The sequence below is a fragment of the Parapusillimonas granuli genome (genome assembly GCF_013416525.1).
In the GTDB taxonomy this organism is placed as follows: Bacteria; Pseudomonadota; Gammaproteobacteria; order Burkholderiales; family Burkholderiaceae_B; genus Parapusillimonas; species Parapusillimonas granuli.
This window is the reverse complement of sequence record NZ_JACCEM010000001.1, coordinates 284226-341896: the sequence shown is the minus strand read 5'-3', so window position 1 is coordinate 341896 and position 57671 is coordinate 284226. Positions and strand designations below refer to the sequence as shown.

Below are 57671 nucleotides of genomic sequence, written 5' to 3'. Positions count from 1 at the left end.
GCGGTTTGCAGCGAATTGGTGAACACATAGGACGACAGGCCGAACGGCAGGGAGTTGGCCCGGCGGATGACGTCGTCGGTATCGTTGAACCGGACCACGGGCGCGATCGGGCCGAAGGGTTCTTCGGTCATGAGCATGGAGTCTTCAGGCAGGTCCGTGACCACCGTGGGCGAGAAGAAATGCCCTTTCTCGCCCAGGCGCTCGCCGCCCAGCACGACTTTGCCGCCCAGGCTGCGGGCGTTGTCCACGAATTTTTCCATGGTGGGCACCCGCCGCGCATGGGCCAGCGGGCCCATTTGCGTGTCGGGTTCCAGGCCGTCGCCGACTTTGATGGACTTGAGGGTGTCGATGAAGCTGCTGAGGAACTGATCGTAGATTTTCTCGTGGACGTAGAAGCGGGTGGGCGAGACGCACACCTGCCCGGCGTTGCGCACCTTGAAGCGCGCCAATTGCTTGGCGGCGCGATCGACGTCGGCATCGTCGAAGACCAGCACCGGCGAATGGCCGCCGAGCTCCATGGTGACGCGCTTCATGTGGGCGCCGGCCAGCGCGGCCAGTTGCTTGCCCACCGGCACCGAACCGGTGAAGGACACCTTGCGCACGATGGGCGAGCGGATCAGGTAGTCTGAGATTTCGCTGGGCACGCCCCACACGATGTTGAGCACGCCGGGAGGCAGGCCGGCATCGTGGAAGATGCGGGCGATGGCCATGACGGCGCTGGGCGCGTCTTCGGGGCCTTTCAGGATGATGGTGCAGCCCGCGCCGATCGCCGCGCAGATCTTGCGGATGGCCTGGTTGTAGGGGAAGTTCCAGGGCGTGAATGCCGCGCACACGCCTATGGGCTCGCGCAGCACCATCTGGCGCACTTCGGGGCTGCGCGGCGGGATCACACGGCCGTAGATGCGGCGGCATTCTTCGGCGTGCCAATCGGCGTGGTCGGCGCAAGACATGACTTCGCCCACCGACTCGGCCAGGGGCTTGCCCTGGTCCATGGTCATGTTGCGCCCGATTTCCTGGGCGCGGTCGCGCGACAGCTGGGCGGCCTTGCGCAGGATTTCGGAGCGCAGCATGGGCGAGCTCTTGCGCCAGCTTTCGAAGGCGCGGTTCGCGGCGGCCAGCGCGCGGTCCAGGTCCGCCTTGCGGGCATGGGGCAGGCGGCCCAGGACTTCCAGGGTCGCGGGGTTGGTGACTTCCTCGGTATCCCGGCCGTCGCCGGACAGGAATTCACCATCTATATATAAGGCTAGTGTCTCGTACATTTTTGTATCACTTCTGATTGGAATGCGCGCTGCGGCGAAAGGGATGGAAAACCACCTTCCTTTATAGCACGGAGCGCCCGTGCCGCCGTAGGCTGGCAGGCGGCATGCCGGCGCGCCGTTCCTCTTTTTTTCGGCGCCTCCATGCCGCCCCGTGGATGGGCTTGTTGACATTTGTTGTATCTGTTTAGTTTGCAGGCGCGTGAAAATGTAGCCAATGCTGAAATTTCCCGATACAATTAGCCGCAGTGAAACAAGTCAGTAACAATTGAGCTGTGAAAGTTTCACGTCTCAAGGATCGCTATGGGCCGCAGGGCCCAAGGCGTTCCGTCAAGACGCAAGGTTATGCCTCAAGAATACGGGCCGGAAGCCCGTAGCTCCGCCTTGCCACACCGTAGCGAGCTTTTACGTGAGTCCCTCCGTCAAGGCGTACGTTCTAGACCATCATCCACAGCACCGGCGACGCCGGCGGCTTGCCATGGCTCGCGCCCGCCGTTCGCCGCTTTTGCCACTTTCGCCACTCTTTGTCAGCAACATCACAATGAAGCCAATACGCAAGGCAGTATTCCCCGTGGCCGGTCTGGGCACACGTTTTCTACCGGCTACCAAGGCCATGCCCAAGGAGATGCTGCCCATCGTCGACAAGCCTTTGATCCAATACGCGGTCGAAGAGGCCGTCGCCGCGGGCATTACCGAACTGGTTTTCGTGACCGGCCGCCACAAGCGTTCCATAGAAGACCATTTCGACCGCCTGCCGGAACTGGAAATCGAATTGGCGGCGAAAGACAAGCATGCCTTGCTCGAAACGGTGAAGAACATCATTCCCGCTTCCGTCACGTGCGTCTATACCCGGCAGGCGGTTCCGCTGGGGCTGGGGCACGCGATCCTATGCGCGGCGCCCATCGTCGGCAACGAGCCCTTCGCCGTGCTGCTGGCCGACGATCTCATCGATTCGGACATTTCCGCCACCCGGCAGCTGGTGGAAGCGGCGCATCGCCACGACGGCAGCGTCCTGGCCTTGCAGTCGGTCAAGCGCGAACACACGGCCAAATACGGCATCGTGTCGGGCTCGGAGCTGGACAAGCGCTGCATGCGGGTGGACGCGATCGTCGAAAAGCCGGCGCCGGCCGAGGCGCCCAGCACGCAGGCCGTGGTCGGCCGCTATGTCCTCGAGCCGGAAATCTTTGAATGCCTGCGCTCGACGCCCGCCGGCGTGGGCGGGGAAATCCAGCTGACCGACGGCATCGCCAGGCTGCTGGCGCGGCAGGCGGTCTATGGCTGTAAGTACGACGGCGTGCGCTACGACTGCGGCAGCAAAGAAGGATTCTTCAGCGCCACGGTGGAACTCGGGCGCAAGTATCACGGTCTGGTGGCGTGAGCGCATCACACGCATTAAATAAACGGAAGGGGTATTGCATGCATGACAAGTTTTCCGAATATCTGAGCGGTCGCCTGCACGATGCGGCGTGGGCTTTCTTCCTCAGGCCGTTCGCCCAGGAATTGTTGAGCCACGTCAGCAGCGAAGACATGCGCGGCCTGGCCCGCGGCGCCGGCGTGCGCGCGGGGCGCGACCTGCCCTTGCCGGCCTGCGACTCGCTGCAGCAAATGGAAGACGCCGCCAACGAGCATTGGTCGCGCCTGGGCTGGGGCATCGTCGCGTTCCAGGAACGCAGCGAGCACATCGCCATCGAGCACAGCCTGGCGCCGCTGCGGGCCACGCTGGGCGAACCGGCCATGGCCTGGGCCGCCGGTTTTCTGGAAGGCGTGTACCAGGAATGGTTCACGATGCTGGGCGCGGGCAGCGAGCTGCAAGTCAGGCAGGAAGGCGCCGCGGACCCATACGGCGGACTTGTTTATCGGCTGGGGCGTTGATGCCCGTCGATGCTAAAGGAATAGGAAAATGACTGGTTCGAGCGATATCGCCAAATTATTCAGATCTTTTGGCGGCAATGCCGCGGAACAATATCGAGAAATCATCGATCACGACCGCCAGGATGCGTCGCGCGCGCGCTGGCCCATGCTGGAGCAGATTCCGTTGCAGACGCCGGCGGCGCGCGAACCGAATCACCGGATCACGCTCCGGGAAGCCCCCGCCGCCGAAAAGCCCGTGGCGCCGCCACAGGGCGGCACGCTGCAGGACGTCTTCCGTAGGCTCAGGCAGGAACCGGAGCCCGCCCCGGCCGAGAAGGCGGCGGACACGCCGGGCGGGCAACAACCCGCTCCCGCCGGCATGGCATCCATCTTTCAAAGATTGCGTCGGTCATGAAAGTCGTATCGGTCGTTTCCGCAAAAGGAGGCGTGGGTAAAAGCACGATAAGCGCCAATCTTGCGGCGGCCCTGCATCAGCAGGGCAACAAGGTGCTCGCCATCGACCTCGATCCCCAGAACGGGCTGCGCTATCACTTCACGCTGGAGCCGCAGTCGTCGCCGGGGCTGGTGCGGGCGCCGCAAGACGCATCCGCCTGGCGCGAGCTCATGCTTCCGACCGCGTCGGGCGTGGCGCTGATTCCCTACGGCGAGTGCAGCGAACCCGAAAGACAGGCTTTCGAGGCGGTGCTGCGCGAAGACGCCGGCTGGCTCGCCGGCCACCTGCGCGACCTGGACCTGGGCCGCGACGTGATCGTCGTCATCGACACCCCGCCGGGCCCGTCGGCGTACATGACCCAGGCCTTGACCGCGGCGTCGCTGGCGCTCGCCGTCGTGCTGCCGGATGCGGGCTCCTACGCCACGCTGCCTCAGCTGAGCGGACTGATCTCCACGTATTGCGAAGGACGGCCGGGCTTTTTCGATTGCGGCTTCGTCATCAATCAGGTGGACCAGAGTCAGCAACTGGGCAGGGACATCACCCAAGTGCTGCGCACCACGTTCCCCGACCGTATGGCGGGGCTGGTGCATCTGGACCAATCCTTGAGCGAAGCCCTGGCCTACGGCCAGAACATTTTCCAGTATCGCCCGCACAGCGTCAGCGCGCGCGATCTCACGGCCTGCGCGCAATGGGTCGCGCAACGGCTCGATTCCTGACTGAAGAGGTGTCTCTTGGCCAGTCCGCAAGCATCCAGCACCACAGGCTCCGGGATGGAAAAGCCCGCCAACAGATTCTCCGAATGGCTGGCGGGCCTGTCTTTATGGGATTACCGGCCCGTCCGCATCCTGACGCTGCTGCTGTCCGCCCTGCTGTTCATTGCGGTGGTGACCACCCCTCTGGACCTCGGTTTCCAGGTGCTGTTCGCGCTCACCTCGTTCGCGCTGGCCATGGCGATAGGCCGGCTGTCCGAAGGGCGGCTCGCCACCCTGGTGATGGTGGTCATCTCGGTCGTGGCGTCGCTGCGCTATATGTACTGGCGCATCACCACCACCCTGGGTTTCGAGACCTGGCTGGACATGGCCTTCGGCTACGGCCTGCTGCTGGCTGAAATCTATGCGCTGCTGGTGCTGCTGTTCAGCTATTTCCAGTCCGCCTGGCCCCTGCAGCGCAAGCCCGCGCTGATGCCGCCGGACATCCAGTCCTGGCCGTCCGTCGACATCTACATCCCCACCTACAACGAACCATTGAGCGTGGTGCGCCAGACGATCTTCGCGGCGCTTTCCCAGGACTGGCCCGCGGACAAGCTGAACGTCTATGTGCTGGACGACGGCCGGCGCGAGGAATTCCGCGCGTTCTGCGCGTCCGTCGGCGTGGGCTACCTGACCCGCCCGGGCAACCGGCACGCCAAGGCCGGCAACATCAACGCCGCGCTGCCCAGGACGCAGGGCGAATACATCGCCGTCTTCGACTGCGACCACGTGCCCACACGCTCGTTCCTGCAGGTCTGCGTGGGCTGGTTCCTGAAGGACGGCAAGCTGGCGATGCTGCAGACCCCTCACGTGTTCTTCTCGCCCGACCCCCTGGAAAAGAATTTGGGCGTCTACGGCAAGGTGCCCAATGAGGGCCGCCTGTTCTATGGCCTGACGCAGGACGGCAATGATTTGTGGAACGCCACCTTCTTCTGCGGCTCCTGCGCGGTGATCCGGCGCGAGCCCCTGATGGAAGTGGGCGGCATGGCGGTGGAAAGCGTGACCGAGGACGCGCTCACGGCCTTGAAGATGAACCGCGCGGGCTACAACACGGCCTATCTGGCCATTCCGCTGGCGGCCGGCCTGGCCACCGAGAACCTGTCGCGCCACATCGGGCAGCGCATACGCTGGGCGCGCGGCATGGCGCAGATCTTCCGCCGGCACAATCCTTTCTTCGGCAAGGGCCTGACGCTGAGCCAGCGCATCTGCTATGCAAGCGCCGCCCTGCACTTCTTCTATGGCCTGCCCAGGCTCGTGTTCCTGACGGCGCCGCTGGCCTATCTGTATTTCGGCGCGCACGTATTCCAGGCCTCGGCCTTGATGATCGCGGCCTATGTCCTGCCGCACATCGTCCATGCATATGTCACCGGGTCGCGCATACAAGGCAAGTTCCGCCATTCGTTCTGGAACGAGGTCTATGAATCGGTGCTGGCCTGGTATATTGCGCGTCCCACGCTGGCGACCCTGATCGCTCCCGACAGCGCGACCTTCAACGTGACGGCGAAAGGCGGGACCATCCAGGAGTCCTACTTCGATTGGCGGCTATCCCGCCCCTACATCATTTTGCTGGTGCTCAATCTGGCCGGCCTGGCGGTGGGCGCCTGGCAGGTGGCGCACAACATGAACGACAGCGACATCGTGTTCACCGCCCTGATCAACATGGCCTGGACGCTGCACAACGTGGTGATCTGCAGCGCCAGCGTCGCCGTGGCCGGAGAACGGCGCCAGATCCGCAGTTCGCCGCGGGTGGGCGCTTCGCTGACGGCGACCCTGCACTTGCCGGGCGGCTATGGCGTGGCATGCCAGACCAGCGACTTCTCGCAGGACGGCCTGGGCATTTCCTTGCCGACCGCCCTGCCGGTCCAGGTGGGCGACCGCCTGCAGGTCTCGATATTCCGCGACACCGTGGAAGCCATTTTCCCCGTGACCGTGGTCTTCGTGTCCGACCAGCGCCTGGGGCTGCACTTCACCGAGCTCACCCTGGCGCAACAAGTCGAGCTTTCCCAGATGACCTTCGCGCGGGCGGACATCTGGACCGATCCCTGGAACGAAGGCGAGCCCGACACGCCCCTGGCGGCCGCTGCGCAGCTGACCCACGTCGCGGTCCGCGGCGTCAAGCTGCTGCTGCGCGAAAGCCTGTGGGCCCTGGTCGGAGGACGGCGCAGGCCCGCGCCCAAGGCGCAAGAGGCGGCGCCGTGACGGCCCGGCGCAGTTGGCGTTTCCTGCTGGCGGTCCTGCTGGCGGCGGCCGGCCTGGGCGCGAGCCCGGCCGGCCACGGAGCGGCGGACGGGCGGGAGGCGGTGCTGAGCAAGCCTTGGGGGGAACGGTCCCATGCGATCGAGTTGCGCCAGCTGGGTTCGCCGCCGGAAATCGATCTGCTTGGCGCGGAGGCCAGACGAGGCCTGTATTTCGGCCTGAGAGCCGACGAACGGGTGAAACGGGCGCGCCTGGAGCTTTCGTACTCCTATTCGCGGGCCCTGCTGGAAACGCTGTCCCACTTGAACGTGCTGCTCAATGGCGAAGTCGTGGACACCATCGCCCTGACCAGGCGCGAACAGGGCGGCACGCTGCGGCACACGACGGAACTTCCGACGGCGCTCCTGCGCGCCCACAACCAGCTCGACATCCAGCTGGTCGCACATTACACGCTGGGCTGCGAGGACCCCCTGCACCCCGATCTGTGGGCCCGGATAGACCAGGGCAGCCGCCTGTTGCTGGACGTGGATCCGGTGGCCCTGCCCAATGAACTGGCTCTGCTGCCGGCCCCCTTCTTCGACGCTCGCGACATGCGCCGCCTGGACTTGCCCATCGTGCTGTCGGCCGTGAACGACGACAGCCTGCAGGCCGCCGGCGTGGTGGCCTCGTGGTTCGGCGCGCTGGCCGACTACCGGGGCGTCCGGTTCTCGGCGCATGCCGGGCAGTTGCCGCAACACGGCCATGCCGTCCTGATACTGGGCGGAAATGAAACGCCGCCGGGCCTGGCGCCGGCCAAGATCGATGGGCCGACCGTCTCCATCATGGCCAACCCGAACGACCCGATGGGGAAACTGCTGGTGATCGCCGGGCGGAACGGCGCGGAAGTCAGGACCGCCGCCGCCGGCCTGGTCCTGGGCAGCGAATCGCTGGCGGGGCCTTCCGCCTTGCTGACCCAGGTCGAACGGCGGCCGCGCAAGCCCTATGATGCGCCGAACTGGGTGCCGGTGGACCGGCCGCTGCGGCTGGGCGAGCTGTTGCCGCCGCGGCAGCTCACCGCCGACGGGCGCGACCCATGGCCCATCCATTTCAGGCTGAGGGTACCGCCGGACCTGTCCGCCTGGGGCGTGGACCACGTGCCCTTGAACTTGACCTTCCATTATGCGAACCACCAGGTCCCCGCGGGATCCCGTCTGGACATCCTGCTGAACGGGCGTCTGATCAAGCACTACGGGCTGGATGCGCCCAAGAAGAGCGTGATCGAGAAGCTGCACGCGCCCGGCACCGGCGTCGTCCGCGACGAGATCAAGGTGCCGCTGTATGCCGTAAGTCCGGACTCGTCCCTGCAGTTCAAGTTCCGCTACCTGCCGCCCGCCGAAAGAGCATGTTCGGGGAACTATGTGGACACCCGGCGCAGCGCGATCGATCCGGACTCGACGCTGGATCTCACCGGGCTGACCCACCACCTGGCCATGCCCGACCTGGGCGTGTTCAACAGCGCCGGCTTTCCGTTCTCGCGCATGGCCGACCTCTCGGAGTCGATGGTGCTGCTGCCGCCCAAGGCCGGCGAGTCCGTGGTGGCCGCCTATCTCAACGTGCTGGGCGCCATCGGCGAGGCGACCGCGTATCCGGCGGTGGGCGTCACCGTCACGAGCCGGCCGGAGCCCGAGATGCTGAAGGACAAGGACGTGCTGATCATCGGCGGCGGGTCTGCGGCCCCCATGCTGGACGCATGGTCGCGGCACATGCCCGTGGCGACGGCCCGGCCCCTGGACCCGGATACGCCGCTCTGGACCGTCGGCGGCGTGCTGGACCGCTTGTCCAGGCTGCTGGGCTTCGATCAGAAGGCGGTGCAGCCGGCGCCGGATTCCGGCGCCACGCTGATCGCGGGATTCGAGTCGCCTGTCACGCGCGGGCGCAGCGTCGTCGTCATGAACGGCGCTTCGGACGCCGGCCTGCTGCGCGCGGCGAGCCTCATCGCGGAAAACAGCCCCGCGGCGGTGAAGATACAGGGAAGCATCGTAATGCTGGACGGCGATCGGTTCGAACCGCTGTCGGAGGAAAAAACCTATTACGTGGGGGACTTGGGGCCTTTCGCATCGATGCAGTGGTTCTTCGCACGGCATCCGCTGATGCTCGTTTTCATCTACATGCTGGGCGCTCTCCTGGTGGGCACCTTGTTCTACGTCGGGCTGCGCGCGCGCGCCGAGCGCCGCTTGCGAGGCACCGACTGACCAAAAGAGATCACGACACATGAGAGATTGCACGAAGCGTTTTCGCCCTGCCCGGACCGTAATGGCGGCCCTTGCCGCCTTCGCCGTGATGCACGGCAGCGTCCGGGGCGAGCCATGGGCGCCGGCCGCCGACCATGCCGCGGGCGCCGGCCATCAGCTCAGCCTGGAGCAGCTGGGGGCGCAATACCCCTTCCAGCTGAAAGGCGTGGACGCGAGCGCCGGCGCGTATTTCGATGTCCGGGCCGACGAGGTCGTGACCCAGGCGCGGCTCAAGCTGGGCTACACCTATTCGCCCGCGTTGATCAGCGAACTCTCGCACATCAACGTGCTGCTGAACGACGTCGTGGCCGCCTCCCTGCCCGTGCCGCGGGCCGATGCCGGCAAATTCCAGCAGCGGACCATCGAACTGCCCGCCCACCTCGTGACGGAATCGAATCGGCTGCGCCTGCAGCTGATCGGGCACTACACGCTCGAATGCGAAGACCCGCTCCATTCCAGCCTGTGGGCCAACATCAGCAACAAGAGCACGCTGGAACTGGCGGTGGAACGCATCGTCCTGCCCGACGACTTGTCCATGCTGCCCTTGCCGTTTTTCGATCACCGCGACCAGCGCCGGCTGGAGCTTCCGTTCGTGTTCTCCGGCGTGGACGCGGCCACCCTCGAAGCGGCGGGTACCGTCGCTTCCTGGTTCGGCGCCCTGGCCGGCTACCGCGGCGCAAGCTTCCCGGTGCGCCTGGACGGCGGGCTGCCGGCAAAGGGCAATGCGGTGGCGTTCGGCCTGTCGCCCGCGAAGACGCCCGGGCCGACGCTCAGGATCGCGCCCAATCCCAATGATCCGTATGGCAAGATCCTGTATGTGCAGGGCCGGGACGGCGGCGAGCTGAAGCGCGCCGCCAGGGCGCTGAGCCTGGGCTACGATGCGCTCGTCGGGCCGGAAGCGGCCATCACGCAGCTCGATGAGCTGCAGCCCCGCAAGCCGTACGATGCGCCCAACTGGCTGCGCACGGACCGGCCCGTGAAGTTCGGCGAGCTCGTGTCCATGCGGACGCTGGAGGCGCCGGGCTACCGGTCCGAGACGATACGCATCCCGCTGCGCCTGCCCCCGGATCTTTTCGGCTGGCGCGCGCCGCCCGTGCCCATGGACCTGCGCTATCGCTATTCCCCGCAGGCGGGCGTCGTCGATTCGACGCTGCTGTTCGACGTCAATGAGGGCTTCCTGCGGTCCTTTCCGCTGCTGTCAGTGGCCCAGCTCGCCGAACGCGGCTGGGCCGAAAAGTCGGTCTTCAAAGAGCTGCTGCCCGTGCGCGTCCCGGTGGAGGTTCCGCTCGAGCGCCTGATGCGCCGTTCCGAGCTGCAGTACCGGTTCATGTACGACTACATCAAGGAGGGAGAGTGCCGCGACGTCCTGATCGACAACGTCCGGGGGCGGATCGATCCCGAGTCGTCCATAGACTTGCGCGGCTACCCGCATTTTCTTCCCATGCCGGACCTCGCCGCGTTCAGCGACAGCGGCTTTCCCTTCACCCGCATGGCCGACCTGTCGGAAACGGGCGTCGTGTTCCAGGCCAAGCCGGCGGTCCAGGACATCGCCACCTACCTGACGCTCATGGGGCGCTTCGGCGAATCGACCGGTCATCCCGCCACCGCCGTCAGCGTTGCGTTCGGCAAGCAGGGCCTGGAATTCGCCGACAAGGACCTCGTCGTGATCTCGTCCGGCAATCAATCGTGGCTGGCGCAGTTCGGCGAACAGGTTCCCGCCATGCTGGACGGCGCGAGAAAAAGATTCGACACCTCCGACCTCCAATACCGCGCGCGCGACTGGATGACGCCGGATCCGCGCGACGTCGAGCGGCCCGTCAAATCGGACCTGCGCTATGACAGCGCGGGATTCAACGCCATATTCGCCGGCTTCGAGTCCCCGCTCCGGAAAGGCCGCAGCGTCGTGCTGATCTCGGCGGGCAATGCCGAAGCGCAGCGATACGCCGCGGACGCCTTGCTGGGCGGGGAAGGCTACGAGCAAAAGATCCAGGGCAGTCTGGTCGTGGTGCACGAAAAGCGCATCAGTCCCCTGGTGGCCGAGTACACCTATGCCGTGGGCAGCCTGGGTCCGCTGCGCCGCCTGGAATGGACGATCGCCCAGTACTGGCCCGGCGTGCCGCCCTTGCGCAATGCGGCCGTGGCCGCGGGGGCGCTGCTGGCCGTCGCGCTGTTGCTATGGCTGCGCAAGCGATTGAAAGGCAAACGCCGTACTGAAGGCGCATGAGGCGCATGATGATGAAACGACTGATGTCCGTCTGGCTCTGCTCGCTGGCGCTGCTGGCGCCGCTGCCGGCTGCCGCCGCGGCGGCCTGCAAGGCGTCGGACTGGCCCTTGTGGGAACTGTTCAAGAAGCATTTCGTGCAGGACAGCGGGCGCGTGCTGGACGCCAGCACCAAAATGCAGCACAGCTCGTCCGAGGGGCAATCCTACGGGATGTTCTTTGCGCTGGTGGCGGGCGATGACAAGACCTTCGACGCGATCTGGCGCTGGTCGGTGGACAACCTGGCGGGCGGCGACATGTCGCAGCGCTTGCCAGCCTGGATCTGGGGGGTGGACGACGACAAGAACTGGCGCGTGCTGGATGCCAATTCCGCGTCGGACGGCGACCTCTGGTTCGCTTACGCCTTGCTCGAAGCCGGCCGCCTCTGGAGCCGGCCCGACTACACACGCTCCGCCCATGCGCTGCTGCGCCTGATCGAAGCGCAGGAAGTCCTGGACGTGCCGGGCCTGGGGCGGATGCTGCTGCCCGGCAAGGAAGGCTTCGTCACGCCCGGCAAGGAATGGCGCTTCAACCCCAGCTATCTGCCGATTCCCCTGCTGCGCCGCCTGGAGCTCGAATTCCCGGCCGGGCCCTGGAAGGAGATCGCCGGCAACACGGCCAAGATGCTGGCGCGGGTCACGCCCTACGGGCTCGCGCCCGACTGGACGGCGTATCGCGCCCAGGACGGCGGCAACGGCGCGTTCGGGCCCGATCCCGCGAAGGGCGCGGAGGGCAGCTACGACGCCATACGCAACTACCTTTGGGCGGGCATGACGCCGATGGCCGATCCCCTGTTCCGCGCCATGATGATTTCACTGGACGGCATGGCTTTCTTGACGCGCGACAAGGGCGCGCCCCCGGAAAAGGTCGACACTCTGACCGGCCGCGCGACGGGAGAAGGCCCCTTCGGTTTTTCGGCGGCCCTGGTCCCTTATTTCAAAGCGTCCGGCGAGCCGGCGCCGGCCCAGCTGCAAAAGCAGCGCGCCGAATCCATGCTGCGCGCAAGCCTGGCGAAGGAAGGCGTCCAGCCCCCTTATTACGATTTTGTACTGAGCCTCTTCGGCCTGGGCTGGGTCGATCAATATTATGATTTCCGCCCGGACGGAACTTTATCTTTACCGTGGGAGAAGGCATGTCTCGATATTCCAGCCAACTGATTTTGGGCGTGTTGGCCGCGGCGCTGCACTCCGCCGGATGGGCGCAGGCGGACGCCGGCAAGACATTGATTGAACAAGGCAAGTTCTGGCAGGAGCGCCATGACACGCAACGGGCGACCGAAGCCTGGAACAAACTGCTGCTGATCAGCCCGGACAATCCGGCCGCGCTGTACGGCCTGGCCACGCTGGACATCCGGGCCAAGCGCCTGGACAGCGCCAGGGCATATCTGCAGAGGCTGCGCGCGGCGCATCCCGACAGCGCGCTGGTGGCGCGGCTCGAACAGGAACTGTTGCTGCACACCGACGGCAAGGCCGTGGTGCTCGAGCAGGCCCGCAAGGAGGCCGCCACCGGCAAGGTCGAATCGGCCGTCGGAAAATACCAGGACGTACTGCAGGGCACGGCGCCCCAGGGGCCTCTGGGACGTGAATACTACACCATGCTGGGCTATACGGCGGGCGGGCTGCCCGAAGCCATCGCCGGCCTGCGCCGCCTGGCCCGGGAGTCGCCCAACGACGCCCAGACCGCGCTGGCGCTGGCCCGTCATCTGGCCCGCAACGAACCCACCCGCCTGGAAGGGATACGCAAGCTGTCCGAACTGTCCGCCCACCCCGAGCTGGGCAACGACGCGAAGAAAAGCTGGCGCGAAGCGCTGGTCTGGGTCGGCCCTCCGGGGCCGGAAGCTCGGCCGCTGTTCCAGGACTACCTGAGGCGCAATCCCGGCGATGCGGCCATCAAGGAGCAGCTGGACAAAGGGGTCGCGCTGGCCGCCGCCAGGGCGCCCCGCGCCGCCGCTCCGTGGCGGCATCGCACGGACGCCGCCATGCGCCTCATCGAAAGCGGGCGGCTGGCGCAGGCCGAGGCGGAGCTGCAGGCGGTGCTGGCCGAACATCCCAACGACAGCGAGGCCCTGGGCGGCCTGGGTCTGATCCGCATGCGCCAGAAAGACTGGGCCCAGGCCAACGAGCTCCTGGCGCGGGCCAGCAAGGCCAATCCGACGGGCTGGCGCAACCCGCGCAATATGGTGGAATACTGGCATGCGGTGGATCGCGCCTCCAGCATGCGGCGCGCGGGCGACGTCGCGGGCGCGCGCAAGGTGCTGGCGCAGGCGGAAAAGCTCGCGCCCAAGGAGGTCGCGGCCGAAACCCTGCTGGCGGACATGCTGGCCGACGAAGGCAAGTTCGCCCAGGCGGAAAAAGCCTACCGGAACGCATTGCGGCGCCGGCCCGGGGACCCGGAAGCCACGCGCGGGCTGATCACCGTGCTGGCGCAGGGCAACAAGCCGGACGAGGCGCGCAAGATCGTGCAGGGCATGTCGCCCGCCGCGCTGGAGCAGGCCGGCGGGGTGGCCCGCATGCGTGGCGTGTACGCGGCCGGCCAGGCGAAAGCGGCGCTGGCCGCGGGCAACTACGCGTCGGCCCAGGCCGCGCTGGAAGAGGCTCTGCAAAGCGATCCGTCCAACCCCTGGGTGCGGCTGGAACTCGCCCGGCTGTATCAGCGCAGCGGATACCAGAAAGAAGCGAACGGGCTGATGCAAGGCATCCTGGTCTCGGATCCCAACAACGCCGAGGCCTTGTATGCCTCGGCCGTCTATGCGGGTGAAAGCCGCGACTGGGCCGCCGCCTACAACGCGCTGGCGCGCGTGCCCCAGCCGCAGCGCACCCAGGCCATGGCCGATCTGTACCAGCGAGCCGCGCAGCACCTCCATATCCGGCAGGCGGTGGACATGGCGGCCCAGGGCCGGCGGGCCGAGGCGGTGAGCATGCTCATGCACGTCGAAGCCAACAGCGGCGGCAACCTGGATACGCTCGGCGCACTGGCCGAAGCCTATGCCGACATCGGCGACCCGGGCCGCGCCCTTGCGCTGCTGCGTCCCTTGCGAGCGGACGGCAAGGCCCAGAACGTGGATGGTTCGCTGTTGTACGCCGGCGTGCTGCTCAGGACCAACCAGATGGTCGAAGCGTCCGGGCTCATCCGCCATCTGGAAAGCCAGGCGCTGACGCCCGAGCAGCGCGGCCGCCTGGACGAGCTGTCCGCCGGCTTCATGGTGCGCCAGGCCGACGCGCTGCGCGAGCGGGGCGACCTGGTGTCCGCCTACGACGCGATCGCGCCGGTCTTGCAACGAAACCCGCAGCACCGCGAGGCGACCGAGGCGCTGGCCAGGATGTACGCCGCCGCCGGGCAAGGCAGGCAGGCGCTGGAACTATACGAAAAGCTGCTGCTGTCCAACCAGAGCGACGCCCTGCTGCATCTGAACGCGGCGCAGGCGGCCCAGCAGGTCAAGGAATACGCCTACGCCCTGAAAGAGGCGGAAACCGCCGTTTCGCTTGCGCCGGACCAGTCGGAAATCCTCGCCGGCGCGGCGCGGATCTACCGCAGCCAGGGCAAGACCAAAGAAGCGGCGCAATTGCTGGAGCGCGCGGTCGCCTATCAGGGCCGGCCAGCGGGCGCGTTCGCGCTGCCGGCCTCGGCGGGCGCCGGCACGGCCGGTTCGCTGAACCCGTTCGTGGGCATGCCGGGGCAGAAAAAAGCGTCCGCGCTCGATACGCCGGCGCTGTACAACACCTTGGTCCCGACGACGCCCCTGGTGGCCGGCGCGCCGGCCTACCTTCCCGCGGGCGGCGCCGTTCCGGTTGCGAGCCCGCCCCCCGCTGCGGCGGGGTACGCACCCATACCGCTGCCGCCGCCGATCCCGGTCCAGGCGGGCGTGCCGCCGGCCGCGAGCTATCTGTCGGGCGGCGCGGCGCCGGCCGCCGCTCCCTATCCCGCGCCCTATCCGGCTGCGGCTCCAGCGCCCTATCCGGCCGCTGCGGCGCCCTACCCGGCACCTTATCCGGCGCCTCAATTCGCCGCGCCGCAGTTCGCCGCGCAGGCGCCGGCGCCGGCCCGGGGATCGACGCTGGCGCAGGAACTGGCCGATCTGCAGCAGCAGCAAAGCGCGACCGCCGCCATCGGCACCCAGTTCCGGACGAGATCCGGGGATGCGGGCATGGGCAAATTGACGGAAACCCAGGTGCCGCTGGAAATCAAGTTTCCGGCGGGCGACGGCAAAGTCACCTTCAATGCGACGCCCGTGGTCCTCAACGCGGGCGGGCTGGGATACGACCTGTATTCGCGCGCGACCTACGGCGGCGGACCCGCCGTCATGGCCGCGGCGGGGCCCGGCAGCAACAAGGCGACCGGCGTCGGCCTGTCGATCGGCTATGAGCGCGATGGCTTGAAGCTGGATGCGGGCGCGACGCCGCTCGGATTCCAGTACAAGACCTTCACCGGCGGGGTATTGCTGAGCGGGACCATGGACGAGCAGCGCAGCGTGGCGTACCGGCTGGATGTGTCGCGGCGGCCCGTCACCGACAGCCTGACCTCCTTCGCTGGCACCGAGGATCCGCGCACGGGCATGCAGTGGGGCGGCGTCACGGCCACGGGCGCGCGCGCCACCCTGTCGAAAGACTGGGGCGGCGCGGGAGTCTACGGCTCCGCCGCCTGGCATGGCTTGCGCGGCCACAACGTGGAAGACAACCACCGGACGGAATTCAACGCCGGCACCTTCTTCCGCGTGGTGGACGATCCCGATTCCAAGCTCATGATGGGCGTGAACCTGAATGCCACCTACTTCAACAAGAACCAGGGGCACTACACCTACGGCCATGGCGGCTATTTCAGCCCCAAGAGCTTCTATGCGCTGAGCCTGCCCGTGACCTGGGCCCAGCGCAGCGGCAAGCTGACCTACCGCCTGGACGGCGCGCTGGGCCTGCAGCATTTCAAGCAGAGCGACGCCGACATGTTCCCCACCGATGCGGGGCTGCAGGCGGGCGCGGTGAATGCGCTCGCCAGCGCGGCATCGCCGGAGCTGGGCGGCCTGAGCGGCGGCATATACAAGGGTGAAAGCAAGACGGGCCTGGGATACAACCTGCGCGCCTCGGCGGAATATCGCGTCACGCCGCAGCTGGTCATGGGCGCGACGATAGGCGCGGACAACGCCAGCGACTACAGCCAGTGGGCCGGCGGGCTGTACATGCGCTATTACTTCGAGCCGCAGACTCGCCTGATGGAACTGCCGGTCGAGCCCTTCAGCTCTCCGTACGGGGCGACGTATGGCCGCTAGTCCACGCCGCGCCGCGCTTCGGGCCTTGCTGGCCGGCTGCCTCGCGGCCCTGCCGACGGTCGCCGCCGCGCAGGCGCCGGCGGCCGCTCACGCCCCGGCGCGGGCGGATCAGGCCCCGGATTACCGGATGACGCTGGAGCAGCTGGGGGCGCGCCACCCGTTCACCCTGCGCGGCGTGGACGGCAGCGATAGCGTCACCTTCAACCTGCGGGCCGACGAGGTGGCGACCGGAGCGAAGCTGAGGCTGGAGTACGCCTATTCACCGGCGCTGCTGGGCGATCTTTCCGCCATCAACATCTTGCTCAACAACGGCGTCGCCGCGTCCATCCCCCTGGAGCGCGAACACGCCGGCAAGCATCTCAGGCGCGAAATCCCCCTGCCGCCCTATCTCGTGACGGATTCCAATGAGCTGCGCTTGCAGCTGATCGGGCATTACACCCTGGAGTGCGAGGATCCGCTGCATTCCAGCTTGTGGGCGAACATCGGCAACCAGAGCGAACTGCACATATCGGTGGAGCGGCTGGACCTGCCCAATGATCTGGCCATGCTGCCCTTGCCGTTCGTGGATCCGCGCGACGAGCGCAGGCTGCGCCTGCCTTTCGTATTCCTCGCCGGGCCTACCGCCGCTTCCCTGGAGGCGGCCGGCATGGTGGCTTCCTGGCTGGGCAGCCTGGCGGGCGAGCGCGGGGCCGCTTTCCCCGTATCCGATCGCGGCGTGCTGCCGCCCGGGGGCAACGCGGTGGTGTTCATCAAGCGCGGCCAGAACTTCACGGGCGCCGGCGCCCCGGAGCCGGACGGCCCGGCCTTGGCCGTGGTTGCGCATCCCGGCGACAAGAAAGGCAAGCTGCTGCTGGTGATGGGGCGGGACGACGCGGAACTGAAGCAGGCCGCCATGGCCCTGGCGCTGTCCGCGGATGCCTTGTCGGGGCCCACGGCCCCGGTCGGGCGGATGGACGCGCCGGCGCCCCGCCGGCCGTACGACGCGCCAAGATGGCTGCGCACCGACGGCCCCGTCCGGTTCGGGGAATTGATCGCCGAGGGCAAGCTGTCCGTCAAGGGCCATACCGGCGGGCCGGTCACGATACCGCTGCGGGTGCCGCCGGACCTGTTCGGCTGGGGCGCCAAGCCCGTGCCCATGGACTTGCGGTACTGGTACACCCCGCGGGAATCGCGCATGAAATCCACGCTGCTGGTCGGCAACGACGACAGGTTTCTGCGGTCCTTCAACCTGCCGCCGGCGCAAGAGCTGGACGGGCGGGAAGAACGGATGGCGGGAGACACGGCCGCCGGTACCATGGTGAAGCAGCAGGCCCATGTCGAGATACCACTGCCCCTGCTGCTTGCACGCTCGGATCTCCGGTTCACCTACGAGTTCGACTACGTGAAGGAAGGCGAGTGCCGCGACATCCTGCTCGATGACATGTACGGCCGCATCGATCCGGACTCGACCATAGACCTTTCCGGCTATCCGCATTACATGCCCATGCCCAATCTCGAGGCGTTCGGCGAAAGCGGCTTCCCGTTCACGCGCCTGGCCGATCTGTCGCAGACCGCGGTCGTGTTCGCTGAAAACCCCACGGTCCATGACATTTCGGCCTACCTGGCCGCCATGGGCAAGTTCGGCGAATCGACCGGCCATCCGGCCACGGCGGTCACGGTCGCATTCGGCGCGAAGGGCCTGGCGCAGCCCGGCAAGGATTTGCTGGTCATCGCGTCCGGCGACCAGCGCTGGCTGGACGGTTGGCGCGCCCACATGCCGGCCGCGCAAGGCCGCGGCGCCCAGCATGTCAGCATGGCCGACGCCGAGAACAAACGGCTGGACTGGACGCCGCTGGATCCGCGCAGTGCGCAGCGCGAGCGCCGAGCGGCGCTGTCGTATGCCGGCGATGGCTCCAGCGCGGTCTTCATGGGATTCGAATCCCCCGTGGAAAAAGGGCGCAGCGTAGTCCTGATCTCCAGCGCGAAACCGGAGGGGCTGGCGCTCGCGCAGCAGGCGCTGCTCAAGGAGCCGGGCTACGAAAAGCCGATCCAGGGCAGTCTGGCGGTGATCCGCGACAGGCAGGTCAACATCCTGGCGCAAGAGCATAGCTACTCGGTGGGCGAATTGAGCCTGTGGCGGCGCATTCAATGGAAATTGGCGCAGTACTGGCCGGAGCTGGCCGACATATTCTGACGACGACCGGGACGATCCAGGAAACCGATTTGAAAAACATGCCCGCTATCTTTCGCTTCATGGCCGTCTGCCTGCTGAGCGCGCTGATTCCCGTTTCCGCGCTCGCGCAGCAGGAGCTGCGCGGCACGCTGCTGGAGCAGGGCCGGTATTGGCGGGCCCAGGGCGACGCCGTGCGCGAAGCCGAGGCATGGAACAAGCTTTTGCTCGCCAGTCCAGGCGACGCCGATGCCCTGTACGGCCTGGCCGGCATCGCGATCAAGGCCGGCCGTCCGGACCAGGCCAGGGATTATCTGAAACGGCTGACGGCGGCCCATCCCGGCAGCCGGCTGGTGGACCAGCTCGAGCAGGACATCGTGCTGGGCACCGGCGGCCGCGCCGCCGTTCTCGAAGAGGCCAGGCTGCTCGCGGCCTCGGGAGAACTGGAGCAGGCCCTGCCCAAATACCGGGACGCCCTGGGCGGCGAGCGCCCGGTGGGCGATGTCGGGCGCGAATACTATTCCTACCTGGGATACACCGATGGCGGGCTGCCGGACGCCATAGACGGGTTGCGCCGGCTGGAACAGAAGGCGCCCGACGACCCCCAGGTGGCCCTGGCGCTGGCCAGGCACTTGGCACGCAACGAGGCGACGCGCCTGGACGGAATCCGGCGCCTGTCCCGCCTGGCGGCGCGGGCCGACATCGGCAGCGATGCCGCTGAAAGCTGGCGCGACGCCCTGACATGGCTGGGGCCGCCCCGGTCGGAAGCCTGGCCCTTGTTCGAAGAATATCTGGCAAGAAACCCCGGCGACTCCGAAATCCGGCAGCAGCTTGCCAAGGGGCGGGACATGACGCGCGTCACCGCCAAGGCCGCCAAGCCGGATCCTTTGCGCGCCCGCGCGGACGCCGCCATGAAGCTGCTGGAAACAGGCGACCTGCCTGCGGCGGAGGCGGAGTTCAGGGCGGTCCTCGCCAAAAGACCCGACGACAGCGAGGCATTGGGCGGCCTGGGCGTGATACGGCTGAAGCAGCAGGACTGGGAGCAGGCGCGCGACCTCTTGTCCCGTGCGCGCAAGGGCAATCCGAAGGCCTGGCAGGCTTCCTTGCGTGTCGCGGAATACTGGCTGCTGATCCGGCAGGCCGAAGCGTCGCGCCAGGCGTCCGATTTCGACGGCGCGCGGAAATCGCTGAAGCAGGCGCGGCGGCTGCTGCCCGACGAGACGGCGGCGGACGCCATGGAAGCGGACATGCTGGCCGAAGAGGGCGGGCTCGTGATGGCGGAAACGCTGTATCGCCGTGTGCTGGCGCGGCGCGCGGACGACGCCGGCGCCTTGCGCGGGCTGGTGGGCGTGCTGGCGCGGCAAGGCAGGACCGCCGAGGCGCAGGAATTGATCGCGAACGCCTCGCCCGCCGCGATCCGGCGGGCGGACGGCTTGTCGAGCCTGCAGGCGGCATACGCCCTGGGCCTGGCCAAGGCGGCCGGCCGGATCGGCGACCCTGCGCACGCCCGCGCCGCGCTCGAAGAGGCGCTGCGGAACGATCCGTCCAATACCTGGATACGGCTGGAACTGGCCGGGTCCCATATGCGGGCGAAGCAGGAGCAACAGGCGCGCCGCCTGATCGACGAGGTGCTGGCGGCCAAGCCGGACGATCCGGGCGCGCTGTATGCCAGCGCCACGCTGTACGCCCAGGGCGATCATGTCCAGGAGGCGCTGGACGCCCTGGCGCGCATTCCCGCGGGATACGAGGCCGGCAAAGTCGGCGCCCTGCGCCTGGCGATGACGCAAAAGCGCTTGCTGCGGCAGGCCGCCGCGTCGAGCCGCGAGGGGCGCAAGGCCGAGGCCATGGCCTACCTGGCGCGGCTGCGGGAAAGCGCGGCGGGCTCCTTCGACATGCTCGGTGCCGTCGCCCAGGCCTATGCGGACATGGGCGAAACCGCGGAGGCGCTGTCCGTGTTGCGTTCCATGCGCCCCGCGGGCGCGGCCCAGAATGCCGACGCATCCCTGCTGTATGCGGGCATTTTGCTGCGCACGGGGCAAGATGCCGAGGCCGCCGCGGTGTTGCGGCAGCTTGGCGGCCAGGCCTTGACCGGCGCGCAGCAAGAGGGGTTTGAAGAATTGAAGGCGGTGTACAGCATCCGGCAGGCGGAGGCCTTGCGCGCGCGCGGCGAACTGGCCGCCGCCTACGACCTGGTCGCCCCCGTGCTGGCGCGCTATCCCGACAACGTCGACGCCCAGGCGGCGCTGGCCCGGATGTACGCCGCGGCCGGACGCAACGAGGAAGCGCTGGAACTCTATAAAAAGGTGCTGGAGGCCAGGCCCGGGGACGCGCAGCTGCACCTGAGCGCCGCCCAGCTGGCCCAGCAGCTCGACGATACGCGCTATGCGGCAAAGGAAGCCGCCATCGCCGTGGAACTCGCGCCCGACCAGGTCGACATCCTGGCCGGCGCCGCGCGCATTTACCGGGCCCAAGGCAAGAACGGCCAGGCGGTCAGCCTGCTCAAGAAGGCGGTCGCCCTGCAGGAAAAAGGCGCCAAGCCGGCGGGGGGCGCTGCGCCGCTCGCCGGGCAGGGCAACCCCTTCGCGAGCGATCCGCGCCGTCCTTCCTACGCCGTTCCGCATGGGCGCTGAACCATTTTCTCATCAGGAGCAAATCAAATGCTGACTTCCGTTCTGGCGGGGCTATCCATACTGATCATCGGCGACAGCCACCTGACCACGCCGCACTACTTGATCGAGAGCCTGCACATGGGCCTGGTGGAGCAGGGCGCCAAGGTGCATACCCTGGGCGTATGCGGGACGAACGCGGGGGACTGGCTGCAGGCCGTGCCGGGAACCTGCGGCGCCGCGGAGCGCGTGGGCGCCGAAAAAACCAAGCTGCTGGGCCGCAACGGGCCGACCCGGCCCATCGGCGGCCTGCTGGCCGCGGAAAAGCCCGACCTGCTGGTCATCGTCATGGGCGATGCCATGGCGGGCTACGACAAGCCGGCATTTCCCAAGGCCTGGGCCTGGCAGCAGATCGGCGGCCTCACCAAGGCCATAGGCAAGACCGGAACGGCTTGCGTATGGGTCGGCCCGGCCTGGGGAACGGAAGGAGGCAAATACAAGAAGACGTTCGCGCGGGTCGAGCAGATGTCGGCATTCCTGGCTTCCAACGTCGCTCCTTGCGACTACATCGATTCCCTCAAGTTCTCGAAGCCGGGAGAATGGGCGACGACGGACGGGCAGCACTTCACCGCGTCGGGCTACCAGGCCTGGGGCAAGGCGATCACCAAGGCGATCGCCGCCGCCCCGGCCGTCAAGGCGCTGGAAAAGAAATGAAGCGCCTCCGCTCATCCGGCGCCCTCGGTCTGCTGCTGTGGCTGGGCCTGGCGGGCCAGGGGCGGGCCGTCGACCTCTATCCCACGGGCCCCGCCGAAGACGCGGCCTTCGTGCGGTTCGTCAATGCGGGCCCGGACCGGCTCCAGATCGCGCCCAAGGGCGGCGGCGCGCCGGTGGCGCTCGATGCGCCCAAGCAGGCCACCCCGTATTATCCGGTGGCAGCCGGCGGCGACATCACGGGCAGGCTCGCGTCCGACGGCGCCGGGCAGGACATCGCCTTGAAGGCCGCCGCGGGGGAATTCATCACGGTGGTGGCCGGCGCCGGGCAAGCGCCGGGCATTGTCGTGTCCGTCCTGCGCGAGCAGCCCGAGGACTTCACGGCGGTCAAAGCCTCCGTGGCTTTCTACAACATGAATGCCGGGTGCTCGCCCGCCGCCGTGCAGGTGGCCGGCCGCAAGGTCTTCCTGTTTGAATCGGTCGCGCCGGACGCGATGGCGCGGCGGCTGGTCAATCCCGTGAAGCTGGCGCTACAGCTGGTGTGCGGCGGCGCGCCGGTGGGCGACCCCCTGGAGCTGGGGCGGCTGGAGGCCGGCGAACGCTACAGCGTTTTCCTGGCGCCGGGGGATCCCGCCGCGCGCTTCTTCGCCGTCAAGGACGAAGTGGCGAACTAGATCCAGATGGTCTTTACCTCTTTAGAGTTCCTGACTCTTTTCCTGCCGCTGTTCTTTATCGTGTATGCGGCGGCCCCGCGCTCGTGGCGCAACGGCGTGCTGCTGCTGTTCAGCTGGATCTTCTACGGGTGGTGGAGCCCGGCGTACCTGCTGCTTTTCATCGGCCTGATCGTGCTGTCCTGGGCGGGCGGGCTGGCCCTTGGGGCGGCGGCCATGCGCCGCTGGAGCAAAGCCTGGCTGGCCCTGCTGATCGCCGTCAATGCCTCGGTGCTGTTCTGGTTCAAATACGCCAACGTGGTGGTGGAAACCTATAGCCACGCGAGCATGCTGGCGGGCGCCATGCCTCTGGAATGGCAGCGGGTGGCGCTGCCCATCGGCCTGTCCTTCATCATCCTGCAGGCCATTTCCTACCTGGTGGACGTCTATCGCGGGCAAGTCCGGCCGCAGCGCAGCTTCATCGATTACGGCGCTTATCTATCGATGTTCGGGCAACTGATCGCCGGACCCATCCTGCGCTATGAGTGGGTGCGGCGCGAGCTGGCCGACCGCAGCCTGAACTGGAGCGATTTCTCGCTGGGCGCCCGCCGCTTCATGGTGGGCATGAGCATGAAGGTGCTGGTTGCCGACACCCTGTCGCCCATCGTGGACACGGCTTTTTCCTTGCCGGACCCCGGTTTCCTGGATGCGTGGATGGGATGCGGCGCCTATTCCCTGCAGCTGTTCTTTGATTTCGCGGGATATAGCGCCATGGCGATAGGCCTGGGCCAGATGCTGGGCTTCCACTTCCCAGAGAACTTCAATCATCCCTATCTGGCGGCGAGCATCCAGGATTTCTGGCGGCGCTGGCATATTTCCCTGTCGGGCTGGATCCGCGACTACCTGTACGTGCCGCTGGGGGGGAACCGGCTGGGCACGGGCCGGACCTATTTCAACCTGATGGTGACCATGGCCATCGCGGGCATGTGGCATGGCAGCGACAACTGGAATTTCCTGCTGTGGGGCATCGCCCACGGGCTGGCGCTGTGCGCCGCCCGGGCATGGCGGACCCGCGCCATGCCGCCGATTCCAGGCTGGCTTTCCAGGGCCGCCACCCTGCTCTTCGTGTGCATGGCCTGGGTCGTGTTCCGGGCGCCGGATTTCCAGACGGCCCTGTCCCTGTACGCGGCTCAGCTCGGCATGCGCGGGCTGGAGATGGGCGACGCCCTGCGCGTGGCATTGCAGCCGTCGCACTGCCTGGCGGCATGGCTGGGGCTGGCTTGCATCCTGGCGCCGGCGCTCCCGCGCCGGTTTTTCGAACGGCTGCCGGCAGCCTTGCGGGCGGCGTTTTCGCTATGGCCTCTGGCCGGTTTCCTGCTGTCTTTTGCGCTGATCGTCAGCCGGGGCGCCGTACCCTTTCTTTATTTCCAATTCTGAACAGGACGGCGACGGTCATGGCGAACACGGCTTCAGGGGACGGAATGGAAAAGGCGGGCCGCCTGCCGGGGCTTCTGTTCCTGCTCGTCATGCTGGTGGGGGCGGCCTCGCTGGTCTACGCCCTGGCGTCCGGCCGGGTGGCGCTGCCGCAAGCGGCATCGACGCGCGCCTTCATGGACGGGGAGACGGCGCGGGAAGTATCGGAGCAGCTGGCGGAAGCGCCGTTTCCCAAGTTCATGGCGCAGCTGGAGCGCGGCGCGGGTTGGCTGCTCATGGGCAACCTGGGGCCGCGCGTGCGCGAGGGCTGCTCCGGGTGGCTGTTCCTGGCGGATGAGCTGGCGGTCCATCCCCGGGCGCGGCAAGACGGCCGGTCGAGGCTGCGCGCCGCGGCCGCCGTGAACCGGCGGCTGGCGGCGCAAGGCGTGGAGCTGCTGCTGGTGCTGGTGCCCGACAAAAGCCGCAGCCAGCATGAACAGCTTTGCGGCCTTTACCGGCCCGCCGCATTCCACGGACGCCTGCGTTCATGGGCGGAGGACGCATCCGCGGCCGGGCTGCGCGTGTTGAATCTCGAGGCCGTGCTGGGGCATCAGGCGCGGCAGGCCGATGCGCCCGCGCCCTTCCTCAGGACCGACACGCACTGGAGCGAAACGGGCGCGGAACTGGCGGCGCGGCACATCGCCGCGGCCGTCGCAAGCTTGCGAGTGGAGGTCCAGCCGCAGCGGCAATACAGCATGGAGCGCGGCCGGCCGTCCCGGCGGGAAGGCGACCTGGTCCGGCTGGCGGGCGTGGACTGGCTGCCGCCCGAACTGCAGCCCGCGCCGGAGTGGGCGTCGCGCGTGACGCTGCGAGAGGCGGGGCCCGCATCCGGCATGGCGGCCGGCGTGCCGCAAGAGGCGCCAGAGAAGCAAGAACCTGAAGAGGACGACGGGGCGGATTTGTTCGGCGACGAGGGACTGCCCAATATCGCCTTGATCGGAACCTCGTTCTCCCGCACTTCTTCTTTCCTGCCGTACCTGGACGCCGCGCTGGAAACCCGGGTCACCAGCTTCGCCCGTGACGGCGGCGACTTCTGGGCGGCGGCCAGATACTATTTCTCCAGTCCCTCGTTCCTGGAAACGCCGCCTCGCGTGCTGATCTGGGAAATTCCCGAAAGAGTCCTGGAAATGCCCTTGCGGGGCGAAGAATGCGCCTGGCTGGCGGGGCTGCTCGGCCCGGACGCCGGCGGCGCTTTGGAATGTACTGTCAAGTAATGTACATTTTGTCGCCGATCATGCACATTTTGCATTGATCAACGCTAAAATTGCGCTGCATCAAACACTGCGGTCATCCAGCCACGCAGCCTAATCAGCCTGCGCATGATGCACCTCCGCATTCATGCTGTGCGTGTTATTTCCGGACAATATGGCTATACATACAGGGGAACAGGGCCCCGGCTGCCATCTGGCGATCGCCGACCTGCCCATAGAGCTCGGTCGTCTTCGCAAAGGCGAGGCATACTGGATCGCGTTCGCCCGCGAGGCCGACAGCGCCGCCATGATCATGCAGGTCCTGCGCGGCGCCGATCCCGATGCACGAGCCGCCATGATCTGTTCCGCCGATCCCACCGGCCTGCTTGCCGCCTTGCCGGATGACCAAGGCCCGGCGGACCTGCGCACCTACCGGCTGTCGGGCGAGCCGCAGCGCGCCCTGCGCGCCCTGACCAAAGACCTGGACCGCAGCCTGCGTCCGCGCGACCGCGTCATCATCATGCGGTTGTCGATCGACTATTTTTCCGCGGTGGACGGACAACTGGAAGCCCTGCTGGAACGCTGGCGCGCGTGGCTGCAAGGCAACGGCTGTGTGCTGCTGGTCATGACTTATGGCGAACAGGCCATGAAAGCGGTGAGGGGGTTGTTGCGGCTTAGCAACGTGCTGTCCGGCCTGGCCACGCTGCAGCCGTCGGGTTCCGGATATGCCTATACGGTGTTGCACTGGCGCAACAGCCTGGATGCCGTCGGCCTGACGGAGCTGCAACTGGCGTGGAGCCCCCAAGGCTACGCGGTATCGCAGCAAAGGGCGCCGTCCCCGGCGGCCGGCAACGACCGCGCCCGCTTCCTGTTCGAGCGCGTGGTGCTGGAAGGCGCCCCCATTTTCATGGCCGACGACTGGCACGTCTTCGACAGCGCCGCCGAACTGGCGGACCAGGCGGGGCGGGCCACGGCCGCCACGGTGGTCTTCGGCCTGAAGTCGGGCGCCGACCTGCCCGCCCTAGCCAGGGCCTTGCACGTCCTGCGCAAGCAGCGCGGTCCGGCGCTCAAGCTGGTCGTCCGGGAAATGGCCAGGACGTTGCGCTACCAGGACGAGCAACTGCTGCTGTCCTGTGGCGCGACGCTCATCGTGCCCGCCGACACGCCCTTGCCGCGCTTCCTCAGCTTGCTCGAAAGCGTGCAGGGCAAGCTGTACGCGCGGGAGCTGGCCGAGGACCCCGAAGCGCTGATCGAACGCAGCCGCGCCACGAGATTGCGCGGAATCATCGGGGCTGACCTGTTCCTGGATTATCTCGGACATATGCTGGAACAGCGCGAGGCGGCCTCCGCCACCGGTGTCCTGGTGGCGCTGGTCCCGGTGCCGGGCCTGACCCCGGCGCTGGCCATGGGGCAGCTGCAGCTCAGGCGCTTCGGCGATGTCGCCTGCGAACTGGGCGGCATGGTCTACCTGTTCCTGTTCGGCTGCCATCCGAATTTGGTCGAGGTGGCGCTGGGCAATGTGTTCGGCCTGCCCTACGGCGAGATTTTTTCCGATCACGCGGCCTACGTGACCGTCGACCAGCTCGACGCCGAGCGCTGGCACATGGTGCGCCTGCTCGCGGCGCGTGAAACCCGGGCGCCGGCGCTGGACGCGGATGCCGCGGCCAGCGCCGAGGCCTCGGAACCGACAACGAAAGATTTGCCCGCCGCCATGGAAGGCGGCGGGCGCAAGCCTCGCCTGATGGCGTTGCCTTTGGATGAGTGGAGCTCATGATAGGTGATCTGGTTTGGTGGAAGTATGTGGCGCTGGCCGTCCTCTTCGGGGCGGCGCTGGGCATCGTGCTGCGTCTGTTCATGCGGGACGTCATCGCTTGGCTGGATTTGTGGGTCCTGCCCGCCCGCCACCTGAAAAAGTGCGGCGTGCGCCGCCGGGCGTCCGGTCAACGATAGCCATCGGGATATTGGATGTTAAGAAGAGAACGAGTCACGCCCGCCGCGGCTGCCGGGGCGACCGGCTCATGGCGGGGCCTGGGGCTGTGGAACCTGTATTTTGCCGGCAAGCTCCTGCTTTACTGGACGGGCGCGCTGAATTTCCACGCCTTCTACAACCTGCTGCTGGCGTCGGTCCTGCTGGCGCCGCTGCCGCCGCTGTGGCTGCACCGGCTCCGCCACATCGTGGCCATACCCTTCGGCGTGGCCCTGCTCTACTACGACTCCTGGCTGCCGCCGTTCAGCCGCCTGCTGGCGCAGCCGGAGGTGCTGAATTTTTCCCCCGCCTACTTGCTGGAATTGATGGGGCGATTCATCAACTGGGACATGGTCGGCGGGGGCTTCATCCTGCTGGTCGCCTACCTGTTCCTGAACCAATGGCTGCGGCTCACCGTGTTCAGCATGGGTGCGCTGGTGCTGGTCGCGCTGTCGGGCATCGTCACGCTGCCGGCCCTGCCCTGGGACCGGCCCCAGGTGCCGCAAGCGGCGCAAGCGCAGGCGCAGCCGGCGCCGGGCGCGGACGCGGGGCGCATTCCGGCCGGCTCCGCCGCCGCGCCGGCGGGCAAGCCGACCAATGAGCAGCTCAATCTGGCGCTGCAGGCCTTCTACGACGAGGAAAAACCCAGGCGCACGGAGTTCCCGGCATCGAATACGGCGGCGCCCTTCGACGTGCTGCTGATCAACATCTGTTCCTTGTCCTGGGACGACCTGAAGCAGAGCGGGCTGGAATCGCATCCGCTGTTCACCAACATGGATCTGATTTTCGACGATTTCAACACCGCCACGGCCTATAGCGGCCCGGCCGTGCTGAGGCTGATGCGCGCCAGTTGCGGCCAGCCGGCGCACTCGGCGCTGTACCAGCCGGCGCCCGAACAGTGCTATCTGATGGAGAATCTGTGGCGGCTCGGCTTCGAGACCAAGACGGCGCTCAACCACAATGGCGAATTCCAGGGCTTCCTGGATGAAATCACCGCCGGCGGGCGCTTCCCCAAGCCCTACATTCCCACGGAAATGCGCCCTTCCATGACCGGCTTCGACGGCTCGCCCATCTGGGACGATCTGGATACCCTGGGGCGCTGGTGGAAGGCGCGCGAAGCCTCGGGCGCCGAGCGCACCGCGCTGCTGTACAACACGATCAGCCTGCACGACGGCAACCGCGAGGCGACCGCCGACGGCGGCGGCCGGTCGTCCCCCTTCCACAACCGCGCCCAGAGGCTGCTGGACGAACTCGACACCTTCATCGGCCAGCTGGAGAAAACCGGCCGGCCGGTCGTGCTGGTGTTCGTCCCGGAGCACGGGGCCGCGCTCAAGGGCGACCGGATGCAGATCGCCGGCATGCGCGAGATTCCCACCCCCGACATCACGCACGTGCCGGTGGGCGTGCGCGTGATCGGCGCGAAAGGGCGGGGCGAGGCTCGGGAACCCCGGCGCATACAGGGGCCGACCAGCTATATGGCCGTGTCGGAGCTGCTGGCGCGCATGATCGCCCAGGACGTGTACGCCCAGGAAAAAATAGACTGGGGGGCGCTCACCGCCGACCTGCCTCAGACCAAGCCGGTTTCCGAGAACGAAGGGACCGTCCTGATGCCTTATGGCAACGTGCCTTACGTGCGCCTGGGCAATCGCAACTGGATCGAATACCCACGATAGGGGCCGGCTCATCATGAACGACACGCCCGATCTCTCGCCGCTTGGGTTGCAGGCCGACGACATCGCCTCGCTCAAGAAGCACCTGGCCGAAGGCCGGTTCGATTATGTGGACGTGGCCGCCGCGCGGACGCACCAGGAGGCGCTGAGCCGCTGGCCCCTGCTGGCGGAAACGCACGCCTGGGAGCCGCCGCCGGCCGACGCGGCGTCCGCGCCGGCGGACGCGCCGACCGGCGGCGCAAACGGAGAGCGGCCTTGAAAGTGATCAGCGCCTGGGGCTTGCGTGGCGGCGTGGGCAACACGAGCGTGCTCGCCATGCTCGGCGATGCGCTGCACGCCATGGGCGAGCGGGTGCTGCTGGTCGATTTGAACCGCTCCGACATGCTGCGCCTGCATTTCAACATCCCGTTCTCGGACCGCCACGGCTGGGCCGCCGCCCGCCTTGCGCAGCGACCCTGGAACGAGCAGGCCTATTTTCTTGAAGAAGGCTTGTGGGTGCTTCCGCACGGCGGGGATGCCCGGCATGGCGGCCCGCCGCCGGACGCCGACGCGTTCTGGTGCTCGGCGGTCGACAGGCTGGCGGCGCGATTCTCCTGGGTATTGTTGGATCTGCCCGCGGGCGGCGGCGAGTTTCCCCGATTGCGCGCGCGGTCCGACCTGGACCTGCTGGTGAGCACCGCGGACGCGGGCTGCCATGTCCTGCTGGCGCAGGCCGGCTTGGCGCCGGCGACGCGCATGTTCGTCAGCGCCTTCGATCCCAGCCGCCAGCTCTGCCGGGACCTCTTGCTGGACTGGCGGCACCGCTACGGGCCGCGCCTGCTGCCCGTGCTCATGCACAAGGATGAAGCGGTCCACGAAGCGCTGGCGCAAAAGACCAACGCGCATGCGCGCTTCCCGGACAGCGCGGCCGCCGGCGATGCCCGCGCCCTGGCGACCTGGTGCCTGGCTTGGCGGGGGGCCGGCGCATGAGCGGCATGGCGTCCTTTTTCCTGACGTCCAGGGCCGTCCAGGGCCTGGCGGCCATCCATCGCGAGGCCTGCGACGAGCGGAAAATGGGCGCCTGGACGGCATCCGCCTACACCGTGCTGGTGATCCTGGCGCGCGTCTTCCTGAGGCTCGAGGGCCCGGCCTGGCGGCGTGTGCGCGTGGAATACGGCCCCTGGTTCCATCACCTTTCCAGCCGTCCCTATAAACCCGCGGATCCGCTGCGCTATGTGCTGCAGGCGGCATGGGTGCTGTTCACCGTGCCGCCTCATGAGCAGGGCGCCCCGTTCTGGCGGCTGAGCGCGCGGGCCGCCTGGCGCGGCTGCGCCGCAAGACTGCTGGCGCTGCGCGGCCGCTTCATCGCCCAGCTGCGGCAGGCGCCCGAGGAGCTGCGCGAAACGCCGCTGGCGCGCAATGCCGAAAAGACGCTGGGAAGCATGAGCGGGAATGCACGCCGGGTGCTGTACGCCGCCCTGGCCTGCCTGGCGGCGGCGCTGACCGTCTTGCTGGTCACGCAGCCCTTCACTCTGTTTGCGCAATTTCTGTTCGTGGTGCTGTTGTGGGGCCTGGCGATGGCCGTGCGCCGGATTCCCGGCCAGTTCTCGACCTTCATGCTCATCGTGCTGTCGCTGACGGTGTCCTGCCGCTACATATGGTGGCGCTACACGTCGACGCTGAACATGCGCGACACCATGGACCTGGTGTTCGGCGCATTGCTGCTGGCGGCCGAAACCTATTCATGGATAGTGCTGGTTCTGGGCTATGTGCAGACCGCCATGCCGCTCAAGCGCCCGCCCGCCGAGCTGCCCAAGGACACCGCGTCCTGGCCGACGGTCGACCTGATGATCCCGACCTACAACGAAGACCTGAGCGTGGTGGCGCCCACGGTGTATGCGGCGCTGGGCATGGACTGGCCCAAGGACAAGCTGCGCATCCACCTGCTGGACGACGGCCGGCGCGAGGCGTTCCGCGCTTTCGCCGAAGAGGTCGGCATCCATTACATCATTCGGCCCGACGGTCGCCATGCCAAGGCGGGCAACCTGAACCATGCCCTGGGCAAGACGGACGGCGAACTCATCGCCATTTTCGATTGCGATCACATTCCCACCCGCTCCTTCCTGCAGATGACCGTGGGCTGGTTCCTGCGGGACCCCAAGCTGGCGTTGGTGCAGACGCCCCACCACTTCTTCTCGCCCGATCCGTTCGAGCGCAACCTGGGGCATTTCGGCACGCAGCCGAACGAGAACACCTTGTTCTACGGCCTGGTCCAGGACGGCAACGATTTGTGGAACGCCGCTTTCTTCTGCGGCTCCTGCGCGGTGCTGCGCCGCACGGCGCTGGAGTCCATAGGCGGGTTCGCCGTCGAAACCGTCACGGAGGACGCGCACACCGCGCTGCGCCTGCATCGCCACGGCTACAACTCGGCCTATCTGCGCATACCGCAGGCGGCCGGCCTGGCCACCGAAAGCCTATCCGCCCACATCGGCCAGCGCATACGCTGGGCCCGCGGGATGGTGCAGATCTTCCGCACCGACAATCCGATGTTCGGCAAGGGGCTGAGCCTGTTCCAGCGGCTGTGCTACGTGAACGCCATGCTGCATTTCCTGTCCGGCATCCCCCGCATCATCTACCTGACCGCCCCGCTGGCCTTCCTGCTGGCGCATGCCTACATCGTCTACGCGCCCGCGGTCGCCATATTGCTCAATGTCGTGCCCCACATGGTGCATGCCGGCCTGACCAATGCGCATACCCAGGGTCCCTACCGCCGGACCTTCTGGGGGGAAATCTATGAGACCGTGCTGGCGTGGTATATCGCCCGCCCCACCACGGTGGCGCTGTTCGCGCCACGCAAGGGCTCGTTCAACGTGACGGCCAAGGGCGGCCTGGTGGAGCAGCAGTACTTCGACTGGTCGATCTCCCATCCCTATGTCTGGCTGGCGCTGGCCAACCTCGCGGGGCTGGGCTTCGGCGTCTGGCGGCTGGCCACCGGGCCCACGCACGAGATCCTGACCGTGCTGATCACCATGGCCTGGGTGCTCTACAACCTGGTGATACTGGGCGGCGCCATCGCCGTTGCCGCGGAAGTCAGGCAGATACGGCAAAGCCATCGTGTGCCGGCTTCTTTGCCGGCCCATCTGCAGCTGGCCGACGGGCATGTGTTTCCCGCCGTCCTGACGGACTTTTCCGGCGGCGGCGCCGGGCTCACCCTGAAAAGCCATCGGCGCATCGGCCGGGGCGACGCCGTGAACCTGCTGCTCGCCCGCGGCGAGCAGCGCTTCAGCTTTCCCGGCAAGGTCGGGCGCAGCATCGGGAACAGCATTGGAATCGAGTTCGACCCGATGACGCAGAAGCAGCAGATCGACTTCGTGCAATGCACGTTCGCGCGAGCCGATTCCTGGCTGGCCTGGCAGGACCGGTTCACCCCGGATCGGCCGCTGCATGGCCTGCGCGATATCGTGATCATGGGCTTCGGCGGCTACAAGCGCCTTGCCGAGCACTTGCCCTTTCCTTTGAGTGCCGTATTGAATGGCGCCATCGAGCTGGTGAACTGGACGATCTCGTTCCTGCCGCGCCGGCGGCCGGCCACCCATTCTCTTAACCATATGGTTTGAGTCTATGCTTTCTTTCCCGCGCGCTTCCTGTTCATGGTTTCTTGCCTTGCTGGCCGTCCTGGCGCTGGCGCACGCGCCGTTGCGGGCCCAGGAACTGAAACCCGGAAAATCCCTCACCCTGGACCTGCCCCGGCTGGCGCAGGGCTCGGAGTTCAAGCTGTACGGCATACGCAATCGCCAGGTGCTTGAATTCACCCTGCGCAGCGACCAGCTGGTGACCCAGGCCGACCTGAACCTGGTGTTCACGCCCTCGCCCGCCCTGCTGCCCAAGCTGTCGCACTTGCGCGTCTACCTGAACGACGAACTGATGGGCGTGGTGCCGGTCGACGAGGCCCTGGCCGGCCGCCAGCAGCGGCATACGCTGGCCCTGGATCCGCAATTCCTGGCGTCGTTCAACCGGGTCAGCCTGGAGTTCGTCGGCCACTACACCGATATCTGCGAGGACCTGGCGCACAGCTCGCTGTGGCTGGACATCAGCCGCCAGACGAACAGCGTGATCGACCAGCAGGCCCTGCCGCTGGCCAATGACCTCGCCTATTTCCCCGAGCCTTTCTTCGACAAGAACGACATGGCCGCCCAGGAGCTGCCCTTCGTCTTCGCGGGCACGCCTTCCATGGCGCGCCTGCAGGCGGCATCGGTCCTCGCCTCGTATTTCGGCAGCCAGGCCAAATGGAAATCGCTGCGCTTCCCGGTGTCCTATGGCGCGCTGCCGTCGGGCCACGCGGTCATTCTCGCCGTCAACGGCCAACGCCCGGAAGTCCTGCGGTCCTATCCCGACGTGGACGGGCCGACGGTGGAGATGATCAGCGCGCCGGACAACCCTCATCAGAAGCTGCTGCTGGTGCTGGGCCGCGACGATGAAGACTTGAGCACGGCGGTCGCCGGGCTGGCGCTGGGCGGGCCGCTGTTCCGGGGCCAGAGCGTGCGGGTCGACGAGGTGGCCACCCTGGCGCCGCGCAAGCCCTATGACGCGCCCAACTGGATGCCCACCGATCGCCCCGTGCAGTTCTCGGAACTGCGGGAATACCCCAACCAGTTCGAAGCCGAAGGGCTGCGCCCGCCGCCCATCACGCTGCGGCTGAATCTTCCGCCCGATCTTTTCGTGTGGCGCAACAACGGCATCCCCATGGACATCCGCTACCGCTACACGGCGCCCCGGACGGAAGACGATTCCCGGCTGACCCTCAGCCTCAACGGGCGTTATGTGGACAGCTACCCGCTGGCGCCCGAGGCCGCGCACACGGGACTGGCGCGCATCCGCCTGCCGGTGCTCGGCAACGACGCCGCGACCAGCGATGAGAGCCTGATCATTCCCGCGCTCAAGATCGGCACGCACAACGAGATCCGTTTCGATTTCTCCTATGCCAGCACGCTGGGGGCGTCGCAGCAGGGCATGTGCAAGACCATGCTGCCGGTGGATGCGCGCGCGGCGATCGACGGCGATTCCATCATCGATTTCTCGGGATATGAGCATTATCTCGAAATGCCCAACCTGGGCGCTTTCGCCAGTAGCGGGTTTCCGTTCAGCCGCATGGCGGACCTGTCCGAGACCGTGGCCGTGATGCCGCCGGAGCCCACGCCGGCCCAGGCCGCCGTCCTGCTGGAGACCGTCGCCCATATCGGTTCGCAGGTGGGCTATCCGGCATACAAGCTGCGCATCATGGACGACTGGCAGGCGGCCGGCCAGATCGATGCCGACCTTCTCTGGATCGGCCGGGCGCCCGAGGGCTTCAGGCGCCGGCCCGATGCCAACCTCTTGCTGGAAGACACGATGTCCCGGCTGCGCGTGCCCCGCCGTTCCGGCTGGGGCGGCGGGGAAACCTACCCGAGCCGCCAATACGCCGGCCGCGGCGACGCCGACCCCGTGTCGCAAGTGGGGGTTCGCGCAAGCGCGCCCATCGCCGCCATCGTCGGCATGCAATCGAACCGGTTTCCGCAACGCAGCCTGGTCGGCCTGATGGCCGCCACCGACGACGACTACGCCTTGCTGGGCAACGCCATCACGGATTCGGGCAAGCGCGACGCCATGCAAGGTTCGGTCGTCATCGTGCGCGAATCGGGGGTGTCCGGCGCGACCGTGGGGCCGCGCTACTTCACCGGACGGCTCGGCTGGTGGCAATTGATCTGGTTCCACCTGTCCGACCGGCCCATCCTGCTTTCCGGGATCGCGGTGCTGGCCGTCGTGCTGGTCGCCTTCCTGCTCTGGAAGTCGCTGCGCTGGGTGGCAAGGCGGCGGCTGGCCAAAGATGCATAAGCTGCTCGCCGTGGCCTGCGCGCTCGTCGCCCTGGCCCTGCCGGCGGCCGGGTCCGCCGCCTGCGGCGCTCCCGGCGGCTGGGAGCGCTGGAAGCACATCGGCGAGCGGATGATCAGCCCCGAAGGCCGGGTCATCGACCATTCCGACGACAGGCTGATCACCACCTCGGAAGGCCAGAGCTATGCGCTGTTCTTCGCCCTGGTCGACAACGACCGGGCGCTGTTCCGGCGGCTGGCGCGCTGGACCGAAAAAAATCTGGCGGGCGGGGATTTCACCTCGAATCTGCCGTCCTGGCTATGGGGCAGGCGGCCGTCCGGGGAATGGGGCGTGCTCGACGAGAATTCCGCCGCCGACTCCGATTTATGGATCGCCTACTCCCTGCTGGAGGCCGGTCGCCTCTGGCAGGAGCGCAGCTACACCGTGCTGGGCACGCTGCTTTTGCAAAGAATGGCGCTCGAAGAGGCGGCCGATCCGCCCGGCTTGGGCCCGGTCCTGCTGCCCGGCGCCCAGGGTTTCGTCCACGAAGGGCGCTGGAAGCTGAACCCAAGCTACCTGCCGCCGCAACTGGCGAGCCGGGCGGCGGCGGTGCTGCCCGGCTCGCCCTGGGACGCGCTGGCGTCCGGCGCCTATCGCTTCCTGACCGGGAGCGCGCCCAAGGGCCTGGCCCCGGACTGGATCAGCTGGACGTCCAAGGGCTTCGAGTCCCTGGCGGAAGACGAGAACGTGGGCAGCTATGATGCGATCCGGGTCTACCTGTGGGTGGGCATGCTGGACGACCAGGCGCCGCGGGCCGCGGAGCTCAAGCGGCATTTCAAGGCGCTGCGCGCCCACCTGTCCGCCGACGGGACGCCGCCCGAGAAAATCGACGTCCATCGGGGCGTCGCGCAGGGCGAAGGGCCTCCGGGCTTTTCGGCCGCCCTGCTGCCTTTGTTCAGCGGCGAGCCCGAAGCCGGCGCACTGCGCGCCCGCCTGGAAGGCGCGGCGGGCAGGGACATGGGCTATTACAACCAGATGCTGACTCTGTTCGGGGAAGGCTGGGACCAGGGCCGCTACCGGTTCGGCGCGGACGGCCGCCTGATCCCGCGATGGGAGACCTGCCAATGAAAAGACTGCGATTGTCCGTGCTGGCCGTCTTGGCGGGCGGCGCCCTGCACCTGCCCGCCCATGCCTCGTCGGAAGCGCAGGACCGGGCGGCCGGCCAGCTGGTCGAACAGATCCACATGGGCGAATCGATCTATCGCGACGACCTCATCCAGGACGCGGTCCGGCGGCTGTACCGCATTGCGCCCGAGCATCCCGAAGGGCTGGCGGCGGAACTGCGCCTGGCCGTGCAGCGGGGCCGGATGGACCAGGCCCAGGCGCTGCTGGCGCGGCTGAAGGCGGCCGCCCCGGAATCCGATGCCTATCGCCAGGGCGAGGCCCTGTTGCGGCTGTCCTCGGGACCCGCCGCCGAAACCCTGACGCGCGCGCGGCTGTATTCGGCCGCGGGGCGGGTCGACGAGGCTCGCAAGGCTTATGACGAGGTATTCCAGGGCGTGTATCCCACCGCCGACCTGGCGCTGGAGTATTGGCAGCTGCGCGCGCGCGAGGCCGGCGGCCGGCCCGCCGCCGTCCAGGCCCTGACGGCGCTGCTGCGGGCTTACCCGCGCCATGCCGGGCTGCTCTCGGCGCTGGCCGGCCACAGCTTCAACGACGGGGATCCCGAGCGCGGCCTGGAGTACCTGCGGCGCCTGGCCCGGCAGCCGGCCCAGCGCGAAACGGCCGCCAACAGGGAGTATGAATATTTGTCCACGCTGCCCACCGGGGCGGAGAGCGTGGCGGCGCTGCGGTCGTTCATCGAGCGCTATCCGGACCTGGCCGTGGCCGGCAGGGCGCGGGACAGGCTGAGCCATCAAGCCGCGCTGCTCGCCGATCCCGCCTGGCGCGGCGGGCGGGAAGCCTTGCGGCTGGTCGAGCAGGGCGCGGGCGCCGCCGCCGTGGCGCGGCTGCGGACGGCGCTCCAGGCGTATCCCGACGATGCGGAGCTGCACGGCGCCCTGGGCCTGGCCTATCTGCGCATGGGCGACCGGACGCGCGCGCTGCAGCAGTTCGAGCTGGCCAAGAACAAGGAAGACAGGGTGGACAATGCGTCCCGCTGGGTGAGCCTGATCGAATCGACGCGCTACTGGCTGCTGCTGCAGAACGCGTCCGCGGCGGCGGAACGGGCAGACTGGGCGACGGCCCAGCGCCTGTACGAACAGGCCCATCGCCAGGACCCCGCCGACATCTTTGCGCTGATCGGGCTGGGCGACGCGGCCTTGGCGTTCGGGCGGCGCGAGGCGGCCCGGGATTATTTTCTGCGCGCGTTCAAGGCGGCGCCGGCGGACGAGTCCACCGTGCGCGCGCTCGGGCGATATCTCGCCGGCGAGCCGCCCGAGCGGGCGCTGGCCCTGCTGGACCGGATGCCCGCCGCGCAGCAGCCCAGGCTGGCCGGCTTGCGGCGCGACGCGCGGCTGGCCCTGCTGGAAGAACGGGCGGCGCGCGCCATGGCAAGGTCGGACTGGACGCAGGCGGCCGACGCCCTGGCGCAGGCCCAGCAATTGAACATGGACGACCCCTGGCTCAGCTATCGCCTGGCCACCGCGCTGCGCAGCGGCGGACGCGGGCCGGAGGCGCTGGCCGCCTACGAGCGGCACTTGCGCCTGCATGCGGCGGCGGCGCCCAGCCGCTATGCGCACGCGCTGCTGCTGGAATCGGCCGACCGGCTGCAGGACGCGCGCGATTCCCTGGCCCGCATCCCGCGCGCGGCCTGGTCGCCCGAAATGCAGGACCTGGATCAGCGGCTGGCGGCCCGGCAGCGGATCCTGCATGCCGACGCCCTCTACCAGGCGGGCAAGCCCAGGGAAGCCATTGCGTTCCTCGAGTCGCAGTCCCCGACTCCGGCCATCCGGTTGCAGCTGGCCGCCTGGTATCTGGAGCAGGGCGACAGCGACAAGGCCATGGCCGGCTACATGGCCATACTGCGTGAAGACCCGGACAACACCGACGCCCGGCTGGGCCGGCTGGAAACCATGGCGGCGCGCGGGCAGACGGCGGAATTGCGGCGCATCATGGACGCCGGCGTGCCCGCGCTCGCCCCGGACGACGCCAACGGCCGGCGGCGCCTGGCGGCCCTGTGGGGCGCGGCCGGCGACCCGGACAGGCAGCGCCGCGAACTGGACGCCGCGGTCGCCGACGCAAAAGGCCCCCAGCCGTGGCTGCTCAGGGACTACGCCAGGGCGACGGCGCCGGCCCGGCCCCAGGCCGCGCTGCAGCTATATGAAAGGGCCATGCGCGAAGGGGCCTTGCTGCCCGTCGAAGCCGCCGCGGGCGACCGGGCCGCGTTCACGCGCGCCACCCGGGAACGGCCCGGCGACGACTGGCTCGCGCTCAGCATACGCCGCGATGCCGAGGCCTTGTACCAGCGCGAGAATCCCACGCTGACCCTCAGCCACGACACCGGGCTGCGCCGGGACGGCACGCCCGGGCTGTCGCGCCTGAATGCCAACACCACGATACTCCAGCTGGACCATCCCGTGGCGGGCGGCAAAGGCTATCTTCGGGCGGATCACGTCCGCATGAACGCGGGCGCCTTCGACACCAACGAGGCCGGCCTCGTCGACGAACGGTTCGGGACCTGCATCTTCGAAGGGCGGGACGGCCAGGGCGAGCTGCAAGCGCTGCCGGCGTGCGCTTCGGGCTTCCGCCAGAAGGCGAGCGGCACCAGTTTCGCCGTCGGCTGGCAGGGCGAGCGGCTGTCGTTCGACCTGGGCCGGACGCCCCAGGGCTTCGCCGTCACCAACTGGACGGGCGGCGTGACCTACAAAGGCGACCTGAAGCAGCTGGGCTGGAGCCTGACCGCGTCGCGCCGGCCGATGTCGAATTCCCTGCTTTCGTTCGCGGGCGCGCGCGACCCGCGCACCGGGATCACCTGGGGCGGCGTCATGGCCACGGGCGCGAGCCTGGGCCTGAGCTGGGACCAGGGGGGCGCCGACGGCGTATGGGCCGACCTCAGCCACCATCGCCTGACCGGCAAGAACGTGGCGGACAACCACCGCACGCGCCTCATGGCCGGCTATTACCGGCGCCTGATCAACCAGCCCGACGAAAGCCTGTCGGTCGGCGTGAACGTCATGCACTGGCGCTACCAGAAGGACCTGGGCGAATACACCCTGGGCCACGGCGGCTATTACAGCCCGCAGCGCTACAGTTCGATTTCTCTGCCGGTCAGCTACGCCCGCCGCCGGGGCGACTGGTCCTTCCTGCTGGAAGGCTCGGTGTCCCGTTCGGTGTCGCGCAGCTCGGGGTCCAATTACTATCCCTTGCCCGGCCTGCTGGCCGGCCCGCTGGGGGAACTGGGCCGTATGGGCGTGACGCCTGGCGGCTTCCTGGCCGCCAACGAGATCGCGGCGTCCAAGGGCAGCGGCTTCGGATACACCCTGCGCGGCATGGCCGAGCGCCGGCTGAGCAATCATTGGGTGGTGGGCGCGGGCTTCGACCTGCAGCATGGCCAGGACTACACGCCCAGCCGCGTCATGTTGTATTTGCGCTATACCTTCGAACCCTGGCAGGGCAACCTGAAGCTCGCCCCCGCCGGGCTTGCGCCCTACGCCGATTTCAAATAGTGCTTGCTTTACGCGCCTTGCTATTGTAGAATCATCGACTTACTTGTCTTTAAAGCGCGCGCATGCCTTTTGCGCGGGCCATTAGAGAGTGGGTGGGGGCGCCAAACACGCGCCTTTAGCCATGAAAAGCAGGTAAACACAGGTAAAAGCAACGCTTTGTTTTCGCAAGATTTCAACCTAGGGTTCGGTTTTGCATTTATTTGCAGGCCAGAGCCTGACGGGACCAAAACTGGTCGTGTTGCGCCGCCAAGCATTTGGCAGCGCTGTCGCGGCTAAGTTGGAACAGGAAAAATCATGATCCAAATGCAGACCACGCTAGACGTGGCCGACAACACAGGTGCACGTTCCATCATGTGCATCAAGGTGCTGGGCGGCTCGAAGCGCCGTTATGCCGCCATCGGTGACATCATCAAAGTGAGTGTCAAGGATGCGGCTCCTCGCGGGCGCGTCAAAAAGGGCGAAATTTACAACGCCGTGGTGGTTCGTACCGCCAAGGGCGTTCGCCGCAAGGACGGTTCGCTGATTAAATTCGGCGGCAATGCCGCAGTATTGCTCAATGCCAAGCTGGAACCCATCGGTACCCGCATCTTCGGACCTGTCACGCGCGAATTGCGTACGGAAAAGTTCATGAAGATCGTGTCCCTGGCTCCGGAAGTGCTGTAAGGAGCGACGAAATGGAAAAAATCCGTAAAGGCGACGAGGTCATCGTACTGACCGGTCGCGACAAAAAACGCCGCGGCACCGTGCTCAAGCGCGTCGACGCCGACCACGTCCTGGTCGAAGGCATCAACGTCGTCAAGAAGCACGCCAAGGGCAATCCCATGGCCGGCACGCCTGGCGGCATCATCGACAAGACCATGCCCATCCACATTTCCAATGTGGCGATCTTCAATCCCGCCACCGGCAAGGCCGATCGCGTCGGGATCAAGGAAGTCGACGGCAGCAAGGTCCGTGTATTCCGTTCCAGCGGCGCAGTCGTTGGCGCCAAGGCTTAAGGGGCGAAGAACATGGCTCGTTTACAAGAGTTTTACCGCAGCAAGGTCGTGGCCGACCTGCAAGCCAAATTCGGCTACAAAAGCATCATGGAAGTGCCGCGCATCACCAAGATCACCCTGAACATGGGTGTGTCCGAAGCGGTCGCCGACAAGAAGGTCATCGAGCACGCCGTGTCCGACCTGACCAAGATCGCAGGCCAGAAGCCGGTGGTCACCAAGACCCGCAAGGCCATCGCCGGTTTCAAGATCCGCGAAGACTACCCCATCGGCTGCATGGTCACCCTGCGTGGCCGCCGCATGTACGAATTTCTGGACCGCCTGGTCGCCGTGGCCCTGCCGCGCGTCCGCGACTTCCGGGGTGTGTCCGGCCGCGCATTCGATGGCCGTGGCAACTACAACATCGGGGTTAAAGAGCAGATCATTTTCCCTGAAATCGAATACGACAAAATCGACGCCGTACGTGGTATGAACATCAGCATCACCACCACGGCCAAGACCGACGACGAAGCCAAGGCCCTGCTCAGCGCCTTCAGCTTCCCGTTCCGCAATTAAGGGGCGATGACGTGGCTAAACTTTCCCTCATCAATCGCGATATCAAACGCGCCAAGCTGGCTGAAAAATACGCGGCCAAGCGCGCGGCCCTGAAGGCGATCATCGACGATCAGTCCAAGACCGACGAAGAGCGCTACCAGGCCCGCCTGCAGTTGCAACAACTGCCGCGCAACGCCAACCCGACCCGTCAACGCAATCGTTGCGTCGTCACCGGCCGTCCGCGCGGCGTTTTCAGCAAGTTCGGTTTGACTCGTCACAAGCTGCGTGAAATGGCGCTGCGTGGCGAAGTCCCGGGCATGACCAAAGCCAGCTGGTAGGAGAAATACACATGAGCATGAGCGATCCCATCGCCGACATGTTGACCCGCGTGCGCAATGCGCAGCAAGTCAGCAAGACGTCGGTCAGCATGCCCTCCTCGAAGCTGAAGGCAGCCATTGCTGCCGTGCTGAAAGACGAAGGCTACATCGACGGTTTCCAGATCACCGGTGACAAGGCCAAGCCTGTCCTGGAGATCACCCTCAAATATTACGCCGGCCGTCCGGTCATCGAGCGTATCGACCGCGTGTCGCGCCCCGGGCTGCGCATCTACAAGGGCAGCAAGACCATTCCCCAGGTCATGAACGGCTTGGGCGTGGCCATCGTGTCGACCCCGCGCGGCGTGATGACCGATCGCAAGGCACGCGCCACGGGCGTGGGCGGCGAAGTGCTGTGCTACGTGGCATAAGGAGAATCACATGTCACGTATTGCTAAGTACCCAGTCGCCGTGCCCGCGGGCGTGGAAGCCACCATCAGCGCCGGCCAGATCTCCGTCAAGGGCCCCTTGGGCACCCTGACCCAGGATCTGACCGGGGACGTCGTCATCCGCCAGGAAGACGGCCAACTGACTTTTACCGTTGCCAACGATTCCCGCCAGGCCAAGGCCATGTCGGGCACGCTGCGCGCGCTGGTCGCCAACATGGTCACCGGCGTCAGCAAGGGCTTCGAACGCCGCCTGAACCTCGTGGGCGTGGGCTTCCGCGCCCAGGTCCAGGGCGACGCGCTGAAGCTGCAGCTTGGTTATTCTCACGACATCGTCCACAACATGCCTCCCGGCGTCAAGGCCGAGTGCCCCACCCAGACGGAAATCATCGTCAAGGGCGCCAACAAGCAGGTCGTTGGACAGGTTGCCGCTGAAATCCGCGCGTACCGCGAACCCGAGCCCTACAAGGGCAAGGGCGTGCGCTATGCCGATGAACGCGTCATCATCAAAGAAACCAAGAAGAAGTAATCGCGCAGGCAAGGACGAATTATGGACAAGAAACTCTCTCGTTTGCGTCGTGCTGTGGCGACTCGTCGGAAAATCTCCGAATTGCGCGTACATCGCCTGTCGATCTACCGCTCGAATCTGCACATTTACGCAAACATCATTTCGCCGGAAGGCGACCGCGTGCTCGTCAGCGCTTCCACGCTCGAACCCGAAGTGCGCAAAGAGCTCGCCGCTCAACAGGGCAACGGTGGCAATACTGCCGCAGCGGGCCTGGTCGGCAAGCGCGTAGCCGAAAAAGCAAAGGCTGCCGGTATCGAGCTGGTTGCATTTGATCGTTCGGGCTTCCGTTACCATGGCCGCGTGAAAGCGTTGGCCGACGCCGCGCGTGAAGCCGGCTTGAAATTCTAAGGAAGGAATTGTCAAATGGCTAAAGCACAAGGCAGGCAATCCGCCGAGAAGGAAAACGACGACGGCCTGCGTGAAAAGATGATCGCGGTCAATCGCGTCAGCAAAGTGGTCAAGGGTGGTCGCACCATGAGCTTTGCTGCGTTGACCGTGGTCGGCGACGGCGATGGCCGCATCGGCATGGGCAAGGGAAAAGCCCGTGAAGTGCCCGTCGCCGTTCAAAAGGCAATGGAGCAGGCTCGCCGCGGCCTGGTCAAGGTCGCCCTGAAGAACGGCACCCTGCACCACACCGTGGTCGGCAAGCACGGCGCGTCCACCGTACTCATTTCGCCCGCGGCGGAAGGTACCGGCGTGATCGCCGGCGGCCCGATGCGCGCCATCTTCGAAGTGATGGGCGTGCGCAACGTGGTTGCCAAGAGCCTCGGTTCCAGCAATCCGTACAACCTGGTCCGCGCAACCCTGAACGGCTTGCGTGCCTGCTCGACTCCTGCTGAAGTTGCCGCCAAGCGTGGCAAGACAGTAGAAGAAATCCTGGGGTAAGTCATGGCACAGAAGCAAATCAAAGTTACTCTCGTGCGCTCTGTTATCGGCACCAAGCAGTCTCACCGCGACACCGTTCGCGGCCTGGGCCTGCGCCGCGTCAACAGCAGCCGCGTGTTGGTCGATACGCCCGAGGTGCGTGGGATGATCCGTAAAGTGGATTACCTCGTCACCGTCTCGGAAGCCTGAAAGGAATCGAGATGTCAGAAACTCAACTCAATACGCTGAAGCCCGCAGCCGGCGCCAAGCACGCCAAGCGCCGCGTGGGCCGCGGCATCGGCTCGGGCCTGGGCAAAACCGCCGGCCGCGGCCACAAAGGCCAGAAATCGCGCGCGGGCGGCTTCCACAAAGTCGGCTTCGAGGGCGGTCAAATGCCTTTGCAGCGCCGCCTTCCCAAGCGTGGCTTCACGCCGCTGGGCAAGCACCTGTTCGCCGAAGTGCGCCTGTCCGACCTGGAACGCCTGCCCGTCGAGGAAATCGACGTCCAGGTGCTCAAGCAGGCGGGCGTCGTCGGCCAGACGGTGCGTTACGCCAAGGTCATCAAGTCCGGCGAACTGTCCCGCAAGGTCGTCCTGAAAGGGGTTGCCGCCACGGCGGGCGCCCGCGCTGCGATCGAAGCTGCCGGCGGTTCGCTGGCTTAAGGGGCAACGGTGGCTAAAGCTCAGGCACAGAGTAAACCGGGTTCCCGATACGGCGATCTCAAGCGCCGCATCGTGTTCCTGGTGCTCGCCCTGGTGGTCTATCGCCTAGGCACGCACATACCCGTGCCGGGAATCAACCCCGACGCGCTGGCCGACATGTTCCAGCAGAACCAGGGCGGCATCCTGGGCCTGTTCAACATGTTCTCGGGCGGCGCGCTGGAGCGCTTCTCGGTGTTCGCGCTCGGCATCATGCCCTACATCTCCGCGTCCATCATCATGCAGTTGATGTCGGTCGTGGTGCCCACGCTCGAAGCCATCAAGAAGGAAGGCGAATCGGGCCGGCGCAAGATCACCCAGTACACGCGCTACGGCACGGTGTTTCTTGCTCTGGTGCAGGCGGTGGGCATTTCGGTTGCGCTCGAATCGCAGCCGGGCCTGGTGATCGACCCGGGCATGCTGTTCCGCTTTACCACGGTCGTCACGCTGGTGACCGGCACGATGTTCATCATGTGGCTGGGTGAGCAGATCACCGAACGAGGCATGGGCAACGGTATCTCCATACTGATCTTCGCAGGCATCGTGGCGGGGCTTCCCAGCGCGCTTGCCGGCATGCTCGATCTGGTCCGTACCGACTCCATGTCCGTGCTGTCGGCGCTGTTCATCTTCGTGCTGGTCATTGCGGTGACCTACTTCGTGGTGTTCGTGGAACGCGGCCAGCGCCGCATCACGGTCAACTATGCCAAGCGCCAGGTCGGGAACAAGATCTATGGTGGGCAAAGCTCGCACTTGCCCCTGAAGCTGAACATGTCCGGGGTCATCCCGCCCATCTTCGCTTCGTCCATCATTCTGTTGCCGGCCACCGTGACCAGCTGGTTCTCCAGTAACCCGAACATGCGCTGGCTCGGCGATCTGGCGGCTGCCCTGTCGCCCGGCCAGCCTCTTTACATCACGTTGTATGCAGCGTTGATCATTTTCTTTTGCTTCTTCTACACGGCCCTGGTGTTCAACAGCCGTGAAACCGCAGACAACCTGAAAAAAAGCGGCGCGTTCGTTCCGGGTATCCGGCCGGGTGAGCAGACCTCGCGTTACATCGACAAGATCCTCATGCGATTGACGCTGGCCGGGGCCATCTACATCACCTTGGTGTGCTTGCTGCCCGAGCTGATGCAGGCTCGCTGGAACGTACCGTTTTACTTTGGCGGCACCTCTTTATTAATTATTGTGGTGGTGGCAATGGATTTCATGGCGCAGGCCCAGGCCTACATGATGTCCCACCAGTACGACTCGTTGCTCAAGAAGGCGAACTTCAAGGGCGCGGGCCTGCCAATGCGGTAAAAGAAGAATGGCTAAAGACGACGTCATACAAATGCAGGGCGAGGTTCTCGAGAACCTTCCCAACGCAACTTTTCGCGTCAAGCTGGAAAATGGCCACGTAGTGCTCGGCCACATATCGGGCAAGATGCGCATGCATTACATCCGGATTCTGCCGGGCGACAAGGTCACAGTGGAGCTCACGCCCTATGATCTTTCTCGTGCCAGAATTGTTTTCCGCTCTAAATAGCAGCGGCCGGTTACAGGAAACTAGGAGTCAACCATGAAGGTAATGGCATCGGTAAAGCGGATCTGCCGCAACTGCAAGATCATCAAACGTCACGGCGTGGTGCGTGTCATCTGCACCGACCCACGTCATAAGCAGCGTCAAGGCTAATCGCCCGCACGCAACGGATTTAACAAGGAACAGTCATGGCCCGTATTGCCGGCATCAACATTCCGCCGCATCAGCACGCCGAAATCGGTCTTACCGCGATTTTTGGCATTGGTCGTACCCGTGCTCGCAAGATCTGCGAAGCGTCGGGCATCGAATATTCCAAGAAAGTGAAAGACCTGACCGACGCTGAACTCGAACGCATCCGCGAACACGTCGGCGTGTTCACGGTCGAAGGCGATTTGCGTCGCGAAGTCCAGCTCTCGATCAAGCGTCTGATCGACCTGGGAACTTACCGTGGCATGCGCCACAAGCGTGGCCTGCCTGTACGCGGTCAACGCACCCGTACCAACGCCCGCACCCGTAAAGGGCCGCGTCGCGCTGCTGCTTCTCTGAAGAAATAATCGAGGATTAGAAGATGGCGAAAGCTTCCAACAGCGGCGCGTCTCGCGTACGCAAGAAAATCAAGAAGAGCGTATCGGACGGCATCGCGCACGTCCATGCGTCCTTCAACAACACGATCATCACCATTACCGACCGTCAGGGCAATGCGCTGTCCTGGGCCACGTCCGGTGGCGCCGGCTTCAAGGGTTCGCGCAAGTCCACGCCGTTCGCCGCGCAGGTCGCAGCCGAATCGGCCGGCCGCGTCGCCCTGGAATACGGCATCAAGACGCTCGAAGTCCGCATCAAGGGCCCGGGCCCCGGCCGCGAGTCCTCCGTGCGCGCGCTGAATGCGCTGGGCATCAAGATCGCCAGCATTTCAGACATCACGCCGGTGCCGCACAATGGCTGCCGTCCGCCCAAGCGCCGTCGTATCTAAGGGGAAGCATCTTGGCACGTTATATTGGACCTAAATGCAAGCTCTCGCGCCGCGAGGGCACCGACCTGTTCTTGAAGAGCGCGCGCCGCTCGCTCGATTCGAAATGCAAGATCGAATCCAAGCCGGGCCAGCACGGCCGCACCTCGGGCGCCCGTACGTCCGACTTCGGCCTGCAAATGCGTGAAAAGCAGAAGCTCAAGCGCATGTACGGCGTCCTGGAAAAGCAGTTCCGCCGCTACTTCACTGAAGCCGAGCGTCGCCGTGGCAACACCGGCGAGACCCTGATTCAGCTGCTGGAATCGCGCCTGGACAACGTCGTGTACCGCATGGGCTTCGGCTCCACGCGCGCCGAAGCGCGCCAGCTGGTCACCCACCGCGCCATCGAGATCAACGGCCGCACCGCCGACATCGCCTCCATGCTGGTCAAGGCCGGCGACGTGATCTCGGTCCGCGAGAAGGCCAAGTCGCAAGCGCGCATCAAGGAATCGCTCGACCTGGCGACCGGCAACGGCCTGCCCCAGTGGGTCGAAGTCGATGCCGGCAAGCTGACCGGCGTCTTCAAGCAGGCTCCGGATCGCGCCGACGTCGCCCGCGACATCAACGAATCGATGGTCGTCGAATTGTATTCGCGCTAATCGACGCAAGCAGTAAGCAGTACCGCATAGCGCCGCCTAAGCCCACTTGCCCGGCACAGAGCCGGGGGTGGGCTTTGCGGTGGAAATCGCCGGGTATTCCGGTCTGTCCGTCAGCCTTATCGGTGTAACGAGCCGAGGGTATTGAAAAGGAACACATCCATGTCGTCTCAAGGTTTTCTGAAACCCCGTTCCATCGAAGTCGAGCCCGTTGGCAAGAATCACGCCAAGGTCATCATGGAGCCCTTCGAACGCGGTTACGGCCACACGCTGGGCAACGCCCTGCGCCGCATCCTGCTGTCCTCCATGACCGGCTATGCGCCCACCGAAGTCCAGATGACCGGTGTCGTGCATGAATACTCCACGATCGCCGGTGTGCGCGAAGACGTGGTGGACATCCTGCTGAACCTGAAAGGGGTGGTGTTCAAGCTGCACAACCGCGAAGAAGTCACGCTCGTCCTGCGCAAGCAAGGTCCCGGCGTGGTGGTGGCCAGCGACATCGAACTGCCTCACGACGTGGAAATCATCAACCCCGACCACGTGATCGCCACGCTGACCGAAGCCGGCAAGCTGGAAATGCAGATCAAGGTGGAACAGGGGCGCGGGTATGTGCCCGGCAACGTGCGCGCCCTGTCCGACGATCGCACGCACACCATCGGCCGCATTCTGCTCGATGCCTCGTACAGCCCGGTCCGCCGCGTCAGCTATGCGGTCGAAAGCGCCCGCGTCGAACAGCGCACCGACCTGGACAAGCTGGTTCTCGACATCCAGACCAACGGCGTCATCTCCCCCGAGGAAGCCGTGCGTCAATCGGCACGCATCCTGATGGACCAGATCTCGGTGTTCGCCGCGCTCGAAGGCGCCGGCGATTCCTACGACAGCGTCCCGTCGCGCGGCACGCCCCAGATCGATCCGGTCCTGCTGCGTCCGGTCGACGACCTGGAGCTCACCGTCCGTTCGGCGAACTGCCTGAAAGCCGAGAACATCTACTACATCGGCGATTTGATCCAGCGCACCGAGAACGAGCTGCTCAAGACCCCGAACCTGGGCCGCAAGTCGCTCAACGAAATCAAGGAAGTCCTTGCCGCGCGCGGCCTGACTCTGGGCATGAAGCTCGAGAACTGGCCGCCGCTGGGCCTGGAACGCCCCTGATCCATGTTTTTTTTTGTGGTAAAGTCCCGCCTCACCGGACCGCAGCCTGGCTGATAGAAGATCCGGTCAACCGACGGAAAAATATCCGTTCAATCAGATTCAAAGGAAATCATCATGCGTCACCGTAGTGGCCTGCGTAAGCTGAATCGCACCAGCAGTCATCGCCTTGCCATGTTCCGCAACATGGCCGTCTCCCTGATCACGCACGAAGCGATCAAGACCACCCTGCCCAAGGCCAAGGAATTGCGCCGCGTGGTCGAACCGCTGATCACGCTGGGCAAAGAGCCCACCCTGGCCAACAAGCGCCTGGCCTTCGCCCGCCTGCGCGACCGCGACGCCGTGGTCAAGCTGTTCGCCGAAATCGGCCCGCGCTACAAAGAGCGCAATGGCGGCTACACCCGCGTCCTGAAAATGGGCTTCCGCCAAGGCGACAACGCCCCCATGGCGTTCATGGAGCTGGTGGATCGCCCCGAAGTCGAAGCCGCCGACGCCGAATAAGCGCGGTGCATGAAAGCGGGCCTGCAAGGCCCGTTTTTTTATGGGCGGTTACAATGGCGGAGCCCTGGTCTGTTCTGGAATGAAGCATGAGCCCCGACGAATCGCCTTCGGCCGGCACCCCGGCCCCGCAAGCCGCCGATTTCTCCGCCCTGGCCGGCCACGACGTCGTGGTCGTGCTCACCAATGCGCCGGACATGCTCCTGGCCAAGCGGATCGCACATATTCTTGTCGAAGAACAACTCGCCGCCTGCGTGAACTTGGGACAATCCGGCTTGTCCATGTATATGTGGCAGGGCGCGCTGGAAGGCGCCGACGAGGTCCCGATCACCATCAAGACGACGGGCGCCCAGGTGCCGCGCATGGTCGAACGTCTGCTGGGGCTGCACCCCTACGAAGTCCCTGAAGTCCTGGTGCTGCCGGTCGTGGGCGGCACCAGAAGCTATCTGGACTGGGTGCGCGCCCAGGCGCCCGGGCCCCAGGCTTAGGTTTGGGCCCAACCAAACAAGGAAAGTCGAATGTTGCAGTATCCGCGGCGGTTGGCGCTACTTCTGGCATGGCTGCTGCTGTTGCCGGTGCTGGCCGTTCTGGCGCCCGGTGCGGCGCACGCCGAAGAGGACTTCCTGCCCCCCGAAAAGGCCTTCGTGCTGTCGGTGGCCAATGTATCGCCCACCGAGCTCGCGCTGCATTTCCGGATCGCGCCCAAGTACTACATGTACCGCGAGCGCTTCGCCTTTGCCACCCAGCCCGAGGCCGCCGCCCAGTCGCTGGGGCAGCCACGCTACCCGCAAGGCATCGTCAAGTACGACCCCACCTTCGAACAGGATCTCGAGGTCTATTATGGCCAGGTGCTGGTAAGCCTGCCCTTGGCGCCCGGCGAGGCGCGGCCCTTCACGCTGGCCGTCACGAGCCAGGGCTGCGCGGACGCGGGGCTCTGCTATCCGCCCATGACCCAGGAGTTCACGCTGACGCCGGTCGCGGGCGGCTACCAGGCCGAAGGCGCCGGGGTGGTGGCGCAGCTGCCGGCGTCCGCCTTTGCCCCGCCTGCCGGCGCGCCCGAGGCGCAGGGGCTGGCGGGCGCCCTGAAGCTGGGGGACACGGGCTTCGCCGACTATCTCGCGCAAGCGGGATGGCTGCAAGTGGTGCTGCTGTGCCTGCTCCTGGGCCTGCTGCTGTCTTTCACGCCCTGCGTGCTGCCCATGGTGCCCATCCTGCTGGCGATCCTGGCGGGCGACGCGGCGGGCGCCAGGCCGGCGTCCCGCTGGAAAGGGCTGTCGCTGGCGGCGGTGTTCGTCCTGGGCATGTCGCTGGTGTACACGGCGCTGGGCATCGCGGCCGGGCTGGTCGGCGCGAGCCTAGCCGCCTGGCTGCAGACGCCCTGGGTGCTCGCGCTGTTCGCCCTGTTGCTGACGGCCCTGGCCCTGGCCATGTTCGACGTCTTCACCCTGCAGGTGCCGGCCGGCATGCAGACGGCCCTGAACCGCCGCTTGTCCGCGATTCCCGGCGGGCGCCATGGCGGCGTGTTCCTGATGGGCATGATTTCGGCCTTCATCGTCGGGCCCTGCATTGCCGCCCCCCTGGCGGGCGTGCTGCTCTTCATTTCCCAGACCGGCGACCTGGTGCTGGGCGGCGCCGCGCTGTTCGCGCTGGCCTGGGGCGAAGGGCTGTTGCTGCTGGCCGTGGGGGCGTCGTCGGGCCTGCTGCTGCCCAGGGCCGGCCCCTGGATGAACAGCGTCAAGCATTTGTTCGGCGTCCTGCTGATCGCCACGGCGTGGTGGATGGTCAACTCCATTTTGCCTGCCTGGCTATACCTGCTGGGATGGGCGCTGCTGGCTTTGTGGGCGGCGGCCCTGATGGGCGCTTTCAGCGCCGCCGCGGCCGAAGCCGGCCCGGCCCGGCACCTGGGCAGGGCCCTGGGCCTGCTGCTCGCGCTGTGGGCCGCCGCCGTGGTGGTCGGGGTGGCGGCCGGCGGGCGCGAACTGTTCCGGCCGCTGGCGCCGTTCACGGCGCCGGCGGGGGTTGCGGCCGGATCCGGCGCGCAAGCCGCGCCGCCGGCGTTCACGCGAGTGTCTTCGCTGCGGGAACTCGACAGTATCCTGGCTAATGCCGGCAAGCCCGTGATGCTGGATTTCTACGCCGACTGGTGCGTCTCCTGCATAGAAATGGAAAAATTCACGTTCAGCGACCCGGGCGTCGCCGCCTTGATGGAGCGCTTCGTGCTGGTGCAGGCGGACGTCACCCGGAATACGCCCGAGGACCGGGAGCTGCTCAAGCGCTTCCGGCTGTTCGGCCCGCCGGGCATCATCTTCTTCGACCGCCAGGGCGCGGAGCTTGCCGATGCGCGGGTCGTGGGCTTCAAGAACGCCAGGGAATTCACGGCGGTGCTGTCCAGGGCGCTGGGCGGCTGAAGGCGGGCCGCCGCTTGCAGGCGATGCGCCTGCAAGCGGGCGCGCAAGAAAAAACGCCAGTACAGGACTGGCTGTACTGGCGCAAATGCTACCGCAACAAACTCGGGCGGCTGTTGCCAGCGCCCAAGACTCCGACACCATAACCGTAGTTGCCGGGAAAGTCCATAGCGGCGAAGCCGCCGGCGCCAAAAACCGGTGTCTTCAAGCGCTTGCGCGCATGAGCTTGGCCGCTTCGATCGCGAAGTAGGTCAGAATGCCGTCGCCGCCGGCGCGCTTGAAGGCGATCAGGGATTCCATCATGACCTTGTCGTGTTCCAGCCAGCCATTGGCGGCCGCCGCCTTGATCATGGCGTATTCGCCGCTGACCTGGTAGGCGTAGGTCGGCATGCCGAAAGCGGTTTTGACGTCGCGCAGGATATCCAGGTAAGGCAGCCCGGGCTTGACCATGACCATGTCGGCCCCCTCGCGGATGTCCATGGCGACTTCGCGCAGGGCTTCGTTGCGGTTCGCCGGGTCCATCTGGTAGGTGAACTTGTTGGATTTGCCCAGGTTGCCGGCGGACCCGACGGCGTCGCGGAAGGGGCCGTAGAAGGCGCTGGCGTACTTGGCCGAATAGGCCATGATTCTCGTGTAGATGTGCTGCCCGGCTTCCAGCGCCTGCCGGATGGCGCCGATGCGGCCGTCCATCATGTCGGACGGCGCGACGATGTCGACGCCCGCCTGGGCCTGGACCAGCGCCTGGCGGGTCAGGATCTCGACCGTGGGTTCGTTCAGCACATAGCCGTTCTCGTCGATCACGCCGTCCTGGCCGTGGCTGGTGTAGGGATCCAGCGCGACGTCGGTCAGCACCCCGAGCTCGGGGAAGTGCCGCTTCAGGGAGGCCACGGCGCGCGGCACCAGGCCGTCGGGATTGGCGGCTTCGATGCCGTCCGGCGTCTTCAGCTGCGGATCGATGACCGGGAACAGCGCCAGGACCGGTATGCCCAGTTCGACGCATTCCTGCGCCACGGCGAGCAGGGTGTCGGGCGAGTAGCGCACGATGCCCGGCATGGACGGCACCGGCTCCCGCACGCCTTCGCCTTCGCGCACGAACACGGGGTAGATCAGGTCGTTCGTGGTGAGCACGTTTTCGCGGACCAGGCGGCGCGAGAATTCATCGCGGCGGTTGCGGCGCGGGCGGGCGGCGGGAAAGTCGGGGGGAAGAATGAAAGATGTCATGGCACGACCTTGGGAGAGATCCAGTTTTCGATGTGGGCACCGGCTTCTTCGAGGCCAATGCGGTGGGTGGCCGAAAACGGCAGCGCGGTGAGCGCGCCGAGATCGGCGAGTTCCTTCTTGACCGAGGCGGCGGCGCGCACCCGTTGCCCGTAAGGCAGCTTGTCGGCCTTGGTGAGCAGCGCCAGCACCGGAATGCGGGTGGGCGCGACCCAGTCGGCCAGGCGGCGATCGAGTTCAGTGACCCCGCGGCGTATGTCGATGAGCAGGACGATGCCGGCGAGCGAGCTGCGTTCGCGCAGGTAGGCGCCCAGGACGTCGGCCCATTCTTCCCGGGCCTGCTGGGCGACCGACGCGTAGCCGTAGCCGGGCAGGTCCACCAGAAAGCCCAGGAAGGCGCCCGGCTCGACCGGATCGGGTATGCCGAACATGTTGATCAGCCGCGTGCGGCCGGGCGTTTTGCTGGAAAAGGCCAGCCGGCGCTGATTGGTCAGCGCGTTGATGGCCGAGGACTTGCCCGAATTGGACCGGCCGACGAAACAGACTTCCGCCGTGGTGGGGGCCGGCAGTTGATCCAGCCGGGCGGCGGAGGTGGTGAAAACGGCGCGATGCAAAATGGACACGGGTCTGCCTAGATCGGTTAATTTATGCGCTATTGTATAATCGCAGGTTTGAAACAGTTGCGTCATTTCCATTTCGGGATTCTTTGCATGGAAGTGGCATTGTCATCATGGTGTCTACGGCACCGGATCGAATAGCGATCGTCGAGGTCTTCATGAAGCGTGTGCTTTCCAGAATCGTAGTTGCCAGCGGCGTGCTGCTGGGCTCCTCCGTAGTTTCACTTGTCCATGCCGCCGACGCGGCAGGCGCCAAGCCCGATGCCGCCAAGGGTGAACAACTCTATCTCAACGGTGATCTCGCCCGCGGAATCCTGGCCTGTGCCAGCTGCCACGGCGAAGCCGGCAACAGCACCATTCCGGCCAACCCGAACCTGTCGGGCCAGCCTCATGAATACATCGTCAAGCAACTGATCGACTTCACCCCCAAAGACGACAAGACCCCGCCCGCGCGCCGCGGCCCCGGCGGCGCCAATTCCGTCATGACCGCGTTCGCAACCGCCCTCACGGCCGAAGACCGCCAGAACGTCGCGCTATACCTGGCCACGCAACAGCTCAAGCCCGAAACCGCCGCCAACGCCACCAATGAAGCCACCATGGAACGCGGCCAGCACATCTGGCGCGGCGGCCTGCCCGACCGCAAGGTGCCGGCCTGTGCGGGCTGCCACTCGCCCAACGGCGCGGGCATACCGGGCGCCTATCCGCGCTTGTCGGGCCAGTTCCCGGCCTACATCGCCGAACAGCTCAAGCTGTTCCGCAGCGGAGACCGCGCCAACAACACCATCATGCACGATATCGCCGACCGCATGTCCGATGCGGACATCGCCGCGGTGGCCGACTACGCCGCCGGCCTGCGTTAAAACATCATCGTCTCGCCGTTGCGGCATCTTTCCGCAACCGGTCTAAAATAAGAGGGGAGGCTCATTCGGCGTCCCCTCTTTTTCATGAACACTGCATCCGTGAACACTGCCATCTCCAGGCGCCGCCTTGGCGCGGACATCTTCGAACTGCTCGGCTCGATGCGCTTCGCCGTCAGCCTGCTGGTGTTCATCTGTGTAGCCAGTCTCATCGGCACGGTGCTGCAGCAGAACCAGTCGGCCAACGCCTACATCGACCGCTTCGGCCCCTTCTGGTTCGCCCTGTTCGACAAGTTTTCCATCTGGCACATCTACAACAGCTGGTGGTTCCTGGTGGTCATGGGCTTCCTCGTCGTGTCCACCACCATCTGCCTGCTGCGCAATGCGCCCAAGATGATCAAGGACGCGCGCTCGTTCCGCGAGTACGTGCGCGCCGGCAGCCTGCGCGCCTTTCATCACCGGGTCGAGGCGGTCTCCGCCCTGCCGGCGCAGGACACCCTGGAGGCCGTGCAGGAATGGATGCGGGGCCAGGGCTACAAATACAAGCTGCGCCATGACGGCGACGGCGTCATGCTGGCGGCCAAGAAGGGCGGCGCCAACCGGCTGGGGTACATCTTCGCCCATGCGGCCATCGTCGTGGTCTGCGTGGGCGGCCTGCTGGACAGCGAACTGCCCGTGCGCCTGCAAGTATGGCTGGGCGGCAAGGTTCCGCTCACCGAAAACATGCTGATCTCCGACGTCCCCGAGACCGGGCGGCTCTCCCTTGCGAATCCCAGCTTCCGGGCCAACATGCTGGTCCCGGAGGGCACCAGCAGCAGCAGCGGCATCATCAGCGTCGAGAACGGCGTGCTGGTGCAGCCGCTGCCCTTCACGCTCAAGCTCAACAAGTTCGTCGTGGACTACTACTCCACCGGCATGCCCAGCAGCTTCAAGAGCGAGGTCGAGGTCACCGATCCCGACACCGGCGCTTCGTTCTCCCGAACCATAGAAGTCAACGAGCCGCTGCGCTACAAGGGCGTCACCGTCTACCAGTCCAGCTTCGACGACGGCGGCAGCAAGCTGCAGATGGTCGGCTATCCGCTGGTGGGCGCCGCAAGCCGCCCCTTCGACCTGGACGGGGTGGTGGGCAAAGACGCCGAACTGACGGTCGCCGGCGACGGGCGGGGCATCCCCCTCAAGATCGAATTCTCGGGGCTGCGCGTCATCAACGTCGAGGATCTGTCCGGCAATGCCGAACCCCAGCCCAAGGCCATCATCGAGCATGTGGCGGCGGTCACCGGCAGCGCGGCCGGGGCGCGCAACGAACATCTCACCAACGTCGGACCCAGTGTGCAATACCGCGTCATCGGCAGCGACGGCCAGGCCCATGAGTTCACCAACTACATGCTGCCCATCGTGCTCGACGGCGTCCCGGTGTTCCTGGCCGGCGTGCGGGAATCGGCCTCCGTGCCGTATCGCTACATCCGCATACCCGTGGACGAGAAAAATTCCGTCACCGAATTCATGGACTTGCGCGCGGCATTGGCCGACCCGGCCATGGTGCGCCTGGCGGTGCAGCGTTTCGTGCAGAAGAACCGCGGCAACGAGCTGCCCGAAGACCTGCTGCTGAAGGCCGCCGAAAACGCCCTGCACACATTCCGCCGCGCCGGTTTCAACGGTATCATTGAACATGTGCCCGAGCGTGACCGTGAAAACGTGCTGGGCTTTGCGGTGCCCATGATACAGCTGTCGCTCATCGAATTGCGCAACGTGATGCGCGAACGTTCGGGCCGTCCGGCAGTCGACTATGACGGGCCCCAGGGCAAGGCGGCCGACCAATGGATGCAGATGGCGCTGCTGGGGCTGGCCAACCTGCCCGACTACCCCGCGCCGGTGTTCATGACGCTCAAGTCGTTCGAGCAGGTCGAGGCCAGCGTCTTCCAGGTGGCGCGCAGTCCGGGCAAGAACACGGTCTACCTGGGCTGCCTGTTTCTGGTGATCGGCGTGTTCTCCATGTTTTACATACGCGATCGCCGCATCTGGGTATGGATCAAGCCGCATGAACGGGGCAGCGAAGTCATGGCCGCCATGACCTCGCAGAAACGCACACTGGACTTCACGCACGAGTTCGAGCGTTTCAAAGAGTCGTTCAAGCGCTTCACCACTTAACGAGGTTCCTATGTCCGAAACCATCATCCAATCGAACGCCGCCGGCTGGCAGCCGTCCATGACGGCAAGCGGCGATTCGCGTGGCCGGCGCGGCAAGCCCGACTGGACCGACATCGCCTTTTTCCTCTTGCTTACCGCCGCTGCGGCTTATGCGCTCAGCGCGTACAGCGCCAACATGGACTACTACGAGAAGGCCATACTCTGCGGCGCGGTCGCGGGCCTGAGCTGGATGGCCTGGCTATGGCGCCCGCTGCGCACCATCATGATCGCATGCGGGGCCAGCGCGCTCTTCGCCATCTGGCTGTACAGCGGCGGCGCGGGCCTGGCCCAGGGCGACATCACGCGCGCGGAAAGCGTCTTCTTCCTGAAATACCTGTTCTCTTCGCAGTCGGCCATCCTCTGGATGTGCGCGCTGTTCGTGCTGGCCACGGTCTGTTACTGGGCGGGGTTCTTCAGCCGGACGGCCGCCTGGCTGGGCACGGTGCTGACCTGGGGCGGCGTCTACGCCGGCACGACCGGCATGCTGGTGCGCTGGCGCGAAGGGCATCTGCTGGGGCCCGACATCGGCCACATTCCCGTCAGCAACCTCTATGAAGTCTTCGTCTTGTTCGCGCTGATCACCGCGCTGTTCTACCTGTACTACGAACGCCGCTACGCCACGCGCGCGCTGGGCGGTTTCGTGCTCATGGTCATCAGCTCGGCCGTGGTCTTCCTGCTGTGGTATTCCTTCACCCGCGACGCCTTCCAGATCCAGCCGCTGGTGCCGGCCCTGAAAAGCTGGTGGATGAAGCTGCACGTGCCGGCCAACTTCATCGGCTATGGCACCTTCTCGCTGGCCGCCATGGTCGGCTTCGCCTACCTGGTCAAGGAACACGGCGAAACCCGGTCCCTGGGCAAGCTGGCGCCGCTCTTCGTGCTGGGCGCCGTCCTGTGCGCCGAGCCCCTGGTGTTCAGCTCGGGCAAGCTGTCCGCCACCTGGATGCTTTATTTCGGCCTGGGCGCCATCATCGTCGGCATCATTCTGGCCTTCCGCCGCCCCATCGCCGCCAAGCTGCCGTCGCTCGAGATCCTGGACGACATCATGTACCGCGCCATCGCCGTGGGGTTTGCGTTCTTCACGGTGGCCACGATACTCGGGGCCTTGTGGGCCGCCGACGCCTGGGGCACCTATTGGCAGTGGGACCCCAAGGAAACCTGGGCCCTCATCGTGTGGCTGAACTATGCGGCTTGGCTGCACATGCGGCTCATGAAGGGCTTGCGCGGCACCATGGCCGCCTATTGGGCGCTCGCCGGCCTGCTGGTCACCAGCTTCGCCTTCCTGGGCGTCAACATGTTTCTTTCCGGGCTGCATTCTTACGGCGAACTGTAAGCCGTCTTGGGCTGGACGGCGCCGGGTTCCGCATGGGGCCCGGCTGCCCTCATTCTTTGCTGGCATATATATCTGGATATTGTAGAATTTACAGATAGATGCTCGCCGACATACAATGTCATGGTAGCGCGCGGGCTCTGAAGGCCTATCCAGATATGCAGCAATAAAAACCAATAACCATGTTGGCAGCCCCGAAAGCATCGAATACACAAGCCCGCGCAGACAGCCTGATCATCGATGCACTCGATGCCAGCCTGCGCCTGCTGAATGAATTTCTTCCCGTGCAGGGTTGGGCCTGCATGTCCGGCGCGCTGGGGGCCCAGCCGCTTGCCGTGGGCACCGGCGTATTCGGCAACCCTTCGGTCGACGCCCTTGGCGCCCTGTCGGGCGGCAACTGGCAGGAATCCAAAGCGCTCGCGCATCTTTTTACGCGCACCTTGAATCCCGCCGAACACCTGCGGTTCTTCACGGGTCATCTGCAGGAAGTGCAGGCGGGCGACTGCCTGCTGAAGTTCGACCTCTACAACGAGCGCCAGGAAATCACCGGCTGCATACTGGGCGTCGCCCAGCAGGCGGTGGTGGACGGCGCCACCCACGAAGACTGGCGCCGCGTCAGGGCCTGCGCCCGCAGCATCGCGTTCACGCTGGATCTTTGCATAGAACTGGTC

51 protein-coding genes (2 of these 51 cut by a window edge) are annotated in these 57671 nt (G+C 66.2%); 48 read left to right on the top strand and 3 right to left on the bottom strand.

Annotated features, from left to right (window positions below):
- Positions 1-1259: the 5' portion of an NAD-dependent succinate-semialdehyde dehydrogenase gene (locus tag H0A72_RS01610; RefSeq protein ID WP_180153206.1), read on the bottom strand. It extends 169 nt beyond the left edge of the window; only the first 1259 of its 1428 coding nucleotides appear in the window; it begins with the start codon at positions 1257-1259; its stop codon lies beyond the left edge, outside the window.
- A gap of 538 nt (positions 1260-1797) precedes the next feature.
- Between H0A72_RS01610 and galU the strand changes: the two genes are divergently transcribed.
- From galU to dsbD, 44 genes are all read left to right on the top strand, one after another.
- On the top strand, positions 1798-2634 hold the full coding sequence (galU, locus tag H0A72_RS01605; protein WP_180153204.1) for a UTP--glucose-1-phosphate uridylyltransferase GalU: 837 nt from the start codon (positions 1798-1800) through the stop codon (positions 2632-2634).
- A gap of 38 nt (positions 2635-2672) precedes the next feature.
- Positions 2673-3128, top strand: a complete 456-nt coding sequence (gene bcsD / locus H0A72_RS01600; RefSeq protein WP_180153202.1) for a cellulose biosynthesis protein BcsD — start codon at positions 2673-2675, stop codon at positions 3126-3128.
- 28 nt (positions 3129-3156) lie between these two features.
- Complete coding sequence (bcsP, locus tag H0A72_RS01595; protein WP_180153200.1) at positions 3157-3522, top strand: cellulose biosynthesis protein BcsP; 366 nt, start codon at positions 3157-3159, stop codon at positions 3520-3522.
- Positions 3519-4277: a cellulose biosynthesis protein BcsQ gene (gene bcsQ, locus H0A72_RS01590; protein ID WP_180153198.1), complete on the top strand. Its 759-nt coding sequence runs from the start codon at positions 3519-3521 to the stop codon at positions 4275-4277. Before bcsP ends, bcsQ (H0A72_RS01590) begins: the two co-directional genes overlap by 4 nt.
- Before the next feature lie 54 nt (positions 4278-4331).
- Positions 4332-6509: a UDP-forming cellulose synthase catalytic subunit gene (bcsA, locus tag H0A72_RS01585; protein ID WP_180153197.1), complete on the top strand. Its 2178-nt coding sequence runs from the start codon at positions 4332-4334 to the stop codon at positions 6507-6509.
- The gene (bcsB, locus tag H0A72_RS01580) at positions 6506-8737 is read left to right on the top strand and encodes a cellulose biosynthesis cyclic di-GMP-binding regulatory protein BcsB (RefSeq protein WP_180153195.1); all 2232 of its coding nucleotides are present in this window, start codon (positions 6506-6508) and stop codon (positions 8735-8737) included. Before bcsA (H0A72_RS01585) ends, bcsB (H0A72_RS01580) begins: the two co-directional genes overlap by 4 nt.
- Positions 8738-8798: 61 nt before the next feature.
- Positions 8799-11000: a cellulose biosynthesis cyclic di-GMP-binding regulatory protein BcsB gene (gene bcsB / locus H0A72_RS01575; RefSeq protein ID WP_246436992.1), complete on the top strand. Its 2202-nt coding sequence runs from the start codon at positions 8799-8801 to the stop codon at positions 10998-11000.
- A 5-nt stretch (positions 11001-11005) separates the two neighbouring features.
- Positions 11006-12193 carry a cellulose synthase complex periplasmic endoglucanase BcsZ gene (gene bcsZ, locus H0A72_RS01570; RefSeq protein WP_246436991.1) on the top strand — a complete coding sequence of 396 codons (1188 nt, stop codon included), beginning with the start codon at positions 11006-11008 and terminating at the stop codon, positions 12191-12193.
- Positions 12169-16296 (top strand): cellulose biosynthesis protein BcsC, encoded by a 4128-nt coding sequence (locus tag H0A72_RS01565; RefSeq protein WP_180153189.1) that lies wholly within the window; start codon positions 12169-12171, stop codon positions 16294-16296. Before bcsZ (H0A72_RS01570) ends, H0A72_RS01565 begins: the two co-directional genes overlap by 25 nt.
- The gene (gene bcsB, locus H0A72_RS01560) at positions 16286-18469 is read left to right on the top strand and encodes a cellulose biosynthesis cyclic di-GMP-binding regulatory protein BcsB (protein ID WP_180153187.1); all 2184 of its coding nucleotides are present in this window, start codon (positions 16286-16288) and stop codon (positions 18467-18469) included. Before H0A72_RS01565 ends, bcsB (H0A72_RS01560) begins: the two co-directional genes overlap by 11 nt.
- Before the next feature lie 38 nt (positions 18470-18507).
- Positions 18508-21075 carry a tetratricopeptide repeat protein gene (locus H0A72_RS01555; protein ID WP_180153185.1) on the top strand — a complete coding sequence of 856 codons (2568 nt, stop codon included), beginning with the start codon at positions 18508-18510 and terminating at the stop codon, positions 21073-21075.
- A 27-nt stretch (positions 21076-21102) separates the two neighbouring features.
- Entirely contained in the window at positions 21103-21765 is a 663-nt protein-coding gene (locus tag H0A72_RS01550) for an SGNH/GDSL hydrolase family protein (RefSeq protein ID WP_180153183.1), read from the top strand.
- Positions 21762-22436 carry an alginate O-acetyltransferase AlgF gene (locus tag H0A72_RS01545; RefSeq protein WP_180153181.1) on the top strand — a complete coding sequence of 225 codons (675 nt, stop codon included), beginning with the start codon at positions 21762-21764 and terminating at the stop codon, positions 22434-22436. The genes H0A72_RS01550 and H0A72_RS01545 overlap by 4 nt, the downstream gene beginning before the upstream one ends.
- 6 nt (positions 22437-22442) lie before the next feature.
- Entirely contained in the window at positions 22443-23849 is a 1407-nt protein-coding gene (locus H0A72_RS01540) for an MBOAT family O-acyltransferase (RefSeq protein WP_180153179.1), read from the top strand.
- A gap of 17 nt (positions 23850-23866) precedes the next feature.
- Positions 23867-25099: an alginate O-acetyltransferase AlgX-related protein gene (locus H0A72_RS01535; protein WP_184157599.1), complete on the top strand. Its 1233-nt coding sequence runs from the start codon at positions 23867-23869 to the stop codon at positions 25097-25099.
- 151 nt (positions 25100-25250) lie between these two features.
- Positions 25251-26849: a BcsE family c-di-GMP-binding protein gene (locus H0A72_RS01530; RefSeq protein ID WP_180153175.1), complete on the top strand. Its 1599-nt coding sequence runs from the start codon at positions 25251-25253 to the stop codon at positions 26847-26849.
- On the top strand, positions 26846-27025 hold the full coding sequence (locus tag H0A72_RS01525; RefSeq protein WP_180153173.1) for a cellulose biosynthesis protein BcsF: 180 nt from the start codon (positions 26846-26848) through the stop codon (positions 27023-27025). Before H0A72_RS01530 ends, H0A72_RS01525 begins: the two co-directional genes overlap by 4 nt.
- Positions 27026-27040: 15 nt before the next feature.
- Positions 27041-28714, top strand: a complete 1674-nt coding sequence (gene bcsG, locus H0A72_RS01520) for a cellulose biosynthesis protein BcsG (protein ID WP_180153171.1) — start codon at positions 27041-27043, stop codon at positions 28712-28714.
- 13 nt (positions 28715-28727) lie between these two features.
- Positions 28728-28970, top strand: coding sequence for a cellulose biosynthesis protein BcsR (bcsR, locus tag H0A72_RS01515; protein ID WP_180153169.1), 243 nt, complete (start codon positions 28728-28730; stop codon positions 28968-28970).
- 2 nt (positions 28971-28972) lie between these two features.
- The gene (gene bcsQ / locus H0A72_RS01510; protein ID WP_343060216.1) at positions 28973-29680 is read left to right on the top strand and encodes a cellulose biosynthesis protein BcsQ; all 708 of its coding nucleotides are present in this window, start codon (positions 28973-28975) and stop codon (positions 29678-29680) included.
- A 5-nt stretch (positions 29681-29685) separates the two neighbouring features.
- Positions 29686-32307 (top strand): UDP-forming cellulose synthase catalytic subunit, encoded by a 2622-nt coding sequence (gene bcsA, locus H0A72_RS01505; protein WP_180153165.1) that lies wholly within the window; start codon positions 29686-29688, stop codon positions 32305-32307.
- Between the two features lie 4 nt (positions 32308-32311).
- Positions 32312-34561 carry a cellulose biosynthesis cyclic di-GMP-binding regulatory protein BcsB gene (gene bcsB / locus H0A72_RS01500; protein WP_180153163.1) on the top strand — a complete coding sequence of 750 codons (2250 nt, stop codon included), beginning with the start codon at positions 32312-32314 and terminating at the stop codon, positions 34559-34561.
- The gene (gene bcsZ, locus H0A72_RS01495) at positions 34554-35666 is read left to right on the top strand and encodes a cellulose synthase complex periplasmic endoglucanase BcsZ (RefSeq protein ID WP_180153161.1); all 1113 of its coding nucleotides are present in this window, start codon (positions 34554-34556) and stop codon (positions 35664-35666) included. The genes bcsB (H0A72_RS01500) and bcsZ (H0A72_RS01495) overlap by 8 nt, the downstream gene beginning before the upstream one ends.
- Complete coding sequence (gene bcsC, locus H0A72_RS01490) at positions 35663-39205, top strand: cellulose synthase complex outer membrane protein BcsC (RefSeq protein ID WP_180153159.1); 3543 nt, start codon at positions 35663-35665, stop codon at positions 39203-39205. Before bcsZ (H0A72_RS01495) ends, bcsC begins: the two co-directional genes overlap by 4 nt.
- Positions 39206-39499: 294 nt before the next feature.
- A complete protein-coding gene (gene rplN, locus H0A72_RS01485; RefSeq protein WP_013743946.1) occupies positions 39500-39868 on the top strand; it encodes a 50S ribosomal protein L14 in 369 nt (122 codons plus the stop codon).
- 11 nt (positions 39869-39879) lie between these two features.
- Entirely contained in the window at positions 39880-40200 is a 321-nt protein-coding gene (gene rplX / locus H0A72_RS01480) for a 50S ribosomal protein L24 (protein ID WP_180153157.1), read from the top strand.
- Positions 40201-40212: 12 nt separating this feature from the next.
- Positions 40213-40752, top strand: a complete 540-nt coding sequence (gene rplE / locus H0A72_RS01475; RefSeq protein ID WP_180153155.1) for a 50S ribosomal protein L5 — start codon at positions 40213-40215, stop codon at positions 40750-40752.
- Positions 40753-40763: 11 nt separating this feature from the next.
- On the top strand, positions 40764-41069 hold the full coding sequence (rpsN, locus tag H0A72_RS01470; protein ID WP_180153152.1) for a 30S ribosomal protein S14: 306 nt from the start codon (positions 40764-40766) through the stop codon (positions 41067-41069).
- An 11-nt stretch (positions 41070-41080) separates the two neighbouring features.
- Positions 41081-41476, top strand: coding sequence for a 30S ribosomal protein S8 (gene rpsH, locus H0A72_RS01465; protein WP_180153150.1), 396 nt, complete (start codon positions 41081-41083; stop codon positions 41474-41476).
- A 10-nt stretch (positions 41477-41486) separates the two neighbouring features.
- Positions 41487-42020: a 50S ribosomal protein L6 gene (rplF, locus tag H0A72_RS01460; protein WP_180153148.1), complete on the top strand. Its 534-nt coding sequence runs from the start codon at positions 41487-41489 to the stop codon at positions 42018-42020.
- 21 nt (positions 42021-42041) lie between these two features.
- Positions 42042-42407 (top strand): 50S ribosomal protein L18, encoded by a 366-nt coding sequence (gene rplR / locus H0A72_RS01455; RefSeq protein ID WP_180153147.1) that lies wholly within the window; start codon positions 42042-42044, stop codon positions 42405-42407.
- A 15-nt stretch (positions 42408-42422) separates the two neighbouring features.
- Positions 42423-42944, top strand: a complete 522-nt coding sequence (rpsE, locus tag H0A72_RS01450; RefSeq protein ID WP_180153145.1) for a 30S ribosomal protein S5 — start codon at positions 42423-42425, stop codon at positions 42942-42944.
- Positions 42945-42947: 3 nt separating this feature from the next.
- Positions 42948-43133 (top strand): 50S ribosomal protein L30, encoded by a 186-nt coding sequence (gene rpmD, locus H0A72_RS01445; RefSeq protein ID WP_180153143.1) that lies wholly within the window; start codon positions 42948-42950, stop codon positions 43131-43133.
- Positions 43134-43144: 11 nt separating this feature from the next.
- Positions 43145-43585, top strand: a complete 441-nt coding sequence (rplO, locus tag H0A72_RS01440; RefSeq protein ID WP_180153141.1) for a 50S ribosomal protein L15 — start codon at positions 43145-43147, stop codon at positions 43583-43585.
- A gap of 9 nt (positions 43586-43594) precedes the next feature.
- On the top strand, positions 43595-44920 hold the full coding sequence (gene secY, locus H0A72_RS01435; RefSeq protein WP_180153139.1) for a preprotein translocase subunit SecY: 1326 nt from the start codon (positions 43595-43597) through the stop codon (positions 44918-44920).
- 7 nt (positions 44921-44927) lie between these two features.
- A complete protein-coding gene (infA, locus tag H0A72_RS01430; RefSeq protein ID WP_009523889.1) occupies positions 44928-45146 on the top strand; it encodes a translation initiation factor IF-1 in 219 nt (72 codons plus the stop codon).
- A gap of 33 nt (positions 45147-45179) precedes the next feature.
- The gene (gene rpmJ, locus H0A72_RS01425) at positions 45180-45293 is read left to right on the top strand and encodes a 50S ribosomal protein L36 (protein WP_003805360.1); all 114 of its coding nucleotides are present in this window, start codon (positions 45180-45182) and stop codon (positions 45291-45293) included.
- Between the two features lie 35 nt (positions 45294-45328).
- Positions 45329-45694: a 30S ribosomal protein S13 gene (gene rpsM / locus H0A72_RS01420; protein WP_180153137.1), complete on the top strand. Its 366-nt coding sequence runs from the start codon at positions 45329-45331 to the stop codon at positions 45692-45694.
- Between the two features lie 14 nt (positions 45695-45708).
- Positions 45709-46110 (top strand): 30S ribosomal protein S11, encoded by a 402-nt coding sequence (rpsK, locus tag H0A72_RS01415; protein ID WP_180068528.1) that lies wholly within the window; start codon positions 45709-45711, stop codon positions 46108-46110.
- 11 nt (positions 46111-46121) lie between these two features.
- Positions 46122-46745 carry a 30S ribosomal protein S4 gene (gene rpsD / locus H0A72_RS01410; protein WP_180153135.1) on the top strand — a complete coding sequence of 208 codons (624 nt, stop codon included), beginning with the start codon at positions 46122-46124 and terminating at the stop codon, positions 46743-46745.
- Between the two features lie 159 nt (positions 46746-46904).
- A complete protein-coding gene (locus H0A72_RS01405; protein WP_180153133.1) occupies positions 46905-47894 on the top strand; it encodes a DNA-directed RNA polymerase subunit alpha in 990 nt (329 codons plus the stop codon).
- 114 nt (positions 47895-48008) lie between these two features.
- The gene (gene rplQ, locus H0A72_RS01400; protein ID WP_180153131.1) at positions 48009-48392 is read left to right on the top strand and encodes a 50S ribosomal protein L17; all 384 of its coding nucleotides are present in this window, start codon (positions 48009-48011) and stop codon (positions 48390-48392) included.
- 86 nt (positions 48393-48478) lie between these two features.
- A complete protein-coding gene (gene cutA / locus H0A72_RS01395) occupies positions 48479-48877 on the top strand; it encodes a divalent-cation tolerance protein CutA (RefSeq protein ID WP_180153129.1) in 399 nt (132 codons plus the stop codon).
- A 30-nt stretch (positions 48878-48907) separates the two neighbouring features.
- Positions 48908-50797 carry a protein-disulfide reductase DsbD gene (dsbD, locus tag H0A72_RS01390; protein WP_180153127.1) on the top strand — a complete coding sequence of 630 codons (1890 nt, stop codon included), beginning with the start codon at positions 48908-48910 and terminating at the stop codon, positions 50795-50797.
- Positions 50798-50998: 201 nt separating this feature from the next.
- On the opposite strand, the gene hemB is transcribed toward dsbD, so the two are convergent.
- Positions 50999-52015 carry a porphobilinogen synthase gene (hemB, locus tag H0A72_RS01385; protein ID WP_180153126.1) on the bottom strand — a complete coding sequence of 339 codons (1017 nt, stop codon included), beginning with the start codon at positions 52013-52015 and terminating at the stop codon, positions 50999-51001.
- Entirely contained in the window at positions 52012-52635 is a 624-nt protein-coding gene (yihA, locus tag H0A72_RS01380) for a ribosome biogenesis GTP-binding protein YihA/YsxC (RefSeq protein WP_180153124.1), read from the bottom strand. The genes hemB and yihA overlap by 4 nt, the downstream gene beginning before the upstream one ends.
- Positions 52636-52787: 152 nt before the next feature.
- On the opposite strand from yihA, the gene H0A72_RS01375 reads away from it, so the two are divergent.
- The 4 genes from H0A72_RS01375 to H0A72_RS01360 all read left to right on the top strand — a co-directional run.
- On the top strand, positions 52788-53489 hold the full coding sequence (locus H0A72_RS01375; RefSeq protein ID WP_180153525.1) for a c-type cytochrome: 702 nt from the start codon (positions 52788-52790) through the stop codon (positions 53487-53489).
- An 84-nt stretch (positions 53490-53573) separates the two neighbouring features.
- Positions 53574-55634 carry a cytochrome c biogenesis protein ResB gene (locus tag H0A72_RS01370; RefSeq protein WP_425502529.1) on the top strand — a complete coding sequence of 687 codons (2061 nt, stop codon included), beginning with the start codon at positions 53574-53576 and terminating at the stop codon, positions 55632-55634.
- Between the two features lie 10 nt (positions 55635-55644).
- Positions 55645-57003, top strand: coding sequence for a c-type cytochrome biogenesis protein CcsB (gene ccsB / locus H0A72_RS01365; RefSeq protein WP_180153122.1), 1359 nt, complete (start codon positions 55645-55647; stop codon positions 57001-57003).
- A gap of 179 nt (positions 57004-57182) precedes the next feature.
- On the top strand, positions 57183-57671 hold the 5' end (the start) of the coding sequence (locus H0A72_RS01360) for a GGDEF domain-containing protein (protein WP_180153120.1). It continues 525 nt past the right edge of the window; 489 of the gene's 1014 nt are visible here — the first part of the coding sequence; the start codon lies at positions 57183-57185; its stop codon lies off the right edge, out of view.

Coding starts and splice junctions, on each gene's coding strand:
- galU (WP_180153204.1), top strand. CDS start 1,798: ATGAAGCCAATACGCAAGGCAGTATTCCCCGTGGCCGGTCTGGGCACA.
- bcsD (WP_180153202.1), top strand. CDS start 2,673: ATGCATGACAAGTTTTCCGAATATCTGAGCGGTCGCCTGCACGATGCG.
- bcsP (WP_180153200.1), top strand. CDS start 3,157: ATGACTGGTTCGAGCGATATCGCCAAATTATTCAGATCTTTTGGCGGC.
- bcsQ (WP_180153198.1), top strand. CDS start 3,519: ATGAAAGTCGTATCGGTCGTTTCCGCAAAAGGAGGCGTGGGTAAAAGC.
- bcsA (WP_180153197.1), top strand. CDS start 4,332: ATGGAAAAGCCCGCCAACAGATTCTCCGAATGGCTGGCGGGCCTGTCT.
- bcsB (WP_246436992.1), top strand. CDS start 8,799: ATGGCGGCCCTTGCCGCCTTCGCCGTGATGCACGGCAGCGTCCGGGGC.
- bcsZ (WP_246436991.1), top strand. CDS start 11,006: ATGATGATGAAACGACTGATGTCCGTCTGGCTCTGCTCGCTGGCGCTG.
- H0A72_RS01565 (WP_180153189.1), top strand. CDS start 12,169: ATGTCTCGATATTCCAGCCAACTGATTTTGGGCGTGTTGGCCGCGGCG.
- bcsB (WP_180153187.1), top strand. CDS start 16,286: ATGGCCGCTAGTCCACGCCGCGCCGCGCTTCGGGCCTTGCTGGCCGGC.
- H0A72_RS01555 (WP_180153185.1), top strand. CDS start 18,508: ATGCCCGCTATCTTTCGCTTCATGGCCGTCTGCCTGCTGAGCGCGCTG.
- H0A72_RS01550 (WP_180153183.1), top strand. CDS start 21,103: ATGCTGACTTCCGTTCTGGCGGGGCTATCCATACTGATCATCGGCGAC.
- H0A72_RS01545 (WP_180153181.1), top strand. CDS start 21,762: ATGAAGCGCCTCCGCTCATCCGGCGCCCTCGGTCTGCTGCTGTGGCTG.
- H0A72_RS01540 (WP_180153179.1), top strand. CDS start 22,443: ATGGTCTTTACCTCTTTAGAGTTCCTGACTCTTTTCCTGCCGCTGTTC.
- H0A72_RS01535 (WP_184157599.1), top strand. CDS start 23,867: ATGGCGAACACGGCTTCAGGGGACGGAATGGAAAAGGCGGGCCGCCTG.
- H0A72_RS01530 (WP_180153175.1), top strand. CDS start 25,251: ATGGCTATACATACAGGGGAACAGGGCCCCGGCTGCCATCTGGCGATC.
- H0A72_RS01525 (WP_180153173.1), top strand. CDS start 26,846: ATGATAGGTGATCTGGTTTGGTGGAAGTATGTGGCGCTGGCCGTCCTC.
- bcsG (WP_180153171.1), top strand. CDS start 27,041: ATGTTAAGAAGAGAACGAGTCACGCCCGCCGCGGCTGCCGGGGCGACC.
- bcsR (WP_180153169.1), top strand. CDS start 28,728: ATGAACGACACGCCCGATCTCTCGCCGCTTGGGTTGCAGGCCGACGAC.
- bcsA (WP_180153165.1), top strand. CDS start 29,686: ATGGCGTCCTTTTTCCTGACGTCCAGGGCCGTCCAGGGCCTGGCGGCC.
- bcsB (WP_180153163.1), top strand. CDS start 32,312: ATGCTTTCTTTCCCGCGCGCTTCCTGTTCATGGTTTCTTGCCTTGCTG.
- bcsZ (WP_180153161.1), top strand. CDS start 34,554: ATGCATAAGCTGCTCGCCGTGGCCTGCGCGCTCGTCGCCCTGGCCCTG.
- bcsC (WP_180153159.1), top strand. CDS start 35,663: ATGAAAAGACTGCGATTGTCCGTGCTGGCCGTCTTGGCGGGCGGCGCC.
- rplN (WP_013743946.1), top strand. CDS start 39,500: ATGATCCAAATGCAGACCACGCTAGACGTGGCCGACAACACAGGTGCA.
- rplX (WP_180153157.1), top strand. CDS start 39,880: ATGGAAAAAATCCGTAAAGGCGACGAGGTCATCGTACTGACCGGTCGC.
- rplE (WP_180153155.1), top strand. CDS start 40,213: ATGGCTCGTTTACAAGAGTTTTACCGCAGCAAGGTCGTGGCCGACCTG.
- rpsH (WP_180153150.1), top strand. CDS start 41,081: ATGAGCATGAGCGATCCCATCGCCGACATGTTGACCCGCGTGCGCAAT.
- rplF (WP_180153148.1), top strand. CDS start 41,487: ATGTCACGTATTGCTAAGTACCCAGTCGCCGTGCCCGCGGGCGTGGAA.
- rplR (WP_180153147.1), top strand. CDS start 42,042: ATGGACAAGAAACTCTCTCGTTTGCGTCGTGCTGTGGCGACTCGTCGG.
- rpsE (WP_180153145.1), top strand. CDS start 42,423: ATGGCTAAAGCACAAGGCAGGCAATCCGCCGAGAAGGAAAACGACGAC.
- rpmD (WP_180153143.1), top strand. CDS start 42,948: ATGGCACAGAAGCAAATCAAAGTTACTCTCGTGCGCTCTGTTATCGGC.
- rplO (WP_180153141.1), top strand. CDS start 43,145: ATGTCAGAAACTCAACTCAATACGCTGAAGCCCGCAGCCGGCGCCAAG.
- infA (WP_009523889.1), top strand. CDS start 44,928: ATGGCTAAAGACGACGTCATACAAATGCAGGGCGAGGTTCTCGAGAAC.
- rpmJ (WP_003805360.1), top strand. CDS start 45,180: ATGAAGGTAATGGCATCGGTAAAGCGGATCTGCCGCAACTGCAAGATC.
- rpsM (WP_180153137.1), top strand. CDS start 45,329: ATGGCCCGTATTGCCGGCATCAACATTCCGCCGCATCAGCACGCCGAA.
- rpsK (WP_180068528.1), top strand. CDS start 45,709: ATGGCGAAAGCTTCCAACAGCGGCGCGTCTCGCGTACGCAAGAAAATC.
- H0A72_RS01405 (WP_180153133.1), top strand. CDS start 46,905: ATGTCGTCTCAAGGTTTTCTGAAACCCCGTTCCATCGAAGTCGAGCCC.
- rplQ (WP_180153131.1), top strand. CDS start 48,009: ATGCGTCACCGTAGTGGCCTGCGTAAGCTGAATCGCACCAGCAGTCAT.
- cutA (WP_180153129.1), top strand. CDS start 48,479: ATGAGCCCCGACGAATCGCCTTCGGCCGGCACCCCGGCCCCGCAAGCC.
- dsbD (WP_180153127.1), top strand. CDS start 48,908: ATGTTGCAGTATCCGCGGCGGTTGGCGCTACTTCTGGCATGGCTGCTG.
- hemB (WP_180153126.1), bottom strand. CDS start 52,015: ATGACATCTTTCATTCTTCCCCCCGACTTTCCCGCCGCCCGCCCGCGC.
- H0A72_RS01375 (WP_180153525.1), top strand. CDS start 52,788: ATGAAGCGTGTGCTTTCCAGAATCGTAGTTGCCAGCGGCGTGCTGCTG.
- H0A72_RS01370 (WP_425502529.1), top strand. CDS start 53,574: ATGAACACTGCATCCGTGAACACTGCCATCTCCAGGCGCCGCCTTGGC.
- ccsB (WP_180153122.1), top strand. CDS start 55,645: ATGTCCGAAACCATCATCCAATCGAACGCCGCCGGCTGGCAGCCGTCC.